This is a genomic window from Asticcacaulis taihuensis (assembly GCF_900100255.1).
Classification (GTDB): Bacteria; Pseudomonadota; Alphaproteobacteria; order Caulobacterales; family Caulobacteraceae; genus Asticcacaulis; species Asticcacaulis taihuensis.
Genome location: NZ_FMTS01000009.1, coordinates 1 through 57,671, shown reverse-complemented (window position 1 = coordinate 57,671; position 57,671 = coordinate 1). Strand labels below are relative to the sequence as shown.

Sequence of the window (57,671 nt, the reverse complement as noted above, 5' to 3'; positions counted from 1 at the left end):
TGAAAATCCGGCTTGTGGCGATAAAGCAGGGCCAGTTTGATGTTTTCGTAAACGCTGAGACTATCGATCAGGTTGAAGCTCTGAAAAACGAAACCGATGTCAAAGGCGCGCAACCGGGCCAGTGCGCCCGGCGCGGCATCGGCGACGTTCTGGCCGTGAAACAATACGCTGCCTGTCTCCGGACGATCCAGAGTGCCCATGATGTTAAGCAAGGTGGATTTGCCACAACCGGAGGGACCGCAAATGGAAACGAACTCACCGCGTTCGACGTCGAGCGTGATGTCACGCAGAGCGTCGACGCGACGGCCGGCGGCTCGATAGGAGAAATTGACGCCCCTCAAGCTTATGAGGGGCGCCATCGTATCTGATACTGTGTTTTGCGCTGGCAATTGGAAACCCTGGGAGCCGCAAGGCGCGTCTGGTCAACGAGCTTAATACAGGTTTTGCGGTAAGTTAAGCCACCAGGGCCTGTGCAATGAAGGATTGGCTCAGGCGGTTTGCGGCCGCTGCGACCTGTGCCCGGCACTCTTCCAGAGACGGCCCGTTACGGCGCTTGACACAGGACGAAACAAGAAGAGCGACCAGGCTCGTGCCCTGGAATACCGGGGCGTAGACATCTGTGACGTCAGGCAGGTTGGGGTTCGGCTGCTGATCGGCCTTATATGGCTGATCAGAGATATTGTTTCCGGCATCCTGAACCTGGTAAGCCATCCCTGTTGGCATGTTGACATAGAAAGCGGCCGACGGAACGCTCTGAAGCCTGACATGGAAGCTGCCTTCCTGACGCACGACAAGCTGGCAGGACTGTTGCAGGGCCTCCGCGAGCTGATCCATAACCGGCATTGCGTACTCCGTCATGTCCTCGCATGGCGCATCCAAGACAAAAGCACTTCTTTGGGTCATCATCATGTGGCTTCCTCCGCGTTGTCCGTATCTTTGTTCTTTTTTACAGTTTAGCGGATTTTCAAAAATAAGCTAAGGCGTCAATTTTATTTGACTTTTTCCCAATTTGAGTGAATTTTGACTCACCAAGTGTCCGAATTGTCCGGAATCGTACATGCCGCAAACGCATAAAACCCTGCTGTTTATCGATGACGATGCCGATGTCCTCAAGACGGCGGAGTTGTTGCTTAACAGGGCAGGCTATACCCTCCTCACGGCTGGTTCGCCGGGACAAGCCTATGCGTTGTTGTCTGCACAGGCCGTCGATTTGATCCTGCTCGACCTCAATTTTTCCCAGGCACAGACCTCGGGGGAGGAAGGCCTTGCCAGTTTGCAGGAGTTGCGTCGCTATGCGCCGGGCGTACCCGTGCTGGTCGTCACAGGTCACAGCGGATTGACCGTGGCTGTTCGCGCTCTGAGGGCCGGCGCCACGAATTTCATCATGAAGCCGTGGAGCAACGAAAAATTCATCGCCGCAATCGAAGAGGGACTTGGGAAGGGGCAGCGAAACCCGAGTGCAGACATCGGTCCGATTTCAGAGCCGTCACCGGTTTCCGACGCGAAATTCATTATCGGTGACACCGAGGCCATGACACGTATCAAGGCGCTGGTGGACCGCTACGCGCCGCTGACGGTCCCGGTTTTATTGTCGGGGGCACCAGGAACAGGAAAATCGCATATCGCCCGCGCCCTGCATAACCGCTCCGGGCGGGCGCATCTCAAAGTGGTTGACGCGTCATCGATCTCGACGATTGCGCCCGAAGAGTTGCGGGACGCTACTCTGGTTATTGAAGCGATTGAAAGACTCGATGCCGGCTTTCATCAGTCCTTGCTGGACTGGTTGCCAGGGTTTGAGGGCCGTAATGTGCGTGTGGTCGCTACCTCAGTGAGAGGGCGCGGCGACATGGAACTGCCGCGTGGTCTCGTTTATGCGCTCAGTACCCTTGAAATCAATCTGCCTACCCTGGCGGAACGCACTGGCGATATCGGTATACTGGCCGGGCATTTCGCCAATCTGTGCGCCTACAGGCAAAATCTGCCTCACCGCGCCCTGACGCCGGAAGCTATCGCGCATCTCAAGGCGGCTGTGTGGAGCGACAATCTGCACGCTCTGCGCCAGGTCATGGAGCGTGCGGTTGTCGGAACGGACGGGCCGGTGCTGGGGCCGAACGATCTGCACATACCGTCAGTGCAGGACATTGATCCTCGAACCACGGCCTCAAGTCTGGAAGCCACGGAAAAATTCGTTGTCGAGTCCGCCCTTAAGCGCAACAATTTCAATGTCTCCAAGGCGGCTGCCGAACTGGGCGTGACACGACAGACCCTTTACCGCCGAATGAGCCGCCATGGTCTTTAGGGGCGTGATCCTCAGATTACTGTGCGTGGCAGGCGTTGCGGTGACCGCGATCCTGGCATTCACGTCGGCGCGTGATCAGATGTGGGCCAATATGGCCTTGTGCCTTCTGGGGCTGGCAGTCAGCACAGTTATGCTCTTGGCCGCCCATGAGATCGGTAGGCGCGAGGACAAGGTGCCCGCCGAGGATCGCAGTCGTCCCGAACCGCCACCGCAAACCCTTTCGGCCCTTCTGGATCAGGTGCCGGTGCCATTGTTAAGGTCCGTGGAAGGTGAGGGCTATTATGCTTTGAACCTGGCCGCACGCCGACTTTTTCGGGTGGATGATTTTATAAGCGATCCTCCGCCGGCGCTGGTGACGGCGGTGATGCGTGCGGAAAGAGGGGCGAGGTCCTCGATCCGGCTTTTTGACAGCATCTATGCCCTGGGGGGCAGCGAACTGTCTTTTGAGAAACGCAAGGAACGGTTTATCAGCCTGACGGATATTCAGGCCGAGATGCGCATAGCGGAGGCCACGGCCCTGGGGGATACCTTGAGGGTCATCAGTCACGAAATCATGAATTCACTGACGCCGGTCGCCTCTCTCGCCGAGACGGCACAGCACTACCTTGAGGGCGAGGCGCCCGAAGACCTACAGTCCGCCAGGGAAGCGCTGGCCTTGCTGGAGCGACGCGCCAGGGGGCTCAAGCGGTTCGTTGAGGGATACCGCTCGCTGGCGCGTTTGCCGAAGCCGGAGTTGCGTCGCGTTGATGTTTCAGGGTTTGTCGCGGATGTCGTGCGTGTGTTTGAGCAGAGCGCCGTGGCTAAAGGCGTAACGGTTACGTTGCATATGGACGAGGGGGCGCCGTCCCTGGAAATGGACGAGGCCCTGATGGCGCAGGCGGTGATCAACGTCCTGACCAATGCGGCCGAGGCTACACGCGATAATAGCGGGCCGCGGCGTGTGAACATTGCTCTGCGGCGTGTGGATAATGATACGGGTATTGTGATTGCGGATAACGGCACCGGGATAGAGCCGGCGATGCGGGACCGCATTTTCCATGGCTTCATAACGACCAAACCGGAAGGCGCGGGTATAGGTCTGTCCCTTGCCCGCCAGATCGCGCTGGCGCATGGTGGTGACCTGCGGTTGACGGAACACTCAGAGCCCTGGTCTTCGGAATTTTTGTTCAGGCTTCCCGGCAGTAAGAGTATGGCGGATAGCTAGAAGGTTTCCCGCGGTGTCGCGCCCAATGCGTTCGACAGGGAGGTGCAGGTGTCAACCAGGGCGTTCGCGCAGGCTTCGACGCTGATGCTCAGCTTGCTGCGGATGTACGGTATGGTGACGGCGGCAACCAGACCGCGATCATTGAAGACCGGACAGGCGATATCGGTAATGCTCTCCGAATAGGTGCTTTGGGCGATGAGAAAGCCGTTTTCCCTGGCGCGTATGGCGTGCTGTTCAAAACGGGCCCATTCACTTTCGGAGACGGTGGGCTGCAGGGCCTTTCGCCAGGCCGCCTTGCTCGTCGGATTCTGGAAGGCGTACAGTACGGTGCCTGCGGTCGCCTCGACAATCTCCTGGCGATAGCCGACACGTACATGAAAGCTGGGAGCGGCCGGCGCATCCATCTGCCCGATGACGACAACCTGGTCATCGGAGGCGACGACGATGTGCGTCGCCTGCAAAATCTCATCGCTTAGCGCCCGGATCGCGGGAATGGCGTAGTCGAGCAGATTCTTGCTGACGCCCCGGGACATGCCGAGTGAAAACAATTTGTTCGTCAGTTCGTAGCCGCTCTGGTTTTCGGCCATGGCAACGTAACCGCGGTGTTCGAGTACCGCGATCATCCGGAACAGTTCGCTGACGGAGCGATTCAACTGCTCTGAAATTTGCCGGGGCGGCATCGGTTTGGGGGAGGCGGCAAGAAGCTCGACGATATCCAGCCCCTTTTCCAGGGCCGGGGCACGATACTTCAGTTCGCTCTCCTCCGTGTCGTCCTGAACAGATAGATTTAGCTTCGCCATGATATGCCTCTGTGTGCCTGCGCAGTGACCTTGAGAATAAAAGTCTTACGACGTTTTCACAGGTATGAATGAGTCTTACCAATCGCAATCATATATGAAAAGAAAAAATAACGTCAGTGGAAAAGAGTAATCCGGAAAAAATTACCGGCATATTGAATTAATTTTGGCGCCTGCACAGGCATAGCCCGGAATGTGTGCGCGAATGTCAGGATCGTTCGACCGCTTATCAACTATCCGCATGGTTTTGTATGTAAAAATGTGTTTTACAATTGAAGCTATTTGTATGTAATATCATTATATAAGCGGGTTTCGAGCAGGGCAAAACCGTCTCGTCTGATGCAGGTGTGTCAAAGAGGCGGCGGGCACAATCGAAAATTTTTCCGGCTTTTATAATAATAATGGCAGCGAGGCAGACGATGAAACGCATAGGCTTAAGTGCCCTTTGGGGTGCGGCTCTGATGGCTTTGATGACGGGTGGTGCCCTGGCGCAAACCTCCACAGTTAAAAGCGTGCCCTATGTCTGGGCCACCGCGCCTATGGGCGGCGGCGGGTTTGTCGATGGCTTCGTCTATCATCCGAAACAGAAGGGGCTGCTTTACGCCCGCACCGATGTTGGTGGCGCCTATCGCTGGGACGGCGCCGATCAGATATGGATTCCGCTGCTGGACGGGATGAACAGCGCCGACGATCTGGGGGTTTTCAGTCTGGCGCTAGATCCTGAAGACGTGAACAAGGTCTATATCGCCACTGGCCTTTATACCGGTCAGTGGGCGGGCAATGGCGCGGTCTGGCGTTCGAGCGACCGGGGTCAGACCTGGGCGAAAACCGCTCTGCCGGTGAAGCTGGGCGGCAATGAGGATGGGCGCAATACCGGCGAGCGCTTGCAGGTCGATCCGCACAAGGGCGATATCCTGTTCCTCGGCACGACGACGAGCGGCCTGCTGAAAAGCGATGACGGCGGCAAAAGCTGGAGCAATGTGTCTTCGTTTCCGGAAAAATATATCAGCTTCGTGCTGTTCGATCCGGCGTCGGGCCAGGATGGCGCTGCGACGCCGACCCTTTATGCGGGCGTGAATGCGAAATCCGGCCTCTATGTCAGCCACGACGGCGGGGCTTCATGGCAGGCCGTCAAGGGCGCGCCGACCGGCTTTATGGCGCATCACGCCGCCTTCGATGGCGATGGCAAGCGCCTTTATATCGCCTTCGCCGACCGGCCCGGTCCAAATGACTGTAAGGAAGGCGCGGTATGGCGCCTCGATACGGCCAGCGGCAACTGGACCGACATCACGCCACAAAAGCCCGGCAATGGCGGACCAGGCTTCTGCTATGCCGGGATCAGCGCGGCGGGCAGCGCGCCGGGTACGCTGGTGACCACGACTCTGGACCGGTGGTGGGGCGGCGACACAGCCTATCGCAGCACGGACGGCGGCGCGCACTGGACCGATCTGGGCGCCGCCTCGCATCACAGCGCCGACGGTTTTCCATGGATGGAGGTCAGCCGCAACGGCAAGGAGGCGATGGGGCACTGGATGTCCGACATTGAGATCAATCCGTTCGATGCGAATGAGGCGGTTTACGGAACCGGCGATGGATTGTGGATGACGCAGAACCTGACCGACGCCGACTCCGGCAAGGCTGTGGCGTGGCGCTTTGCGGTCGATAATCTGGAGGAAACGGCGCCGCTGGATCTGATCAGCCCGACCGCCGGCGCGCATCTGATCGCGGCGGTCGGCGATGTCGGCGGCTTCCGCTATCTTGACTTTGGCGCCTCGCCGCCTGCCGAAGGCGGCTATTTTCAGCCCGCCGCCGGGACGAATCGCTCGATCGATTTCGCTGAACTGAATCCAGGTCTGGTGGTGCGTGTTGCCGATGGCGATGCGGCCAAGACCCACGCGCTGATCTCGCTCGACAACGGCAAGACCTGGTCGGATATGCCGTCGTCACCGCCTATCATCAGCCACGACGCCGATGGCTGGTATACGCCGGGCCGCATCGCCGTGTCGGCGCAGGGCGGCCAGATGGTCTGGGTGACCGGCAAAGGCGATGCCTATTATTCGCTGGATCGCGGCAAGTCATGGACGGCCTCCAAGGGCTTTCCGCAGGTCAAGGGGCGGACCTTCCCGGTTTTTTCGGACCGCTCGACCGAGGGCGTCTTCTACGCCTATGATGCCAGCGCGGGCGCCATGCTGGTCAGTGCTGACGGCGGCGCCAGCTTCAAGGTTTTCGCCAGTGGACTCCCGGTGATCGATCCGTGGCGTCCTGCGCCCAAACCGCGCGCCGCACCTGGACGCTTGCGCGATATCTGGCTGCCGACGCCGCAGGGCCTGTTCCATTCGCCAGATCCCAAATCGCCGTTCAAGCAGTTGCCCGATATTTCCGAGGCTTCGGCGGTCGGCTTCGGCAAAAGCGCGCCCGGTCAGACCTATCCGGCGGTATATATGTGGGGGCGTTACAAGGGCGTCTGGGGGATATTCCGCTCTGATGATGCCGGCGCGTCATGGGGCAGGATCAATGACGACGCGCACCAGTATGGCGGCGGCATGGGCGGCCAGGTTATTGGTGATCCCCGTCAGTTTGGACTGGTCTATATCACCACATCCGGCCGCGGCGTTGCCCTGGGGCAGCCGGCTTCGGACCTGAATCCTGCGCAGCAGGCGCAAAAGTAATTCATGAATATCTCTGAAAGGAAAGATTGTGCTTAAATTCACGTCCTCCGCCAGCGCGCTTATTCTGGCCGCACTGATCGCCGCGCATCCTGTGGCGGCCAATGCCGAGCATCTGAACCTGTCGCAAGGCTGGAGTGTGCATAAGGGGGATGCCGTCGGGGCCAATCAAGGCAGCTATGACGACCGAGGCTGGACGCAGGTGGTGGCCCCGCATGACGCCTCGATCATGGATGGCCCGGACGGCACGCCCTTCGATGCCAAGGCGACAGCCGGGCAGGATTCCGGTTATCTGCCAGGCGGTGTGGTCTGGTATCGCAAACATCTGAACCTGACCGACGCGCAGGTAAACCAGGTGGCGAAACTGAACTTTGAAGCCGTTTACATGGATGCCGAAATCTGGGTCAATGGCCAGTCCGTGGCCACGCATCGGTACGGATACACCGCCTTTTCAGTCGATCTCACCGGCAAGCTGCGCGCGGGCGACAATCTGATCGCGGTACGCGTGAATCATGAAGATCCGTCGTCGCGCTGGTACGCCGGCACTGGACTGATCCGGCCGGTGTCTCTGGACCTGCAGAACTGCGTCCATATCGAACCGGAAAGCGTAGCGATCACCACCCCGGTGGCGACGCCGCAGACAGGTGAGGTGGTGGTTGCGACGACCATTGCAAACTGTGCCGCAAAACCACAATCCGTGGAACTGGTCAGCGAAGTGGTGGCGGTGGATGGAAAGGTGGTGGCGCGTTCTGCCATGCCGATCTCTGCCTCGATAAAGGCCGGCGTTCCATTAACGCAAAAACTGACCGTGTCGTCACCCGCCCTGTGGTCAACGGATGCGCCCAACCTCTACACGCTGGTTCAACGGGTTCGCATCGATGGCGCCGTCGTCGACGAGCGCCGCACGCGCTTCGGCATCCGCACAATCAGCGTCGACGCGGTCAATGGTTTGCGCATCAATGGCCAGCCGGTTCGCTTACGCGGCGGCAACATCCACCATGACAACTATATGCTGGGCGCGGCAGGTTTCCACGACGCCGACACGCGCAAGGTCGCGCTGATGAAGGCGGCCGGGTACAACGCCATCCGCAACGCCCACAATCCTGCCAGCCGGGCTACACTGGAAGCTGCCGACGAACTGGGCATGCTGGTGATCGATGAGGCTTTTGATGCCTGGAACAAGGACAAGCGTCCGAAAGATTACGCCCGCTTTTTCGCCGACAACTGGCAGGAGGACATCACCAGCCTTGTGATCAGCGGGCGCAATCACCCCAGCGTCCTGTTCTGGAGCATCGGCAACGAAATCCCGGAAAGCGGCACGCCGTTGGGTGTCGAAACCGGCCATAAGCTGACCGCTCTGGTTCGCAGGCTGGATCCGTCGCGCCCGGTTACGCAGGCCGTCAATGCCGAACCACCACTGGACGACGCGCAGTTCGCGACGAGCGATGTGGCCGGTTATAATTACCACCCCTATCTATTTGCAGGCGATCACGAAAAATTCCCGAACCGCGTCATGTTCACCTCGGAATCGACCTCGAAGGACGCTTTTCAATACTGGCGGCCGGTGGAGACCATGCCGTGGGTGATCGGCGACTTCGTCTGGACGGCGGTGGACTATATCGGCGAAACCGGCATTGGCTGGATGGGCTACAGTCAGGACTGGCAGAAGCTGGGGCCCTATCCGTGGCACCTGGCCTATTGCGGCGAGATTGACGCCATCGGCCGCAAGCGCCCGGCGGCCTATTACCGCGAAGTGTTGTGGAAGACGGGCATCGACCCGATCTCGGCTTTTGTACGCCAGCCGGACGGGACAGAAGACCTGCCCGACCGCCACCTGTTCCCGATCACGCCGCCGCATCTCGACTGGTCGCTGGATGACGTCCATCCAAGCTGGACCTGGCCCGCTCAGGAGGGCAAGGCGCTGGAGGTCGATGTCTATTCCGAATTCCCGCAGGTTGAGCTGTTCCTGAATGGCAAGAGTCTGGGCCGCAAGGCAGTCGGCGTGGACAGCGAATACAAGGCCATCTATGCCGTCCCCTACGCGCCTGGCAGACTGGTCGCGGTCGGCTATCGCGACGGACGCGAAGCCGGGCGCTGGGAACTGCGCACCGCTGGCGATCCCGCTTTGGCGCAATTGAGCAGCGACAGGACGCAGATTCGGGCCAATGGCGAGGATCTGGCCTATGTCAATCTCAAGCTGGTCGACGAGAACGGTACGCCTATCTATGCTCGTAGCGGTGATCGCAAGGTGACGGTGCATGTATCGGGTGCTGCGACCCTGGCCGGGATCGGCAATGGCAATCCGATGGACGCTTCAAGCTTCCAGTCGGGCGTGCGGTCCACCTTCCACGGCCAGCTCGCCTTCGTGCTGCGCAGCCTGAACCAAGCGGGCGAGATTCATGTCGAGGTCGAGATCGAAGGCCTGCCGACGCAATATCTGACGCTGAACGCTGTTTCGGACACGGCGGGGCAGGGAGATAATTAGGATGTTTATGAAAGCCATTGCGACCCTGACGCTTACTATGTGCCTGCTGACGGGGCTTTCGACGTCAGCCGCACTGGCGGAGACGGCGCAGGCGCCAGCCGGGGCGCATGTCTCCGTCGAGCAGGTCGTCGTGCATAGCCCAGCGCTGGAAGGCAATCTGGAGGGCGAAACGCCCGATCGTCAGGTGATCGTCTATCTGCCGCCGGATTATCGGCAGAACCCGGACAAGCGCTATCCGGTGATCTATATATTGCACGGCTACAACATGACCGCGCCGGGCTTTGCGGGCCTGTTGCAGGCGCAGAGCGGGCTGGACGGCGCCTATGCGCAGGGCCTGCCGGGCGTGATCGTGGTTCTGCCCGACACCCAGACCCTGCACGGCGGCTCGATGTATTCCAACTCGGTCACAATCGGCGACTGGGAAGGCTTTATCACCCACGATCTGGTCGCCTATATCGACAGCCATTACCGCACCCTGACTAACCGCGACAGCCGGGGGCTGGCCGGACATTCGATGGGCGGCTACGGGTCGACGCGTCTTGGCATGAAATATCCCGATGTTTATGGTGCGCTCTATATCATGAGCCCGTGCTGCCTGTCCGTGCGCGGCGCGCCGCCGCCGCAAACCGCCGCCGCCGTCGAGGCCGTACAGTCTCGGGATGGTCTGGCTGCGCTCGATTTTCTCGGCCATGCGACCTTTGCTGTGGCCGCCGCGTGGTCGCCGGACCCGTTGAAGTCGCCCTTTTACGCCGATCTGCCGACGCAGAAGGGCCAGGTCGACCGGACGGTACTGGATCGCTGGGCCGCCAATGCGCCGCTGGCCATGCTGGACCAGTATATGTTCAATCTCAAGCGGTATAAGGCCATTGCCATCGATGTCGGCGACCGCGACGACTTCCGCTTCGACGCGCAGATCCTGCACCAGCGGATGCAGGACAGTGGCGTCGCCAATCGCTTCGACATCTATCCGGGCGATCACGCCAGCGGCGTTGCGGATCGCTTTCAGCACAATCTGCTGCCGTTTTTTGCCCAGGCCCTGACGTTCACGAAGTAGGCTTATTCGGGCGCGGTGGTCGGCGCCGCGCCCGTAACCTGATCAGGCTTTCGGCGTCAGCCGCGCCAGCACGATGTCGTTGCTGTTCATGGCCAGTTTGACCTGCGCCTTGCCGTCGCTGCCCACCTTGAGCGTGCGCTTAGATTCCGGGCGGTCGAGCGTCAGCGCCTGCAGGTCACGGAGCTGATCCGGCGACAGAGTCGCCGGCGCGCCCATGGCGATATAGGCGCTGTAGGCGTCGTTCTTGCGATAACCGGTGCGCTGAATGCTCAGATCATAAACACCGGGCTTCAGGCCCTCGAAGGCGAGGTCTAGCGGCTGCGACGGCTTATTGGGCACGAGCTTGCTGAAGAAGGTGCCGTTGCTGCGGCCCTTCTGGTCGGGCAACTGGAAGTCCCAGGCGACAACCGAAACGACCTCGTTATCGCGCGCCGCCCAGACTTGGCTGTCCGCGCAGGGGATTTCATTGCCCTGCAGGGCGTGCAGATATTTGTAGGCGAACCATGACGGCTTACGCACACCGTCTTTCGTCATCAGACCGAAGCCGCCCTCGAACGGTTTGGACGGCGGGCCGGGCTCCTCGAACAGGTCGGAATAGACCCAGTAGCTCATGCCCTGGGCGATGCCCTGAACGGCCTTCAGCTTGCTGAGGATATAGGGCGCGGCGATATAGGAATCGTGGCTGAGGTCGCGCGGATTGTAGCTGGTGCTCCATTCCGAGAAATAGAGCGGCAGGCCCGGAAAGGCGGAAGCCTCGATCTGAGCGCGCACCTTTTTGACATCGGCTATGATGGCGTCCGGGTTCTTGGACAGTTGCAGGTCCATCTTGCCTTCTTCGTCGAGATAACCGTAATCGACGCCATAGGTATGGGTGGTGATGAAATCGACGGGTGAGTTGGTGGCCTTGGCGTAGGCGAGGAATTCCGGCACCCACCCCGCGCCGGCGGTCGCCGGGCCGCCGACCCGCAGGTTGGGATCGATGGCCTTCAGGGTGCGGGCGGTCAAGCCGTACAGGGCGAAATAGGCTTCCTGGTCGGCATATTGCCAGAAACCGTCCAGATTGGGTTCATTCCAGACCTCGAAGAACCAGGAACGCACCTCGTCAAGGCCGTGCCGTTCGATCATATGCCGTGTGAAGGCGTCCACGAGTTGCTTCCACAGGTCGAGGCGAGGATGAGAGGTATTGCCCTTCCAGTAAAAGATCGTCTGGTCGGAGGTCTTGAGCGCATCAGGGGTGAAACCGAGTTCGACAAACGGCTTGATGCCTGATTTCAGCATGGCGTCATAGAAATAGTCGACGCGGGTCCAGTCATAAACCAGCTTGTCATCCTGGCGCTTCACCGTGCCCAGATCGTCCGCAAAGATATTGTGGAAACGCATGTAGCGGAAGCCCAACTCTTCCGACGCCTCTTTCAGTTGCGCCAGATTGGCGTCGCGGATGGTCGTGCCGGGAAAATCTGCGCCGACGGACAGGTCGAAGAAGCGGTCAAGTGGCTGCGTCGCCTGGCTCAGATCCAGCACGGCGCGCCGCGCTGTGGCCTTGGCGGCAAATGCGGGTACAGCCAGACCGGTCAGGGCGCCGGTCAGGGCGAGGCCGGAAAGCGCCGCCCGTCGGTTCAGGGAAGGAGGTGTCATGAAAACGCTCGTCTTTAAAGCCGTAAGGGTAGATTGCCTGATCAGAACGATTAAGCCACCTGCCGTCAAGAAAAAACTATAAGTGAAGTTAAAATTTAAATGTGAAATTTTAGGTGATTATTTTGGTGTCAAGACGACGACCGCGCCCCCGGCCGGCTTGACGTCGAGGCTCAGACTGCCATCGGAGCGAATCGTCTTCGGCGTTGAAACAACGGAATTAGCATCGGCGCCATCCTGCCAGATTTTCGCGGTATAGGCGCCCTTGCCAAGGAAGGTAAGCGGCAGGGTCACGGACCGGCCGTCGGCATTGGTCATGACACCGACATACCAGGTGTTTCCCTTGCGACGGGCGAGGGCGACAAAGGTTTCGGGCGTACCATCGAGGAAGCGCGTCTCGTCCCAGGCGGTCGGCACCGTTTTGATGAAATCGAAACCGGACTGGCCTTCATAGGCGGAGGGATCGTCAGAAACCATCTGGAGCGGGCTGTCATAAACGACATACATGGCCAGGGCCTGACCACGGGTCGTCTGGGTCATCGGCATGATTTCACGGGTCTTGTAGGTCTCCGGCGTACCGTTGTGGAAGCCGCCCGGCGTGTAATCCATTGGCCCCAGCAACATGCGGGTATAGGCCAGGCGGACATTGTGGGCAGGTGTAATGCGGTCCGAGAACTTGTTGTATTCAGCGCCCAGCACGCCTTCCTGGGTTATGTAGTTGGGATAGGTGCGTTCAAGCCCGGCCGGCGTATAGGCGCCGTGCATATCGAGCAGCAGATGGCGGCGCGCGGTCGCCTCGGCCATGTCATGGAAAAATTTGACCATTTCCTGATCATCGCGTTCAGTGAAATCGATCTTGATGCCCTTGATGCCCCATTTCTGGTAGGTATCGAGGACTTCGTCGATCCGTGGTGCGATATGCTGCCAATGCACCCACAGCAACAGGCCGACGTGCCGCTCATTGGCATAACGCACCAGTTCCGGCATATCGATATTGGGTTCGGGGCGGGTAATATCTGTTTTGGGGTCAGCGTTGCAGCAGGGCGTTGAGCCGTATGCCCAGCCGGCATCGATCAGGAAATAGGGAAAGCCGGATTCCGCGGCAAAGTCGATGAACCGTTTGAAGCGTTCCATGGTCGGTTTTTCACCGGCAGTCGGGCCGGACCACCAGTCCCAGGCGGCCTTGCCGGGTTTGACCCAGGAAAAATCACCGACGGGTTGCGTGGCCACATTGCCTATCAGATGGGATGAAATAAGATCGCCCGCCCGGTCGGCCATCATGACCACACGCCAGGCGCTGCTCAAACCGTCCGCCGAGGTCACGGCGACGCCGGCATCGCCAGGATGCGGGGTTAGGTGAACCTGAAAACCGTCGGGCCGCGCCTGAAAGGCACTGCCGGTATAACCCGCCAGATTGGATTGTGTAATGGCAAAGTGCGTGCGGCCGCTGGCAGAGGCACATACCACAGGCATATCCAGGGTTTTGGCGCTGTCAAGCTGCGACACCGGCACGGCGCGCCAGGTATTTTCATGCGAAGAGGTGTAATCAGTCACCTCGCACACCGGATCATAGGCAAAGCGATAGCCGGTCAGTTCGTCCTTTATGGCGTAGGCTTGGCCTTTCGGCAGGAGATAACGGAAGGCGATGCCGTCATTATAGGCACGGACCTCGATTGAAATCTGACGGTGCAGGCTTGTCTTTTCGCGGTAGGTGACAACCAGACTATTGTAGTCTTCGCTCGTTGACGCGGCTTTTGTAGCGATCAATGGCACCATGCGCTTGATATGATCGCGTCGCGCCTCAACTGGCAACAGATCGCTATAGCCGGCGGCATTGGCTGGGGTGATGCCCAGGGGGGAGGGGGCGATAATTTCCTCGCCACCGCGCTGAACCGTATAGTGTGAGCCATCCGTGGAAAGCTGTACCTCGATCGATTTGTCGGGCGATTGTACGAGAAAGGCCGACGCAGCGGCGAGCATAGCGAAAATCATGAATCCGTCCTGTAGTGTGCCGTTTGCATACGACCCGCCTGAAATCTAATGTTTATTATTGTCGCAGGTGCGGCTGATGCAACAGATCGGCTATCCCGCTCTTCGGCGATTTGACTGACAATTACCACACACGGCGTGGTCGATCACCAATTTTGTAGCATGAAGCAAATGTTTCACCAATTCACTTGTGAAAATAATATTTATATTTGACATAACAACGTGCCCGTTCTATGTCTGACATATCCATTCGCGGGGCTTCCCGGCTCTCCCACGCAATATAATGAGTCAGAATTGGCTCGGTGTCTGCTTCTCCCTGGAAAGGCGCCGATTTTACAACTGGCCTGCTCTCGCGGCGTGGCGCGGGAGACTTTTTTTATCTGGTAATATGGACCGCCCAACGCCAGCCAGGTTGAATGCGGTAAATGCGATGAGATCATCAATCAAGTCTCAGCTCGGCTTGTCCATAGCCGCATACGCACTCAGTCTTTTCGCCTGCCTGCTGACGGCTGCGAGTTACCCGGCTTTTGCCCATGAGGTCCGGGATGTTCTGGCTATTAACGCCAACTGGACCTTTCAGCGCGGCGGCACGCCCGGCGAGATGCTGGCGGCTGATCCATCAGGCTGGCAAGGCGTCAATCTTCCGCACACCTATAACGCAGTGGATGGGGATGACGGCAGTGGTTATTATCGCGGCCCGGCCTGGTATCGCAAAACGATTTCCCTGCCTGCCGCTTCTGAATTTACCCGGACGTTTATCGAATTTGACGGCGCGGCCGTGGTCACCGATCTTTGGGTAAACGGCGCTCACGTCGGGCAGCACAAGGGTGGTTATGCGCGCTTCCGCTTCGACCTGACGCCTTATCTTCGCGCCAGCGAGAACCAGTTGCTCGTGCGAACGGACAACAGCGCGTCGCTTCAGGTCGCGCCTCTCGGCGGCGATTTCACCGTTTACGGCGGGATCTATCGACCGGTCAGGCTCATCCGGACGCATGACATCCATTTCGACATGTTGGATTATGGCTCTTCCGGCATCGAGATCCGCCAAACCGAAGTCAGCGCACGACAGGCGAAACTGGCCTATAAGGTGAGGGTTTCCAATGACGGTTGGACCGATCGGGCCGTCAGGGTGCGGGTGCATCTGAAGGACGGCCGCAAGACAGTTCTCAGCCTGGAAACATCGCTCACCGTGCAGGCCGGTACCGTGGCCGTGGCCGACCTTGCGGGTGAACTTATAGCGCCGCATCTGTGGAATGGCGTGATCGATCCGCACCTTTATCAAAGTGAAGTAACGGTGGAAGACAACGCGCGCAGTCGGTTGGACAGCGCCACGATCGCCACCGGCCTCCGTTCAATTGTGATAAGTCCGGATCAGGGCGTCCTCCTGAATGGCCGGCCCTACAATGTCCATGGCGTCAATATTCACCAGACCATGCTGCCGGGACGGGGACCGGCCGTCACGGACGCCAATATCGACAGCGACTTTCACGCGCTGGAGGATCTGGGCGTCACCGGATTGAGATTTGCGCACTATCAGCACCCGCAGCGCGACTACGATCTGGCTGATGACAAGGGCATCCTGGTTTGGACAGAAGTCCCGTTTGTCGCCAAGGCGTCGCCGGATACGGGTTTTGAGGCCAACCTTCAGGATCAGTTGCGCGAACTGGTGCGGCAGAACAGGAACCATCCCAGCGTTTTCGTGTGGGGGCTTGGCAATGAAATCTATAGTGTTGATGCCGACAGCGCGCGATTGCTCGATGGTCTTCAGGCCCTTGCCCACAAGGAAGACCCCGACCGGCAGACGACCTATGCCAATTGCTGCGCGCCTATCGACGGGCCGCAGGCAAGCCATACGGATACCGTCGGCTCCAATGTCTATTACGGCTGGTATGACGGTCAGTTTGATGATCTCGGTCCCTGGCTTGACGCCAATCATGCCAAGCGCCCCGCAATGCCCGAGGCCGTAAGCGAATATGGCGCCGGTGCCAGTCCTTTCCATCAGGAAGACCCGCCGACGCGTCCGCAACCCGGATCGCACTGGCATCCGGAGCAATACCAGGGGCTTTATCACGAACGGGCCTGGGTACAGATCGCCCAAAAGCCCTGGCTGTGGGCCAGCTTCATCTGGTGCGGCTTCGATTTCCCTTCGGATGGACGCAATGAAGGTGATCATGCCGGCATCAACGACAAGGGCCTGATCACCTATGACCGGCGGACTCGCAAGGATGCCTACTTCTGGTACAAGGCAAACTGGACGACGCAGCCCATGCTTTATATCACCTCGCGCCGGGCCGTGACCCGCCATACAGCGGACGTAGCGGTAAAGGTCTACGGCAATGTGGACAAGGCCCGTTTGCGGCTGAACGGCAGGGATTTAGGCGAAAAAGCGCTTGGGAACCACATGGCGATCTGGAATGTTCACCTGACCCCCGGCAAAAACACCCTGTCCGTCGAGGGGGGGACGACCACGGACACCGTTACCTGGATGCTGATGTCCAAGTAGACATCGGCCCTCAAGGACTATGTTGATCAGGCAAGCCGCAGTTCGATGACCGTGACCGCCGGGCCGCGCGAGGCTGGCGGTACGGACAGAGCAAGACCGTCGCTGGTGGCGGACCACTTTAGCGTTTCACCCGAAAGGTTACGGACATCGACGATCTTGCTGGGCAGCGGGGGCAGCACCAGTTCGTCCTGCGGCCAGCCGACAATATGGACGAACACGCTCTTGCCGGCCATGGTGGCGCCATAGACACCATCCACGGGCTGGAATGGCCCTGGTCGCGTGCCGTAAACGGCGCGGCCATGCCGTTTCAGCCAAAGTCCCACGCCGTTCAGTGTCTCGGCCTGCTTGGGTGGGATGAGACCATCACGATCCGGGCCAAGATTCGCAATCACATTGCCATTGCGCACAATGGCATCGACGAGCAGGCGCACGAGCTGATCCGTGGTCATGACGCTATCTTCGGGCGTATAGCCCCAAGCGCCATTATTGATGGAAAAGGCTTTTTCCCAGGGGCGGGCGCGGATAGGGCCGGTGATCGGGCTGGCCCCTTCGGAAATGTCGAAATCGCCCTGCCAGCCGGAACGCGGATTGATGACGATATCTGGTTGGTATTTTCGCACCATGCGGTTCAGCTTGTCCGGCTCCCAGAACCAGGCGGCGTCAGCGTCCGTGCCGGTGTGCGCCAGCCAGCCGCCATCCCACCATAGAATGTCGATATGGCCGTAGTTGCGCATCAGTTCCTCGACCTGGGCATAGGTCTGTTGTTTGAACAGGGCGGCGTTTTCGGGCATTTCCTTGGGATGGAAATAGGCAGGGAAACGCCAGTCGAGCGGCGAGTAATAGAGACCGACGCGCAGTCCCTGATGCCGAACCGCTTTCACGTAGGGCGCAATCAGGTCGCGGTGGGCGGCCGCGTGCATGGAATCATAATGACCGTAACTGGCCGGACTGTCCCAAAGCGCGAAACCGTCATGGTGGCGCGCCGTCATGACCATGTAGCGGGCGCCGCCGACTTTTGCCAGCCGGGCCCAGCTATCCGGATCATAGTGGCGGGGATTAAATTCCTGCGCGAGCTTGGCGTAGTCCTCCGGCGCAACCTTCTCGTTGAACATGTACCATTCGCCGCGGCCGGGAATGGCATAAAGGCCCCAATGGACGAAAACGCCGAACTTGGCATCGCGCCACCAGGCCATCTTGCGCTCCGGAAGCAATAGGTCGGGCGCAAGGGTCGGGTCGGCATTGGCCGTTTTTTGCGCGGACCGCTGCTCGTCCGTTACGGTCTGGGCCATAAGCGCGGATGCGGTGAAGGGCAGGGCCAGCGCCCCGGCGATCAGGCTTCGGCGGTCAAACATGGGTGTCTCCGAAAAAAAAGGGCGCGCGGTTAAAGGCTCAGTTTCAGCACACTGCCGTGTCGTGTCGGCAGGTTCGCAGGCATATCCACAACCAAAGCCTCGTCGGTTTGCTGGAAGGATACAGGTTTCGCTTGCCCGAGAAGTTTCACCTTCCGGACCGGTCGGCTGAGATGGCCCGCCTTGCGGCCGAGCGCGACGATCCGGCATGTCGCGCTCGGATCGCCAAGCGTAATGGCGTAGAGCGTATCACCCTTCGTCGTGAAGCGGATATCCTGGCCGGTATAGACATTGTTCTCCATGAAAGCGCCATCCGTGGTTTCGGTCGGGCCCTCGCCATAGATTTTCCACGGACGTGAGCCGTGGATCGCCTCGCTGTTGACCGACATCCAGGCCGCGAGTTCATCGAGCAGGCTTTGTGATTCGGGCGGCAGGCTGCCATCTGGGTAGAGCACGATGTTGAGCAGCAGATTGCCGTTCTTGCTGACGATGTCGGCCAGCATGTGGATGACGTCAGGCGCCGTCTTGTAGGTATAGTTGTCGCTATAGAACCAGTCGCCGTTCGAGGTGTCCGTCTGCCAGGGCAGGGGATTGATGCCCTTAAGAACGCCGCGTTCGACGTCCTGGACGCACATCTTACTGCTGTATTCGCCCGAACCGAATGCCTTGCAGTTATATACCGCCTGTGTCCGTCCATTCTTGTCTGCGGCGTTGTTATAGAAGTGCGACAGGAGCGAGCGCCCGACAATGCCGAAGGGCAGGCCGCCGTCCGAATAGAGCAGATCGGGCTGATAATTGTCGACCAGATCACGGATGCGATCGAACCATATCTGGTGATAGGCAGGGTCGCGCGTGTACCAGGTCTCGGTACTGCGATAGGGCTCATCCTTGTTGTCGTGATAAAGGTCGGCGAATCGCGGATCGGCGCCGTCATAGTTGACGCCCAGCTTCGGCCACATCTGATCGTACATGTGACTGGGGTAGAACCAGTTGTGGCTGGCGCCCAGATGCTCGGATACACCGAAGCGCAGGCCGCGTTTTTTCGCTGCGGCCTTCCAGGCGCCGACGATATCGCGTTTCGGCCCCATGGCGGCGGCATTCCAGCGGTGGGTTTTCGAGTTCCACAGATCGAAATTGTCGTGGTGGACGCCCATGCTGACGAAGTATTTGGCGCCGGCCGCTACGTATTTATCCATCAGGGCTTCGGGGTCGAATTTCTCCGCCTTCCAAAGGGGGATGATGTCCTTGTAGCCGACCTCGGATGGGTGGCCGTAGGTCTTAAGGTGATGATCGTAATGCGGATGCCCCGGAATATACATTTGCCGGGCATACCAATCGCCGGCGCGCGGTACGGCCTGTGGGCCCCAATGGGCCCAGATGCCGAACTTGGCGTCGCGGAACCAGTCCGGCGCGTGATATTGCTCCAGTGAGGCCATATCCGGGGCGAACGGCCCGGAAGCGATCGGCAGCCTATACTCAGCGGGCTTTTCAGCGGGTTTGCAGTCGCCGTCAGCGCCGGATTTTGTGGTTTCCTGGCCAAATGCCAGGGGAGCGCTTGCCAGGCCGACCGTCGCCAGGAGGGGGGCGCCCAGAAAGCTGCGTTTGCTTATCTTATTCATATTCCTACCTGCATGATGAGTGGCCGGCCGTTATCTTCTCTGGCCGTAGGTCTTGGCTTTATGTAACGTGAAGGCGTATGCGCATCAATAAAAATAAAATTCATTAGAAAAATTTGCGCGGCCATTTCGTACTGGCGCATCTTCCGGCGTAAAGGGTGGGGTAGGGGGCTTGAAGCATCGCTCATCGGGCAAGGTATTTTCACTGCCTATGATCGATGTAAGCGGTCGGGAATTCCATGCCTTACTTTTTAGAGCAAGAGCCAACTGGAAAGTGTTTCGCGGTAAAATTATGGCATGGGTATTTTACAGGCGATGTATGGAGACGGTCTTTCCTTCTGCATGTATTGTGCATAAATATGAATAAAATAAATTAGTTACATAGATTTTGGTCATCGGTTCCGTCTTAATTTCCCGCACCCAAGATCATTTCATAAGCAAAATATAAAATTATATTTGATAAAATTGGTGGAGGGTGTATTATCGTACAATAAGCTTAGTGCCTGAAGTCCTGTCAGGTTGCTGCGGCGCGTTTCGAGCAAGCTTGTGAATAAGGCGCAAATCGTCCCAACCGATTGTGCTTCCTCCCCGACTCCCTCGCTCCGCAGCGCGAGGGGCTTTTTTTCGAAATTTATGAAGCCAGCGCCTTGTGTCAAAGGCGCAACAATCATGACATTTCTTATATAAAATTAGATTTTATTGTTGAATTTAAAACACCAAGGCTATTATCTTACAAATGGCGGCCCGGCTGCCATGAAGAATAAAGAAGCGGCGACAGCGTCTGTTTCGGACCAGAGGGAAGAAAATGAAAAAGATCACGAGTAAAATTTTATTGGGCGCAAGCGTGTCGGCCATTGTTCTGGCGGCCACAGGCGTGTCCGCGATGGCGCAGGATGCCGCGGCCGGAAATGACAGCGCGCCTGAAGCCAAGGCGGCCACGGACGATACGCTCGTTATCGTTACGGCGCGTCGGAAGGCCTTGCAATCAGCCATCCAGATCAAGAAAAATTCGGACACGATCGTCGACTCGATCGTCGCCGATGAGGCTGGCAAGCTGCCTGACAATTCGATCACTGAAGTGCTTCAACGCGTGTCGGGCGTGTCGATTTCCCGTTTCACCGGGTCTAACGGAGGCAGCACCGCGTTCCAGATCGAGGGTACGGGTGTCACCGTGCGCGGTCTTCCCTTCAATTCGAGCATGCTTAACGGCCAGCAGTTATTCAGCGCCAATGGCGCGAGCGCCATCAGCTGGAACGAGGTCACGCCTGAATTGATGGCCGGTGTCGATGTCTACAAGGCGTCACGTGCTGACCTCATTGAAGGTGGTGCATCCTTGATTAATCTTCGCACCCATCTGCCCTTCGATTTCAAGGAGACGCAACGCCAGCTCACTGTCGGCGCAAGCTATGGCAGCCAGGTGGGCAAGGGTTCGCCCCGTGTTTCCGCCATGTTCTCCAAGCGTTTCGACACCAAATTCGGTGAAGTTGGCGTGTTGTGGGATGTGGCCTACAGCGCTCTGCACCAGCAGAGCAGCGATTTGCAGGTCGGCGCCATGTTCGGCGAATATGCGCCGACGTCCACGCGTGACGATCATCTGGCTTTTGTTCCCAGCTCGTTCAACTGGAGTACCAATACCAGCAAGCGTGAACGGTACGGCGCCTATCAGGCCGTTCAGTGGAAACCGAATGACAACCTGACGCTGACCAACACGGTGTTCTACACGCAGTACAACGACGATAGTTGGGGGAACAGCGGTGGCGTGGGGTCCTCCCCCTCGGCGGCGTCTGCCGTTATGCCCAATGTCGGCACCCCGGTTGAGTATGACGCCAACGGCGCTTTACGTTCGGGTAGCCTCACGGTAGGGTCCAGCGGTAATTCGGTCGATTGGTCGAACACGACCGCGAGCGACAGTTTTGTGTCGCAGAACAGTTGGTTCCCCACCTACTACAGGATGGATTGCGGCGGCGTCTTTGGCAGCCCCGCGTCGTCGCTTCAGTGGGACTGGTCGGCAAATTCCGGTATTGATCCGAACAATCCCCCTGCGGATTGGGATGGCAAGCGTCTGGTGCAGTGTGGCCCCGCGGGTACATTTAATCCGAGCGGCGGGGCGTCCGCTTCTCACGGCAAAAGTTCCACGCTCGATATATCGCAGAGCTTCATGTGGACGCCCACAGACCGTCTGGCGGTTCGTGGTGGTGTGCAATATGTCAGTTCCAGCTCGACCGGGGAACAGTTTTATGTTGGCCTGGCTCAGAGCAGCCAGTTGGTGACGTCAATGGACGTCGACCTGACGGGGTCTCTGCCAGTCTTGTCTGGTCTTTCCACAACTGGCCTGCTCGATAAAAGCAGCGCGTATCTAAGCAATTTCGGCTATCACAGACCCGATAATAAAGGGGAGATGGTCGCTGCCCACATCGATGTTGAATACCAGGTCAGCGATGATGGATTCCTGCGCAGCATCAGTTTCGGCGGTCGTTCCGCTACCCGTGACGAGAATGACGACTTTGTAGGGACCTATTGGGCGCCTCTGAGTCAGTCCTGGTTGTCGAATCCGTGGGGATCGCATCCCGGAGACCCGACTTATGGCGCGGGGAATATACTATATCTGACGAATACGAACGTGCCATCGTCAGATTATGAAATCGGCACCTTTAAGAATTTCTTTGGCGGTGAAGCGGCTGTTCCGGGCCAGCTTCTTGTCCCCAGCCAATCGCTCATGCAGAGTTATGATTGGTACCATTTGCTCTCGACCTATAACGGGCAGATCGCTAACGGGACCGCGGACGACTATTGGACGAAGTATATTGATCAGGGGCTGAACAAGACCAATAGCCACATCGCCACGAATGCGGTCTATATCCAGGCCAAGTTTGCGCACGATGGCTTCGGATTCATTCCGGCGTTCTCGGGTAATATCGGCATTCGTTCGTTCAGCGAAACCCTGCATGCGAGCGGTCTGCTGAACACGCCGAATGCCGCGAACCTTGCTCTAACCTTGCAGGACAGCCTGGATTACTACAACGCGCAGCAGGCGCTGGCGGCTGATCCGAATTCATCGCCGGTCTTCCCGACGCTCTATTCCTTTGTTCCGGGGTATAGCATGCAGACCCGCGATTACAGCTACCATCGTATTCTGCCTTCGTTCAACATCAAGTTCGACGTAACCAATAAGTTCATCATTCGCGCTGCGGCATCGAGGGCGTCTGCCCCGCCGAATCTCAATGATATCCGCGCGGGTGGTTCGATTTCCGCCAGATCGGTTTCTGCCGGAAATCCGCAGGCGCCTTCGATTCTCACAGGTGTTTCCGTTAATGGTGGGGGCGCAAATCTGAAGCCGACCATGATCAACAGTCAGGATATGACGTTCGAATACTATCCGTCGTCGTCCAGCTTCCTGTACTTCGATCTGTTCGCCAAGCAGGTCGAGGATCACCCGGTGTTCTATTCGTTCATCGCCAACAATCTGCCGATCCCGGCTTTGGCTTACGCCAATGGTGACACCCCTCCGGTCAACGCAGGGGATCCGGATCCGGGGACGCCGACGACGCTCGATCTTCCCTGGCTCTATCTGCAGAACAAGACGTCGGAGCAGAAGGCCTACATCAAGGGCTTTGAACTCGGTGGGCGTAAGTTCTTCGATAAACTCCCCGGTTTGCTTCGCGGGTTTGGCCTTGATGGCAACGTGACCTACATCGACAGCCGAAACCCTGCCCAGCAGGCCAACAGCGTGTTAACGCCTCCGCCCGCAGGCGGTTCTCTGCCGGGCCTCAACCCGGACGGCACGGTGCCTCTGACCTACTCCAAGCTCCCCTACGCCGGGTTGTCGAAGTGGGCCTACAACATCCAGTTGCTGTACAGCCGCGACGAGGTCAATTTCCGTCTGGCGTACAACTGGCGCGACAAGGCGTTGCTGTCGACCAACGTCAATCCGCTGTCCTATGCGACAAGCGGCGGCAATCCCTACACCCTCAACACCAGCCCGACCAACTTTGACAGCGCCCATTCCTATCCGGTGTACAACATGGTGCCTGCCTACATGGCCGCGGCCGGTTACCTGGATATGGGCTTTGACTACCGTGTGAACGACGAGATTTCCGTTTCCTTCAACGCGAACAACCTCACCAACACGAAGTCGAGAACGCTTCAGGAACCAGTACCTGGTGTGTTCGAGCCGTACGACTATAACGTCAGTGATCAGCGCTACGAGGTCACTATTCGGGCACGTTACTAACGGGCAAAGGGGGGCGCTTCATCGCGAAGCGCCCTTGCTTTTTCAAATAAAGTCTGGCGGCCGGATCATTCCGGCCGCTTATTACAGGGCACAGGCGCAGGCGGCTTGCCCGACTCCAAACCGTAAAGGCCTGAAGCCCCTTCGACAGACATGGCGTCGGGTGCGTTCACGGCGAGGTATGTTATGAATAGCGTACAGCAACAGGAAATCGTCATACTGGGTGGTGGCGCGGCGGGGTGGATCGCGGCCGCGCTGCTCGCCAAGAGGACGGATCGCCGTCACATCCGCATCACTCTGGTTGAATCCGAGGAGATCGGCATCATCGGCGTCGGGGAGGCGACGGTTCCGATTCTGACGCATTGCAACGCTTTGCTCGGCATTGGGGAAAATGATTTTATTCGCAGTACCCAGGGCACGTTCAAGCTGGGTATTGAATTTTGCGACTGGGGCGTTGCCGGAAACCGGCATTTCCACGCGTTCAGCGACTATGGTCACCACGTTGACAATGTATCGACCCACCATTACTGGCTGAGATTGCGGCAATCCGGCGATGAACGTCCGATCGATGACTACTCGTTCGCCTACGCCGTCGCGAAGAATAATAATTTTGCGCCTAGTGATCCGCAGAATTCGCGCTATCACCATGCCTATCACTTTGATGCCGCATTGTACGCCCGCTATCTGCGGGACGTGGCGACCGGGCTGGGCGTGCAGCGTATCGAAGGCAGGATGACGCACTTCGATCTGGATGGCGCCTCCGGCAATATTGCCGCTGTCCATCTTGCCGAGGGCGTTAAGGTTCCCGGCGACCTGTTCCTGGATTGCACGGGTTTTGCATCTGAATTGCTGGGAAAGGCGTTGGACACGCCGTTTGTTGACTGGTCGCGCTGGTTGCTTTGCAACAGCGCCATAGCGGCCCCATCGAAACGGACTGGCGCGCTGATGCCGTTTACGCGATCCACCGCCCACGCCGGGGGCTGGCGCTGGACCATTCCGCTGCAACATCGCAATGGCAATGGCATGGTCTATAATTCGGATCTCTGGAGCGACGACGCGGCGCGCGAGGCTTTGCTGGGAAATCTCGACGGCGAACTGCTGGCCGAACCACGGGTGTTCCGCTTTACATCCGGGCATCGCAAGTGGTTCTGGAACCGCAATTGCATAGGGATCGGTTTCGCCTCCTGCTTCCTCGAACCACTGGAATCAACCGGACTGCAGTTGATCGTCACGGGGGTGTTGAAGTTGCTTCGGCTCTTCCCCCAGAGGACCATCAACCCCGTTTTGCGCGACGAATATAATCGGATAACGACCATCGAGCTCGAGCGCATACGCGACTTCATCATCGCGCACTATTACCTGTCACGCCGGCCCGAACCATTGTGGGCGGCATCCCGCGACATCGAAATACCTGACAGCCTTCGGCACAAGCTTGAGATCTGGAAGGCCAGCGGGCAAATCGCGCTCGGTGATCTCGAGTCCTATATGGAGCCGAGTTGGCTCGCCATCCTGCTGGGCAACGGCGTCGTACCCGCGCGCTACGCCGTAGCGGCGGATCTCTATCCCTTGGAGCAGATCCGCAAGGGTATGGAAATACGCCGCGAAGAGATCATACGTTCGGCACAGGCGGTCACTTCGCATCAGGATTTCATCGACCAGTACTGCAAGGCTTCCTGAGCGGTGCGCCGCTATGCCGTTCGACTGCAGGGGCATGAAAGAAACCGTTTCAGTTCAGGAAATTTGAGGAGTATTCACCATGAGCCTGTCGCGCCGCGATCTTGTAAAATCTCCCTTCGCTCTGGCGGGCGCATCGGTAATCGGAATGGCGGCTACCGAGGTCCGGGCGCAAGCCCGCGCGGCTGCCCCACAGGACATTATCGAATTGTGGCCGGATGCGCCCGAAGGGGCACTCCATCCCGGCATGACTGAGGTCATCGAGCAGACCTCGACAAGTCCGGGTTATAGCAGCCGGCGCACGAATGGTATTAGTAGGCCGTACATGATCTCATTGCCGGCAGCCCAGCCCAACGGCTCAGCCATGCTTATCATTCCGGGGGGCAGCTTCCAGTGGAACTACTTTGAGCACGAGGGCTATAAGGTTGCCGACATTCTCAATCGTGCCGGCATCTCGTGTTTCGTGCTGATCTACCGTCTGGCCCAGGACGGCTGGAAGGAACCTGCCAAGGTCGGGCCGGCCGACGCCCAGCGCGCCATGCGCGTCATCCGCGCTCAAGCGACCCGCTTTCACCTTGACCCGGCTCGGGTTGGCGTTCTCGGATTCAGTGCCGGCGGCTTCCTGACGACCACCCTTGCCACGCGACACTCGGCCGCCTTCTATTCGCCTGTTGACGCGGCGGACCAATTCAGCGCGAGGCCGTTCCTGGCGGCACCGATCTACCCTGTACAATGCGTCGATCCGACCTATGCCTATGGCGGGGTGGCGCCATCGCTGTTCGGCGGCCCGCCGACGCCGGCGCAGATCCGCGAGTGGTCGCCAGACCTCAATGTTACGTCGGCGGCTGCGCCAACCTTCCTGGTCCACGCTGAGGATGACGATGCTGTGCCCGTGGCCAATTCGGTGCGGCTACGTGACGCCATGGTTGCCGCCAAGATAACGGTCGAGACCCACCTGTTCGCCCATGGGGGACACGGCTTTGGCGTGGGCGGTCAGCCAGGCAGTCCCGATGGTCTGTGGCTGCCGCTGTTCCTCAACTTCGCACGTCAGGAGAAGTTGTTTGCATAGTCGCAATTTAACGAGCGGCGCCGTCTTGAAAAGGTCTTGCGCGCCAGGGATGTGGTCAATGAAATACAAGGTAACCAATGCGATATTTACCGCTGCCATTGCGTTTGGCGGCGTCACGGCTGCACATGCGCAGGAGGCATTTGGTTTGGCGCCGGTCTTTACCGATCACGCCGTCCTGCAGCGCGACAAACCGGTAGCCGTCTGGGGGCAGGGGCCGGCGAATGAAGCGGTCAACCTGACCCTGTCCGAAGGCAACCGCGTTGTGACCAGCATCAGCGGCAAGGCTGACGCATCGGGCCACTTTTCGCTCTCCCTGCCGCAACAGGCGGCGGGCGGTCCCTATGCACTGACGGTTTCGGATACGCACGGCCACACGCAAACCCTGAACGACATCCTGGTCGGCGATGTCTGGTTGTGTTCGGGCCAGTCGAACATGGAGTTTCCTCTCAAGGCGGCCAATAATGGTGAGAGCGAGGTGGCGGGCGCTGGAAATCCGCAATTGCGTATTTTCGACGTCCCCAGAAATTCGCAGGCTTCGCCCGTCACCGGGTTCGTCAAAGGGGCGCAGTGGAAGGTGTCGTCACCCGCCTCCGTACCCAACACCTCGGCCGTATGCTACTTCATGGCGCGGGAACTCGCCGATAAGACACATGTGCCCCAGGGGGTGATTCATGCGTCGTGGGGAGGTACGGCGGCTGAACTATGGGTGAGCCGGGAAGGTCTGTCGGCCTTTGATGACATGCGCGAAGTTCTCAGTGTGCAGGATCTGTACCGGACTGATCCGCGGGCCGCTATGTCTGACTGGGAGGCCCATTCCAAGGCCTGGTGGCGCGAACACGATCCGGATTATAATCAAGTCGGATTGTGGTCCGGCAAGGGATTTGACGACGCAGTCTGGCCGACCCTCGTGGCATCGGGTGTCTGGGAGAGCAGTGGTGTCCCGGCATTGAGGGCGTTCGACGGTGTTGTCTGGTACCGCCAGACAGTCACGCTGACAGCGGATCAGGCGGCCCACGCCGTATCGCTCGATCTGGGACCGGTCGATGATTCCGATACCACCTGGGTAAACGGCGTTTTGGTCGGAACGACTGACGGTTGGACCTTGCCGCGCCATTACACCCTTCCGAAGGGGACGTTGAAAGCGGGGCAAAATGTCATTGCCGTTCGCGTTCTGGACTCTGGCGGCGGGGGTGGTCTTTATGATGCGCCGTCCGATCGGGCGCTGTTGCTGGAGTCTGGTGCGCGCATCACCTTGTCGGCAGAATGGCATTACCATATCGGTGCTGATATCAAGGCCATGGGAACGCCGCCCACCGCGCCCTGGTCCGAGGCCGCGGCGCCTGCCGTGCTCTACAACGGCATGATTGCGCCCGTAGCTCCATATAGCCTGAGGGGTATTGCCTGGTATCAGGGGGAATCGAATGCCGGCAACCCAGCTCTTTACGCCAAACTCCTGCCCGCCCTGGTGAAGGACTGGCGCGAGCATTTCGAAGCGCCCGACCTGCCGTTCCTGGTGGTGCAGTTGAGCGCGTTCGGCACGCCTCAGGATGTGCCGGCGGCCTCTGGCTGGGGCGAAATCCGTGATATCCAGCGCCAGTTGGAGCAGAATGACCCGCATGTCGGCATGGCGGTCAGCTACGATGTCGGCGACCGTTTCGATATTCACCCGACGCAAAAACGCCAGGTCGGGCTGAGACTGGCCCTGGCCGCGCGCAAGGTCGCCTATGGTGAAGCGCTGAAGCTGGGGCCGCGGCCTGAGCGTGTGTATCGCCGCGGCAATGATCTGGTTGTCGATTTTCAGGGTGTCAACGGAGCGCTGCGTGCCTATGGTGGCAAGGACGTGCTGGGCTTCGAGGTGTGTGCGGCGACTTGCCACTTCGCCAGCGCGCATATCGAAGGCAACACGGTCGTTCTGCCGGGAGAAGCCATCGCCAATGCCCGGTCTGTGCGCTTCGGATGGGCCGATGTGCCCTATCTCAATCTCTATGACGGGGCGGACCTGCCGGCCTCCCCCTTCGCCATGGACATAAACTGACAGGCAGGTTCATCCTGGATTTTGAGGTCATTATGAAGAAATGTACGCCTATCCTCTCCGCCATCTTCGCGCTCACCATCCTGCCAGGGCTGGCGCAGGCGGGGGCTGCCGGAGGTTTCCACTGGGCCTCCAGCCCGCCGCTGATCATGCCGCCGAAAGGCGAGGGGATAACCTATTACGGCGTCAAAGACCCGTCGGTCGTCTTTTACGACGGTGAGTATCATGTGTTCATGACCACCGCCGGCACGAACGGTTGGGGGCTGGCCTATACCCACTTTTCCGACTGGTCGCAGGCGAAAGCGTCGCCGATCGTGCCGTTGGATAAGTCGCCGATGGGGCCGGGTTATCGCGCGGCGCCGCAGGTCTTTTACTTCGCGCCTCGAAAGCTCTGGTACATGGTCTACCAGGGCGGCGACCCGATGTACTCCACAAGTTCGGACATCAGCGATCCCCTTTCGTGGAGCGCGCCCACCCCATTCTTCGACGCCGTTCCGGATGTGGTCAGGCAACCGAACGGCGAGGCCGGCTGGCTGGACTTCTGGGTCATTTGCGATGACGCGAACTGCTATCTTTTCTTCACCAATGATAATGGCAGTTTCTTCCGCGCCGAAACAACGCTTGATGCCTTTCCGGCCGGCTTCCACAACACGACCCGCGTAATGACCGGGCCGAGGGACGATATCTTTGAAGCCAGCAATACCTACAGGGTAGCGGGCACGAAAAACTATATAACGCTGGTCGAGGCCATTGGCCCCAAGGGGCGGTATTTCCGGATATGGAAAAGTGACCGTCTGGATGGTGAATGGGCGCCAATAGGCGATTCCACGAATGTTTTCGCGGGAGCGGGCAATGTTCGCTTTGATGGCAAAACCTGGTCGCAGGGCGTCTCGCATGGCGAAATGATCCGTTCAGGTTTCGATCAGACCTTGTCGATCGACCCGTGCCGTCCGCTCCAATTTCTTTATCAGGGGCTTGACCCGGACAGCCAGGAGCCGGACTATCTCAAGCTGCCTTACCGGCTGGGCCTGATTGCCGCTACCGGAGCTGACCCGGTCAGTGAAATGTGTACCTCCAGGATACGGTAAATCCGTATCGGCTGAAACAGTAGGCAAGCCGGTAAAAAACAGGCACAAATTGAATTTTTGGGAAGAGACGTGATGGGATTTGGAAAAGGGCTTGCCACGGGGCTGGCGATAGTGTGGTTGTTTGCGGGCGTCGCCAATGCCGCGTCGGACAGGTTGGCGCCGACCGGTCACTGGACGGCGGTTGCCACTGGACAGGCATCTACGCCGCCCATGGGCTGGAATTCGTGGAACGCGTTCCATACGGATGTCACCGAACAAAAGGTTCTGGATTCGGCCAAGGCCATTGTCGACAGCGGGTTGGCGGCCAAGGGCTACCGGTATATCAATCTCGATGACGGCTGGTGGCTGAAGCGGCGGGCTTCGGACGGCCGCATGATCGTGCGCACCGCGATCTTCCCCTCTGCCGCCGTTGGGGGCGCCGAAGAGACAAGCTTCAGGCCGTTTACCGACCGCATTCACGCCATGGGGCTGAAGGCCGGGATCTATTCCGATATCGGCGCCAACAACTGTTCGCAGGCTTTCGGCGGCCCCGATACGCCGAACCTGCCAGAGGGCATGGTCGCCGAGCGCGAGGTCGGGCTGTACGGTCATATTGATCAGGACATCAAGCTCTATTTCGGTGACTGGGCATTCGACTATATCAAGGTCGATGCCTGCGGCATTCGTGCATTTGGTTCGGATAGTGCGAAAGTCAAATCCGGCCTTTACCGGGCGCTCGATCCGCTGATCGATACAAAGGAAATCCGTCGTACCGACATTCCGGCCGTGCGCGCGCTTTACCAGCAGGTTGCCGACGCGCTTCACCACACCAATCCGGATAATGACTACATCTTTTCGATCTGCGCCTGGGGCTCGGCCGATGTCCGCGCCTGGGCCAAGGATGTCGGCAATGTGTCGCGCACCAGCGATGACATCACGCCGAGCTGGACGCGTATGCTGGCCAACTTCGACAGCGCCGTCGGGCGATCGCTTTATGCCCATCCCGGTTCGTGGAACGATCCGGATATGCTGTTTATCGGTCATGGCGATTTCGACGAACATCATCTGACCGAGGCCAGGTCGCACTTCGCGCTGTGGTCCATGCTGTCGGCGCCGCTACTGATCGGTTATGACCTGCGCCAGGCGCCGCAGCCGCTAATGGATATCCTGGGCAACAGCGACATCATCGCCGTCGATCAGGATGCGGCGGGCAACCAGGCTGTCCTCGCCTACGACACCGATGACATCCAGATACTGGTCAAGACGCTCGCAAACGGGCACAAGGCGGTCGCCATATTCAACCGCGGACTGGCGCCGGCCGAGGTCACACTGACGGCCCACCACCTGAAATTTGACGGAAATGCCCCGGTTGCGCTCAGGGATTTGTGGGACGGTCATTCCCTGCCGGCTTTCAGCGGTGAAACCCGTATGCACCTGGAGCCACGCCAGACTCTGATCTTTGATGCCGCCGGCACACGCAGCCTGTCTGACGGACTCTACCTGTCGGAAATGACCGGGCGCGTGAACCCGGCGGTGGACGGCGTGGTCACGCCGCAGCCCGATCCGACGATACACCGCATGATCACGCCCTGGGGCGGGACGACCGATACGGGCGAGCCGCCCGCCTATACCGGCTGGGGCGGCGCCCAGGCCGACGCCACGCCTTACCGGCAGATGTTGCGCATCAATGGCACGGCCTATGAGACCGGCCTCGGCGTGCTGTCCAACTCCCGTCTGGAGGTCAAGGCCGACGGTCAGTTCCGTCGCTTCGTTGCCGAGGTCGGGGTCGATGATTCGACCTTCGATGCCGATGACGATGTGACCTTCTCGGTCTACGGGGATGGTAAGCTACTGACGACCTCGAAAGCCATGCGCTTTGGCCAGCCGGCGCAGGCCCTGACCGCGGATGTGACCGGCGTTCGGATCGTCGAACTGGTGGCGCGCGGCAAGGCCGGAAAGAACAAGACGCCGACCGTGGTCACCTGGGGCAATGCCGCCCTGTTGAATAAATAAAAGACGGGCCTTCAGGCCGACTGCGAAAAAGGAAGAAGCACATGCGACTCAAAACATTAGGCTTGGCCGTGTCGGCCCTGGCGCTTGTCGCCTCCGCCGGCCTTGCGGAAACCCCGACCGGTCTCGACGGCCGAGGCCATATGGTGGAGGTCGCCAGTGTGAATGCCGCCGGTTTTGACCTGGTGCGGCTGAAGAACGGCGTACAGTTCCGCGTCGGCGGAATGACCAAGAGCGTCATCTTCTATTCGCCGACCACGGTGCGGGTCAACACCAACCTCGGCGAGAACTACTGGACGCAGCCGAGCATTGTCGTCACCGACACGCCGGACGACATTGACTTCAAGATCAGCCGGTCCGGCGGTACGGTGTCGATCCGCAGTGACCGGCTGCAAATCGATGTCGATACCGCAACGGGCGCCCTGACCTTCAAAGGCCCGGATGGTCACGTATTCACGCGCGAGGACGGCAAGCATCCACAAACGGTCGAGAAAAAGACCATATCGGACGCGCCGACCTATGAAGTCAGCAACAGCTTCACCCTCAAGCCCGATGAAGGCATCTACGGGTTCGGTTTCGTTGATCAGGGCAATCTGAACCGGCGCAACAAGGACCTTCTGCTCGTCCAGACCAATGTCGGGATTGTTATTCCGGTCATGGTCTCCAGCGAAAAATATGGCATCCTGTGGGACACCTATTCCCAGATGCGGTTCAAGGATGACGCCGGGAAGGCCACCCTCTGGGCGGAAAGCGCGCCGGGCGGGGTCGATTACTATTTCATGGCCGGTAATTCGCTGGACGAGGTGGTCGCCGACTATCGTGGCCTGACGGGTGATGCCCCGATGTTTCCGAAACAGGCGTTCGGCCTTTTCATGAGCAAGGAACGCTACCCGGATCAGAAGCGGCTTGTCGAAGTCGCCCACACCTTCCGTAAGGAACAGTTCCCGCTCGATTACATCGTCCAGGACTGGCAATACTGGGGCAGCGACACGGATGGCACATGGAGCGGCATGATCTGGAACCCGGAACGCTATCCCGATCCGGAGGGCATGACCCGCGAGATACATGATCTGCACATGAAACTGATGGTGTCGATCTGGCCGTCGATCGGCAATGATACAGAGCTGGCGCATGAACTCGATGCGCATAATCTGCGCTTTACGCCGCTGCACTGGATTTCCAAGAAGGCCCGGGTTTACGACGCCTACAGTCCGCTCGGCCGGCAAATCTATTTCAAATACATCAAGAAGGGCCTGCTGGATAAGGGCGTGGACGCCTTGTGGATGGACGGCACAGAGGTTGAGGTCGGATCGGCCGCCTGGGATGCGCAGGAAAATATCCGCGACATCAAGGGGCTGGGCGTGAACGCCATGGGCGATTTTACCCGTTATCTCAATCCCTATTCGCTGATGACGACCCAAGGAACCTATGATGGTGAACGCGCGACCAGCGATCAGCGTGTCTTCACCCTGACGCGCTCCGCCTGGGCCGGCGCCCAGCGCACGGCGGCGGCTTCGTGGTCCGGCGATATCTTCGCCAACTGGAAGACCCTCCGCGAACAGATCAGCGGTGGTGTCAATGTGACCATTACCGGAAATCCTTACTGGACACAGGATACCGGCGGCTTCTTTGTCAATGAATTCCCCGGCGGTGAACGCAATCCGGCCTATCAGGAACTGTTCGCCCGCTGGTTCCAGTTTGCCGCCTTCAATCCGATCATGCGGGTCCACGGCACCAGCATCGAGCGCGAACCCTATATCTTCAAAGACCTGAACCCGGAGATGTACCAGTCGCTGCTGGATACGGTCCATCTGCGTTATCGTCTGCTGCCCTATATCTACAGCGAAGCCTGGCAGGTCACCGCCAACCGCTCGACCCTGATGCGTGCCCTGCCGATGGATTTCCCGGATGACAAGGCGACGCACGACATCGACGACGCCTTCATGTTCGGGCCATCTTTCCTCGTCCACCCGGTCACGCGGGCGATGTACCATGTGCAGGATCCGCCGGCCGAGACGATTCCCGCCAGTGCGCTCCACACCGCTGATGGCAAGGCCGGACTGGCCGGGCAATATTTTGCCGGCGTCAATTTCGACACCCCGAAGGGCAAGGTCGTCGATGCGACCCTGGATGCCCGCTGGCCCGGACCGCCGCTGGCCGAAATTCCGGCCGGCCTGGAGAGCCTGAACAACTTCTCCGCCCGCTGGGAAGGCTTTGTCACCGCGCCGGAAGAGGGCACCTATGAGATCGGCCTGGAGGGCGACGACGGCTATCGTCTCTTCCTCGACGGCAAGCTGATCGTGGAAGACTGGTCCCAGGGCGCCAAGCGCTACAAGGGCGCAACTGTCACCCTGCACAAGGGGCAACAGGTCGCGGTTAAGATCGAGTATTTCCAGGGCGGCGGCGAGCGAAGCCTGCGCCTGGCGTGGCGCACACCGTCAGATCTGCGTGCGCTCAAGCAAAATACCCCGGCGATCGATACCCGCGTCGAAACCTATCTGCCGAAGGGCGCCAACTGGTACGATTTCTGGACGGACGCAGCCTTCAAGGGCGGGCAGACGGCTTCAATGGATGCACCGCTCGATCGCTTCCCGCTCTATGTCCGGGCGGGCTCGATCGTGCCTATGGGGCCGGTCGTTCAGTACGCCACTGAAAACCCCGAAGCGCCCTATGAGCTGAGGATCTACCCGGGCGCCGATGCCAGCTTCACCCTCTATGAAGATGACAATGAAACCTATGCCTACGAGAAGGGCGCGCGGGCGACGGTTGATATCCATTGGGATGACAAGCGCAAGACGCTGGTATTCGGAAAGCGCCAGGGGACTTTTCCGGGGCTGGTTCAGTCGCGCACATTTAATGTCGTAATCGCGTCACCCGGCAACGCCGCCGGGATCGCCGAGGCAGGGCTGACAAAAGCGGTCGTCTATACCGGCGATAGTCTGGAACTGAAGCTCGACCACTAAGAGGCCGGTTGTTCTAGAGCGCAATCCGATAAAGGGGAAACCACTTTTGGCTTCGCCGAACTTCGTTCGTTAAATTGCGCGACAAAACAAAAGCTAGAGCGAGATGCGTTTTAATTCCATCAAAACGCATCTCGCTCTAGGATATCAACAGGTTGAGCAGGAGGACGAAGATCAGTCCGAATATGCCAACCAGCCCCTCCATCAGGGTCCAGGACCGCAGGGTGTCTTTGACGGACAGGCCGAAATATTCCTTGAACATCCAGAAGCCGGAATCGTTGACATGGCTGAACATCAGGCTGCCGGCGCCGACCGCCAGCACCATGAGGTTCGGATCGACCCCGCTGACCTTGACCAGCGGTGTGACCAGTCCCGCGGCCGTCAGACCGGCCACCGTCGCCGAGCCCAGGGACAGGCGGATGACGCCGGCGATCAGCCAGCCCAGTACCAGCGGCGGTACGGGCAGGCTCTTGAGCAGGATGCCAAGCTGGTCATTGACACCGCCATCGACGAATATCTGCTTCAGGGCGCCGGCACCGGCGATGATCAGCAGGATCGGGGCGATTTCGCGCAGGGCGCTGCCCGAGCCGGTCATCAAATTCGCCAGCGGTATCTTCTGCCCGATGCCGAGCGTCAGCACCGCCACCAGAACCGACACCAGCATCACGATCATCGGATTGCCGAGGAAACAGATGAGCAGCTTTGCCTGGGCGTCGAGACCGCTGGCATAGCCGAGCAGGGTGAAGCCGGTCAGGAGGAGGACCGGCAGAAGTGCGGTCAGGAAGCTGTTTGCCGCTGAGGGCAACTGATCGTCCGGGATTTCATCGGTAACAAACAGCGCCGGCGGATTGGCCACAATATGCCGTACGCTCAAGGCGAACACCGGGCCGGCGATCAGGGCGGTGGGGATGCCGACGATCAGTCCGTAGATCAGGGTCAGGCCCATATTGGCGCTGAACATGGGCACGATCGCTGCCGGTGACGGGTGTGGCGGCAGGAAGCCGTGCGCGATGGACAGACCCGCCATGACCGGCACCGCAAGGAATACGATTGACCGGGCCGATTGGCGCGCCACCGAAAAAATCAGCGGCACCAGCAATACGAAGCCGACATTGTAGAACAGGGGAATGCCGACAATGAAACCGGTCAGGCACAGGGCCAGGGCAATGCGCCGGTCGCCGAACAGCCCGATCAGAACCTTGGAGATCTTCTTGGCCGCGCCGCTGTCGGCAACAATCTTGCCGAAGATGGCGCCGAAGGCCAGCAATACGGCGAGGGAGCCCACCATGTCCCCGATGCCCTTCTCGATCGAATGCGTCACCTTGTCGAGCGGCATTTGTAGCAGCAGGGCGGCCAGGATCGACGCCACGACAAAGGCCAGCAGGGGCTGAACCTTTGCCCAGGCGATCATGACGATGAGCGACAGGACCGCGGCGAGGACAATGACCAGGGTGGTCGTTTCCGGGGACAGGGCCAGCATGAATCAGAAGCCTTTCACATCGAGGCTGTACAGGCTGTGGTGAGTGAGTATGAACAGCGTCTGGTTGTCAACGCCCCCGAAGATCAGTTGCAGCGGCCGTTCCGGCGTATCGATCCGGCCAAGAGGTTTGCCCTCGCTGTCATAGATGAAGATCTGCCCGTTGGCGACGAACAGCCGCCCTTTCGCATCGACGGCGACGCTTTCACCGCCGCGATCGGTCAGCGGCTTCAGATCGGTCAGGCTGCCGCCTTGTCCGACCTGCCCGCTATAGATCCGCCCTTCGGAGCCGTTGCTGACCGCCACCCGCTCGCCGGGCTTGCCCGTGACGAAGCCATAGGTATCAAGCGTATCGGACCACCGCCAGCCCTGGAAGTTGGTCGGCCCCTGCCTGTAGACGCGGAAGGCCGGCAGGACCAGGCAGCCGTCCGGCGAGACATATTCCAGCGGCTTGGGCGTCGCGGCATCGCGCGCGAACATCTCCGCCAGCGTGGTGAATTCATAGGTCTTCGGATCGAGCTGGTCGCGGAATTCGCCGTTGTTCCAGAGATTGCCGGGCAGGGCGGTGACCGCGTCGGGATGCGCCGCGACCGGCGTGGGGGCGATGCGGGTCAGTTCCGGCGTGGCGGTCCACGGATCGAGACTGTAGACCGTGGCGTCCGGGCCGTCAGACGACAGAACCATCAGGTGCCCGGATTTATCGACGGCCAGGTTGACCGGGTCGAGTGCGGCATCGCTGACGACTTCCAGGCCGCGCCCTTCCGACCAGCGATAGATGCGGTGGAAATGATGATCGACGAAATAGAGATTGCCCTTGTCATCGACCGCACCCCCGGCGATCGAATAGAAGCCGTCCTCCAGCTTTTCGACCTTCGCATTCGTCAGGCCGACGGGCACGGGTGCGGCGGCGGGCAACGGCGGCGTGGCCGTCACGTCAAGCACGGCGAACTGGCGCTCACGCACCTCCAGCTTGTGCGTCATGTCGGTGATGGCGTTTTCAAACGGGAACTTGCTGGCGCGCAGATAGGTGCCGCAGCCATTGTCATCGCAGGTGGCGTAGCCGCTTTCGGCATTGGTCGACATATTGCGGAAGCGGATATTGTCGACATTGAACAGTTTGACGGCGGTCGGCGCCGGTTTCAGGCTGCGGGTCACGCGGTAGGCGTGGTAATTGGCGAACAGGATGTTTTTGGAGTTGCGCACCTCCAGCGACATCGATTCCAGGCCGTCGATGACTTCCTGCTCGGTCTGGGGCGCCAGGAACTCCCAGTTCTCCACGTTGTCGAGCACGATCTCATGGCGATTGTGGTGCTCGGCAGACAGTTCATAGACATGGCCGGGCGTTTTGGTGTTGCTGACATAAAAGCCGGAGTCAGACATGGTATTGGGCGTCCAGTTGGCGACGAAGGTGCCGCCGCCGCCATCGGTCACCCAGATGCCGGGATGCTGACCGTCCATGCGGAACTTTGGGTCGGAAAAATCGACGCGCTTGCCATTGGGCAGAAGTGTGCCGTGGCCACCGTGGATGCGGACATCTTCCACCAGCGAGCCTTCGCCGGCCTTCCACAGCAGGGCCGTGACGCGTGGATTGACGCCGCCAGTGAACAGGCCGATGCCGGTTATGATGGCGTTGCCGCCCTTCGCGCTTTCAACCAGAGCCTTGGCATTGCCGACGCCCTGGTAGGCGGGCGTGTTTTCGGCCAGGGTGATCTGGGTCGCGCTGGGGTGCAGGGCGATCAGGACCGTATCCGGGCGCAGGTGCAGGGTGTCGCTGACCAGGTAATGGCCGATCGGCAAGTAGACCACGCGGTTGTTATCGATGGCCTTTTGCAGGGCCGCGGTATCATCGGCCACGCCGTCGCCGATAACGCCCTGGGTGCGGACATCCACCCACTGATCGACGGGCGGCAGGGCAGGGAGAATGGGGTCGCCCCATTTGGGCAGTTGCGCCAGCGGTTTGGCCTGGAAGTGGGTGTCGAAATGGCCCATTTCGCCGAGGGTGTCGATTTTCAGGCCGTAATTGAAGGCGCCGATCTGGTACGCTTTGGCCGGTCCTTTGACAGTTTTCCCCGAATCCCGGAAGCGGGCGAAAACCGGTACGTTCGCGGCCAGGGCGTTGTCGAAGCCGATCTGGGTGAAGGGGCTGTTCTCGTTGCTGATGACCACGGCGGCGTTCGACACGCGCTCGAACCGCACATTCTTACCCCACAGGCTGTCGCTGTAACCCTTGTCGATGTCGATGCCGGTCGGCGTATCCTTGATTGTGACGTTGACAAGGGTGAGATCGACCTCGTGCTCGCGGATGGCGGCATCGCGCTGGCCTTCAAAGTGCGAATCAATCAGGGTGAACTGCCACGCCGGGGAGGTCTTTTCGGACACTATGCCATAGCGTCCGCCATAGAAGTGCAGGTCTTCGGCTTCGTTGCCGGCCTGGTAGATACCGGCGAAGCCTGAGCCGATATGGAAATCGATATGGCTGAGATAGCCATGCTGGGCAACACGAAAACGTACCCCCGCCGCGGCCGGATTGCCGTCGCCGATTTCGAAATCGATGTTGGACAGCGCCGAATAGAACGTCCCCGAATTGGCGTCACGCACATCGGGTTTGCCGGGCATCGCCGAAGGCACCGGCACAGGCACCGGACCGGTGGCATATTGATCGGCGCCGGTGAAGGTCATCATGGTTTTCACACCCGTATCGAAACCCGGCGTCCGGTCGGCCAGGACGAGCGTGGGCCGTTTCGCGCCTTCGCCAAACAGCCGCACCGCCGGCGGCACGAGCAGGGTCCGCGTGAGGCGATAGCGGCCGGAAGGTAGCCAGACGATGCTGCCAGCGCCGGACTTGGCGGCGGTATCTATGGCGGCCTGGATCGCGGCGGTATCGTCAGTCTTGCCATCGCCCGCGGCCTTGACCGTTATGGCCAGCGGATCGTGAGGCGCGGTCACAAAAACCGACTGGCCGGCCCAGACGGATGACCCGATGCCAAGCGAGAGAACGGTCAGGGAAGCGGCGAGCATCCAGTGTTTGCGTGGCCAGTATCTGCGTACCAAGTTTTTGCGTACCATGGGCGTAACCTCAATTCCGGAGCGGAGGGATGGATCAGGTGGGGAGTTCAGTCAGGGCCGAGAGATAGCCCAAGACCAGGTTGACGGACTGGGCCGTGGTGGGCGATCCATTCAGGATCAGCACCCGTTCATCCGGCCGGGGTGGTTCGAGTATTGCCAACTGACTGTCCACTAAGCTCGGCGGCATGTAATGGTCAGGGCGGTGGCGCAGACGGGCGCGCACGACCTCGACCGGCAGGTTCGGGAAGACAAACAGAATAGGCTGCTGCGACCGGAACCTCAGAAAATCCCGGTAAGCGTATTTGAGCGCCGAGCAGGAGACGATAACTCCACATTTTTCATTAGCGCTGCCAAGCACATCAGCAACACGTTCCAGCCAGGGCCACCGGTCATCATCCGTCAGGGCGATGCCCGCGGACATCTTGGCGATGTTCTCCGGGGCATGAAGATCGTCCCCCTCGATGAACCGGTAGCCGGTCACCTCGGCCAATGCGTTGCCCAGGGTGGATTTGCCGCACCCGCTGATGCCCATGATGACGATCGCCTTCGTCGAAAGTGTCAATGCGTTACCTCGGAGCCCGACAGGGACGTGTAATGAGAAGAAAAAGACATGCTTCCAGGCGCCCAGGGAGACGGCTCCGCCTGAAAGCATGTGGCTCGAATATCGCTGCGCTCACGCTTGCCAGGATATCGCGCCAAGTGGGGGAGAGAACGCCCCCGAAGGGGCAGGGCCGGATATCCGCAGGCAGGCAGCGGATATCCGGGAGAGCGGTTTTAGAAGTTGAAGCGCAGGCCCGCGTGGTAGAAGCGGCCCAGCGTATCATAAAGCGCCGGGTTTACATCGAGACCGGTATTGGTCTGGGGGGATGGTTCCGGATCGACATTGAACAGATTGTCGATCTTGAAGTAGGCCACGACATTCTTGTTGATGTTGTAGGACCCGGCCAGATCGACATAGGTCGCGCCCGGCATCGTGTTGTTGTTCAGGGTCGGGTTGTTGGAGGTCGAAACCGGGCAACCCGAGCTGCACACCACATATTGCGTTCCGATCACGCCGTCGCTGAACCAGCGTTCCTGAAGGGTCAGGCTGTAGGTTGGCGTTGAATAGGTCTGGACGAACAGGGCCTTCCAGTCAGGTGTTGCGCCGGAATTCTGCCCGGCCGTTTCCGAAGGGATCGTGCCCGGCAGGCCCGGCACAGTGGTGAAGTTATGCACATTGGTCGCCAGGCCGCGCAAGGTCAGGTTGCCCTGCAAGCCGAGCGGATGGGGCATCTGATAGCTCAGTTCGTAATCGACGCCGCTGGTCTTGATCGAGGCGGCGTTGATGCTGCCGACATTGACATACGGATTGGCGCCGGTCAGATCGAAAGCGTTACAGGCCGCCGGCACGGAGCCGTCAAAGCAGTACTGGACGAGCTGGGTAGCGTTGGGGCCGGAGGCAATCGCGTCCTCCAGCTTGATGTCGTAATAGTCGATCGAGGCACTGAAACCGGGCAGCCAGTCCGGGTTCGACAGAACGGCCCCGAAGGTGAAGTTCTGCGCGATTTCCGGTTTGAGGCCAGGGTTGGAGCCCTGGTTTTGCGAAATGGTCAAAGTGGTGTTGGTGAAGGGGTTGGTGAAATTCGGCAGATTTGTCGAGACGGTGGGGCCGAACAGGTCGTTCAGGTTCGGCGCCCGCACATCCTGTGACCGGACGGTGCGGAAGCGCAGGCCGCTGAGCGGCGTATCCCAGGTAAAGCCGACCTTCCAGGCTTCGGCATTGCCTGCCGTACTGTACTTTTCGGCGCGACCGGCGAGGTTCATGTTGAGCTGGCCGGTGGCATTGGAATTCAGCAGCGGCACGTTGAATTCCAGGAAGGCTTCGATGACGTTGAAGCTGCCGGTGCCGTTGCGATAGTTGCCGGCGTAGAAGTTGCCGCCGCCGGTGCTGAGCAGCGGATCGGACGGGTAGTCGGCGCTGTAAGGTGTGCTCGTGCCGTTGCCGTAGGGATCAGCCACGGCGCTGTACCATTCGCGGCGATATTCCGCGCCGGTCGCCACCGAAACCGGGCCCGCCCACAGCGAGAATGGCTCGCCCGAAACGCTGAGGGCGGTCACGTCCTGGGTCTGGATCGTGTTCTGGTAGGCGCCGACAGGGGGTTGCAGATAGGCGATGGCCGAGGCGCTCGGGGTCTGGTTGCCGATGACATTGATCGGCTGGCAGCCGTTGGCACGGGCCCCCGGATTACGGCAGACGATGACGCCATTCTCTTCGACCGCATCGATCGCGGCGGTAAAGCGGGCCTTCAGCAGGAGATTGTGGACATAGATATCCGAGTTCTGCTTACCGTGCTCATAATAGGCGTCATAGTTCCAGTTGCTGCCAAACAGCTCGAACTTGCCATCGGCGCCGACAACAAACCGTTCCTGCTTGCGCTCGGTATTGACGCGGATGCTCGGCAGGAAGGGGGTTACGGTGCCGAACTTGAACTGGGTTATGCCGTTGGTTGAGCACAGGTTGGAGATGGCGTCCGGAACGTAGGGGTTATCGCATTGGATCGTCAGGCCCGCCTCGGTGAAGCCGGGGTTCGGCTGATTGTGCGTATCGACCTTGGCGAGGTTGATGGTGAAGTAGAGTTCATTGTCCTCATTCAGATCGAACGAGGTGCGATTATAGAAGTTTGACCGGGTGATGGCCGATTGCAGGCTTGCCCCCACGCCGACATTGGCCGAGGTGTCGCCGCCAACGCAGAAGCCGATATAACAGCCCGCGACCGTGCCGGCCGCGTCCTTTTGCGGCACGCCGTTCGAACCGTAGACGAAGTTGTAGGGATTGCCGTTCTGATCGAAGGCGATGCCCTGCAACGGGCCCGCAGTAATAAGGCCGTACTTGCCGTAAGTGATGGACTGCGCGTGGTCCACGTTCACGTACTGTGGTGAGCCGTTATTGGTAATGCCGGTGTTGACCAGGGTTGAGCTGCGATACCAGTCACGACCATTGGCGGCATTCTCGCCAAAGTCGCCGGCTTCGACGCCGTCTTCCTTGTGGTATTCGACGGCGAATTCGGTATGCAGCTTACCTTCCAGGAAGGACTTGCCGAAGGCCATCTGGACCAGACCCTGCTTGTCGTCGCCATAGGTGGTCTCACCCATCTCGACATTGGCCTTGAAGCCCTCGAATTTCTTGTCGGTGATGAAGTTGACGACGCCGCCGACGGCATCGGAGCCCCAGGATGCGGAGGCCCCGCCATTGACCACGTCCACGCGCTTGAGCAGCAGTTGCGGGAACAGGCTGATGTCAGGCGCGCCGGTGCCGATATTGGAAGGGACGACGCGCTGGCCGTCGAGCAGGGTCAGGGTGCGGCTGACGCCCAGGCCGCGCAGGGCAAACGAACTGAGGCCCTGCTGGCCGCTCGACGTGCTGAAGGTATTGGTGGCGACGCCGCTGGACCCTTGCAGGGAAGGCAGTTGCGTAATCGTGGTGAACACGTTCGGCTGCGCCATATTGGCGATGTCCGTCGTGCTTATGGAGGTTGTCGGGGTGGGGGCCTTGAAGCCCCGCGAGGTGATGCGTGAGGCGGTGACGACAACGACGGTGGTGTCGTCCGGCTTGTCAGTCTGCTGCGGCGCCGGCTCGGCGGCCAGAACGGCGCCCGCAAAGGCGCAGAACGCCAGCAGTGAGCCTGATCCGATCAAGATTTTTCGCTTCGAGATGTGCATATTCTTTCCCAATCCTGTTTAAAAACAATGCCATGTTTTGTGACAGCGCTAACATTGTCGAGTGGCAGTTTCGCGCCTTCGCTTACGTCATGGCCTAGCGTTCTTTGTCTTATGCCTTCAAAGCATAATGACAGCGCTAACATTGTTTGGTTTTGTAAAAGCCTGACCGGTCACGGGCAGGCGAGAGGCATTTCCTGTGTCATATTTTATTACATGATAGCGCTATCAAATGGTAACGCCGTCATGCGAACGCCACTATGCGTGAAATTTCGCCGGAGTCAAACCCGATTTTTGAAAAAAGTCTGAGTTGAACCTATTGTTGCCGGATTTTGTCACGGGTGCCGGCCGGATTCAGGCGCTTTCACGAGGTTTCAGTTCAAAGCCGAGGTCGATGGTCGAACGGTTTACCTTTTGATGTTCAATGAGAGACAGGAGCATGTTCGCACCCTGGACGCCGATATCGAATCGCGGCGTGGCGATTGTGGTCAGCGAAGGCACCGTGGACGCTGAGGCCGACAGGTCGTTGAAGCCGGCGATGGCCAGTTGCGCCGGCACCGAAATCTGTTGCCGTGCGCATTCGAAAAGCGCGCCTTGCGCCAGGTCGTCATTGCAGAAAAAGGCCGCGTCGGTATCGGGCGCCTGTTGCAGAAGGCGCTGAAGCAACCGGCCGCCTAGGGCGATCGATGACGGATCCGGCACCATCAGCTCACGCTTCTGATCATAAAGCCCCGCTTCCACCAGGGCATCGCGGTAGCCGCGGCCGCGGGCCAGCGTACGCGAATCGAGCTGGGACGCGACAAAGGCGATGCGCTTATACCCTTTTGCCAGAAGGTGTTGTGTCATCGTCTTGCCGGCGGCTTCCTGCGAAAAACCGACGCAATGAACATGCGGCTGGTCGGACAATTCCATGAGATGCACAACTGGCACCCCTGTCTTTTCCAGCAGATGCCGCGTCGCTTCCCGATAGTTCAGGCTTGGCAAAATGATTCCGTCCGGGTCGAAGGCCAGATAGGCGCGGACGAGCGCATCTTCTTCCTCCGATGAATAATGGCTGACACCCAGAAGCATCTGGTATCCGCGCGGTCGAAGGATTTTGTCGATACCATTCAGTATGTCGACGAAGACGGCATTGCTTAAGGAGGGGATGATGACTGCGATATTCATGGACCGGGCGGAGGCCAGGGTGCTTGCGGCTCTGTTGCGGACATAGCCAAGCTCATCGGCTACCTTGATTATCCGTTCGCGCAATTCCTCCGCAACCTTGCCTGGATTACGGAACGCCCTCGACACGGTAATGCTGGATATGCCGAGTTTCGCGGCAATATCGTCTAGTGTTGCACGCCCCGAACTGGAGGCCCGCACATTGCGTTTGGCCGACTTGTCTACCACCTTGCGTGCCCGCCCCCTGTCTGTTGTCTAATTTCTATCTGTACGCATGGTTCGCAACAAGTCCGGAAAAATTTCGGATGCTTGCGTGATTTATCTGAGTTCGGCATATCTATGCATGACAGCGCTATCATCAAAGTCAGGCGGTGTCAAAATAGTGATGCCTTAAACGCGGAAATCAGAACATTGGGATGCCGGATTTATCTTCTGCTTATGGCGATATCTGGATTTCGTCTGCCAAACTTATGATCATAAAGGCATTGTTGATGGGAAGAGGCCGCGTGCCTCAAGCGTTGAAAGGTAGATTTCCATGTGGTCCCGCCGCCATTTCGCCGATGCCCGACCGGCCGGCATTGCTTTTCTGCAAAACCTGATTGCCGGTCAGAAGGCGCCTGTGCCCGTGATTGATAATCTCGCCGCTGTCGCCCTGCCGCTGCGCCGGCTGGCGCGGGCCAAGGCGCCAAATCCGGCGCATTGACCATGAGTGACGTACAGAAGAAGGGCTGGTTTGCCTGCTTTGCCCAGGCGACGGCGACCCTGGCGGGAAGTGCCCCCGCCTTCGCCACGGCAATCGGTGTGGTGGTGATCTGGGCGATCAGCGGGCCGTTGTTTCATTTTTCTGAGGTCTGGCAACTGGTCATTAATACCGGCACCACAATCGTCACCTTTCTCATGGTCTTCCTGGTACAGAATGCCCAGAACCGCGACGGCAAGGTGATCCAGCTCAAGCTGGATGAACTGATCCGCGCGGTGGAAACCGCCAATACCGCCTACATTGGCATGGACGACATGAGCGAAACCGAGCTGGAAGCCTTGAGGGCGAAATACAGCCGGCTGGCAGAACGCGCGCGCACCCGGAATGTCGACTTGCCGAAGGGCGAAAAGCTGGCCCACGCCAATGCTGAGGCGGCGGAAGAAATTGTCGCCCTGGCGGATGAACGCATCGTCGGGCGCTAATTCTGTTAAAAGTCAGAATCAGCGCTATGGTGACCGCACTTTTGTGGATTCACCCATGACGATATCCAGCCTTGATGCTTTTCTCGATGCCCGTCTTGATACCGGTCTGGCGGACCTGCCGGTCCTGATCACGCCCGCGGGGGAATGGTCTGTGGCCGATATCAGGACGGCAAGGACGGCAGGCGCGCTTCAGGCGGCTTTGAGCTGTAATGCGGTGGCAGTGCGGCTGGCCGATCGGTTGAAACTGGCCCTGGCCATTATCGCCCTAGACGGACAGGTGGGGCGTTTGCTGTTGCTGTCTAGCGATATGAGCGATGCCGAGGCGCGCGATCTGCTGGCGCAGTTTGGCGGCGATGCCCTGCTGACGGATATGGCTTCTGAAGGTGGTAAGGACAGTCCGGAGATCATTTGGCGGGAGACGCCGAAACCCGGCAAGGGCGCGGATAGGATGGCGAGGCCGCATGTAACAACCGAATGGATATTCGCCACCTCCGGCACGACGGGAATACCCAAGCTGGTGGCGCACAGCCTGGCCTCACTGACGCGGACAACGAAGCTGTTTTCCGGCGGGCCCCGGCGTTGGGGGCAGATGTACAATATCGCTCGGTTTGCCGGGATTCAGGTCTTTCTTCAGGGAATAACGGGCGGCAGCCTGCTGCTGCCGGCGCCCGAAACGGGACTGCCTGAGCAACTGGCATTTCTGGCGCAGAACGGCTGTACGGCGCTTTCGGCGACGCCAACCCTGTGGCGCAAGATACTGATGACGCCCGGTCACGAAATCCTGCCGCTGGCGCAGGTGACGCTCGGCGGGGAAATCGCCGATGGCGTTATTCTGTCTGCCTTGGCGCGTGCCTATCCGTCAGCGCGGGTGGTGCATATCTATGCATCGACCGAGGCAGGTACGGCTTTTTCCGTGCGTGACGGACGGCCGGGATTCCCGCTCAGCTATCTGCAAGACGCGCCGGGCAGCGTCCGGCTGAAGGTGATTGACGGGCGCCTGTTCGTCCGGACGCGGAACACGCGCGCCACCTATCTCAACCGGCAGGAAGCATTCGCCGACGCGGAGGGTTTTGTCGATACCGGCGACCGGGTGGAGATTGACGGTGATCGCTGTCTTTTCCTCGGCCGCGAAAACGGCGCGATCAATGTCGGCGGCAACAAGGTCTATCCGGAAGAGGTGGAGCATGTCCTGCTGGCCCATCCGGCGGTCGATCTGGCGCGGGTATCGGCGCGCAAAAGCCCGATCACCGGCCAGATTGTCGTGGCCGAGGTCGTGGCAGCGCCGGGCGCCGATTCTGCTGCCCTGCCGGTGGCGCTCAAAACTTGGTGCGCGGACCGTTTGCCGCACTGGAAACGGCCGGCCATGATCCGTTTGGTGGCGCAATTGGCGGCCACGTCCGGCGGTAAGATCGACCGGGCACAGACCTGATCTATTCGGCGATCTCGGAGCGCGGAGACAGATATTTGCTGACCATATGGTCGAGCTGCAACGGGCTGAACGGCTTGGAAATATAGTCGTCCATGCCGGCATCGAGGCATTTCTGCCGGTCTCCCGCCAGGGCATTTGCGGTAACGCCGACAATGGCGATATCCTGGATCAGCCCTTCCTTCTGGCCGGCCCGGATGCGGCGCGTGGCTTCGTAACCGTCCATTTCCGGCATCTGGACGTCCATGAGGATCAGGTCGAAGGTATCGCGCGCCAAGGCATCAAGCGCCTCCTGGCCATTGTGCGCCACGGTCACCTTGTACCCCTGGTCTTCGAGCATGGCGACGGCGACAATGATATTGCCTTCGTAATCCTCGGCCAGCAGGATGCGGCCGCGGGCGTCGCCTTGCGGCGCCACGTCGGTCATTTCGTCATTAGCGGCCTCGATTCTGGGGGGCGGCAGGACTTCCAGCGGCAGGACGACGGTGAAGCGGCTGCCGAGCCCCTCGCGGCTCGAAACGGAGAGGGTGCCGCCCATCAGTTCGGTGAGTTGCTTGGTAATGGCCAGGCCAAGGCCCGTACCGCCAAAGCGCCGCGAAATGCTCGGATCGGCCTGCATGAACTTGTCGAAGATGCGCTCCGCCTGTTTGGGTGTCATGCCCATGCCGGAATCGACGACGTCAATGATAATGTTGCGCCTGTCGTCGCCGGCGCTCTCACTCCGGACCAGGATATTGACGAAGCCTTCGTCGGTGAACTTGACCGCGTTGCTGACGAGATTGGTCAGTATCTGTTGCAGGCGCATGGTGTCGCCCATGACGTGCAGTTCGGCGCGCGGGGCGCATTTTATATTGAGCATGAGGTCTTTTTCGGAGGCCCTGACGCTCATGATCGAACCCACTTCGGAGACGATGTCGGCGATATTGATCGGCGCCGATTCCAGAACCAGTTCATGACTTTCGATCTTAGCAACGTCGAGCAGGTCATTGATCAGGTTGAGCAGCGAATCCGATGACAGGCGCAGGACGCTCAGCAGCTTCTTTTGTTTTTCATCTAGTGGCGTACCGCGATCGAGCAGGGACACAATGCCGATGATGGCGTTCATCGGGGTGCGCAGTTCGTGGCTCATATTGGCCAGGAATTCACTCTTGGCGACATTGGCGTGTTCGGCCGAGAGGCGCTCGCCTTCCAGCACGACCTGCACGATATTCTGCGCCGTCTCGATATCGTCACGGGTCCAGGGTTTGCAGCGATGCTGGACGGTTTCCTTCCATAGCTCGAAGGAGGCGCGCGGCATCAGCCGGTAACCGGCCCTGGTCTTTTCAGGCACCTTCTCCGGCGCGCCGGCCCAGTTGACCTGCTGCTGCTCCGAGCCGCGGAACCAGATGATGTAATCCTTCTTGGCGACACTGATGGGCGCTGCCAGAAAACCGCCTCTCAGACGGCAGAGATCGGGATGATCGACGCACGCCTTGTCGGCTTCCTGGGTGTGATAGATGCCGCTGGTCTGGGCCTGCACCCATTCGGCGATCTGGTGGATGATGTCCTCGCGCGGCGTCTCGCCGAAGCGCAGCAGCCGTTTGCGAGTCATGACCGCCATGCCGGTGGCGTTCAGCGCGCTGAGCGCCAGGGTCTGGCGGCCTTTCAGCAGTTCTTCAAGGTTGAAATCGGTCTTCAGGCCGGCGGTCAGGCGTTCAACGATCAGGTTGCGCTTTTCCTGCTCCTGGCGGTCGCGCAGGCCCTCCATCGAAGACAGTTGCGCCGAGAATATATGCCCCATGATCTCGGAAACCATGCGCACACGATAGGGAACGTGATATCCGACATTGTGGTGGCAGGCGACCAAGCCCCACAGCTTGCCGTCCTGGATGATCGAAATCGACATGGAGGCGGATACGCCCATATTGGCCAGGTATTGCACATGGATGGGCGAGACGCTGCGCAGTACGCTTAAGCTCATATCGAGCGGACGGTCGGTATCGGGATGTACGGGCGGGATGATCGGCACCGGCGCGTAGTTCACGTCCGCGATCTGGCGGATATAGTTGGTCATGTAGAGCCGTCGGGCCTGTTCCGGAATATCGGAGGCGGGAAAGTGCAGGCCACGATAGCTCGGCATGTATTCGGCCTTGTTTTCGCCGACCACCTCGCCATTCCAGTTTTCATCGAACCGGTACAGCTTGACGCGATCAAAGCCGGTCAGTTCGCGGATTTTCAGCGTCACGAAATCGTAGAGATCGGGCAGGGTGGTGGCATTGCGCAGACCGACGGCGAAATCGCGCAGTTCGTCATAGAAAAAGTCACGGACGACCGACTTCCTGTCGTCGACAATCTCAAGTTCGACGACAATGTTGTTGTCCACCCGGTGCGCCACGGCGTCGAACCACATCTCGTCTATCTTTATTATGGTCGACTGGATCGGCATCAGGCTGCGCTCGACGATGATGTCGCGGATCTGTTCGGCCTGCTCGTGGCCTATGATTTCCCCCAGGGTCTTGTGCAGGACCGTATCGACTGTCAGTTGCGGCAGCCAGCGCTGGACATTGTCAGATACCTGGATGATGCGGTGTTCGTCGCCCTCCAGAACGAACAACATTCCGTAGGGCTGAATAGAGCCCGGAATGTGAATGGGCTCGCGGGCGCATTCCTTCAGCGCCTCTTCCAGCTCGGCATCACTGAGTTCTATACGGGGATCGGGAGTCATGACAGGTTTTCGGTCTTCAGAAGGAGAGGAATTGGCTTCATGTCGTGGAAGGCGTCGCAGAACCAGGCGAGGGTCTCGAAGGCCCGCCGTGCGCTGGCCAGCACCTCGTCGGGATCGAGCGCATCGCCCATGGCATCGATATGGGCGGTAAATGTCTTCCAGTTGGGGCCGTTGTCATGGCCGTAACCAGCGAAGAACCACTGATCGAGGCGGGGTATGAGGCCAAGCTGCCGTTCCAGATGCCGGCTGATGACATGACCGCCCAGGGTCGAGCCCTGCTTGGTGTAGAGGTAGCCAGCCAGTTTCGAACGCGTATCGATCGGCGGGTGAAGAAAGGGGATGTGTTGCGCCTGGCTGGTCAGTCCATGTTGCGCCAGGTCGCTGCCGAGCCAAGTCAGGACCGGGGCATTGGGCACATCTTCCGGCCAGCCGGCCAGGCAGGCGGCTTCGGCATGGCTGTAATAGGCTTCGAAGGCGAGCAGGATGCGGTGAAAGTCAGCCATGCTGAGCGAGGCATTGGACAGACCGTTCAGCAGTGGATGCGTGTGAAGGGCTTCGTGTTGCTGACGGGTATGGCTTCGCAGGGCTTCGATAAGACGCATAAACAGAAAGGCTGAAATGGAGAAAATAGAAATCTTATCTGCAAATTTTTATAAAGAGGAAATATGGAGGTTACGGCAGGGCAGGTGCTGCGCCCACCACCTCGATATCCGGCAGGCCGTCGAATTCCAGCCGAACCTGACCGCGTTCGGGCCGGGAGAGGCGTAAAGGACCGGCCTTTTCGTCCAGCCGGCGTCGCAGCAGGATCAGGCGGGTTTCGAGATTGTCCTTGAAATCGGGCAGGCGAAGCGAGGAGTCGCGGCGGATCTCCCGGTTGGAAAAGTCGCGCTGGCCGCTTTCGGTGAACTTCCGGACAAAATAGTAAAGCAGCCGGCCGGGCACGCCGCGGATCAGATACTCGTTATCGATAAACACGCTGTCATCATGAAGGAAATAACGAAACCGGAACCGACGGCTGTCAGTATCCGGGGCGGGGGGCAAGGCAATGGATGGCTGGACGGCCTGGGCCTGGAGGTCTGCCAGCAGGAGACAGGACGCCAACTGGTTGGCGATCAGGCCGAGGGCGGCTTCGTCTTCATGGGTAAAGGCGAAGGACAGCTCCGACTCCGCGAAGATGACGCCGCGCAGCCGTCCCTTGGCCATCATGGGCACAGCCATCTGGCATTGCGGCGCCTCCAGGCCGGGCAGGGGGATTTGCGCCGTATCGCCGGTGATGGCGCGGGCATAGCGACGGGCGCGGGTCAGGTCGGCAATCAGGACCGGGCGTTTCGATGCGGCGGTCATGCCGATAACGCCAGTGCCCACCGGCACTTCGGCGCCCGTGCCGTAACGGTCATAGCCCCGGCTTGCCACCATGGTCAGGACGGTTTCATCCTCGTTCGGCAACAGGACCATAAGATTGCGGAAGGCCATCTCGTCGCGCAGGCCATCCAGCGCCGCATCCAGAATGGTGTCGCTGTCTGCTTCCGCACCGATGGCGGAAATAATACGGGCGGCATGGCTGATGCGGTCGCGGTGAGGACGTGGTTCGGGGGGCGGCGCCAGCGGGGCGGCGGCCAGCACTTCACGGATCTGCGTCACCCGGTAGATATCGGCGCTCTTCAGCTTCATCAGCCCTTCATGGCCCCGCAGATGGCTCATGACATCGAGATGGGTGGATATGCGCTCGAAGACCTCGCCGCTGTCACAGGACTGTTCGAATTGAAGATCGAGCAGGTGCTGCGCGCCGGAAAGGGCATCGACCACCATCACCGTGGCCACGCCCAGCCGCCGGACATTGGCGGCCGTCTTGGAAAAGAACTGGTTGGACAGGGCGACGTGGGTTTCGTCTATATAATAGACGTGCGACAGGTAGGATATGTTCGGCATCCCGTCATCGTCGATCGTGCCGATGATCGAGGGGATCACGCCTTCAAAACTGTTGCGCAAGTCGCCGAGGCGAATAACGGGCCGGGTCATGCCGTTACGCCCGCCAGACGTTCGCCGGCATGAGGGCCGGGGCTTTGCAGGAACACATCGCTGGGATGGAAACCGATGCGCATGAGATCCCTGGCGCACAGGGAATGCGATAACTGCGCCCGCCGTACCTCCAGGGCCTCCATCAGGGTCAGCATCCGCTCGACATAGAGCTGACCGCGTGCCGCTTCGGCCTCGGTGGCGGGGGTGATATCCTCGATCACGCCCTTGATCTGGTAACACAGATAGTCCGTGGGGCGCACGAAGGTGGCGGCGATCTTGCCGCCGGGCGCGGCATTTTCAACCACATCCGGCCATTGGGCGCGGCAGACAAAGAGATCGATCAGGCCCGTGGCTTCATCGTACAGGGCCCCGGTGCCGCGACCGATGGTGGCGCGGAAGCGCTGATCGCGCGTCGAGACAACCATCATCACCGGCCCGGAAATGAAGTCCGCCAGTTCGCTGCTGATGAGTGTCGACATGTCCGAGACCTGATCCCCGAAAGGTTGCATTCTAGCCGCTTAGGATAATTTTAGGAATAGGCGTCATGGGCTAGGAACGATTTAGGAAGCGCAAAAAACGCGGCAAGGTTATTGGCTCGGTCAATCCGGATAACGCAATTATCAAACAGGAAGTCCCCCATGAACCATACCCATTTTGTCCAGTCGATCCCCGACACGCTCGGGCGTTACGATATGTATGCCAATATTCATAAGGCGCTGCGCAAGGCTCAGTGCGAGATGCTGATCCGCCTGGGACAGACCGATTTTGCCCGCGATGATCTGGCCTCATTGCTGGAAGACCTGCGCGAGCTTCTGTCCTTCGGCAGTTCGCATATCTCGCATGAAGAAGTGCATATCCATCCGGCCATCGAACTGCGCGCACCGGCCGCGACGACCGACCTGCAACACCAGCATGACAGCCACCGCCACAATTTCCGCCTGCTGGAAGAACTCATAAATGTCGTGCAGGAAAGCGCGCCGGAAAGGCGCGAGGCGCTGGGACGCCGGCTTTATCTGGCCTACAGTGCCTTCATCGCCCACGATTTCGAGCATATGTTTGAGGAAGAAACCCTCAACAATGCCCGGCTTTGGGAGCTGTTCGATGACGGCGAACTGCACGCCATGGAACGCGCCATTGTCGGCAGCCTGCCGCCGCAGAAGGCCATGGCGGCCATGCGCCTGATGATTCCGGCGATCAGCCGCGATGAACGGGTTCGGCTGCTGGCCGGCATGAAAGAAAATGCTCCTAAGGAGGTTTTCGAGGCCGTAATGGAACACGCCGCCCGCCCGACCCTCTGCCGCGAGGATTTCAGCAATCTCAGCCGCCGGCTGATGCTGACCCAGTGCGTGCCGGTATATTGAGGGAGGAGGTATCCGGCCAATATTTGACAAATTTTGGCCGGATGCTACGCTTCAGAATGGAGGCGCCCATGTCCACGCTGAATGTATCCATGCCTGAGTCCATGCGCGAATATATCGAGCGGCAGGCCGAGCGCGGGCAATACAGCGCCAGTGAATATGTGCGTCATCTGATCCGGGAAGACCAGAAGCGCTCAGCGCAAACCGAGCGTGGTCTGCTGTGGGAATACCTGACGCTGTGTGCGAAGCAACTCGATGACGGCGAGTTGGCCGAAAACGTGACGGCTGAAGATATAATCGCGCAAGGGCGAGTCCGTCGGGGCCGCTCCGCGTGAACTGGATTCTCTCGAAAGAAGCGCGGTGCGTTATCGAAGAGATTGAAGACTATACGGCAATAACCTGGGGTGATGCGCAGGCCGGACGCTATATTGAAACGCTGTTCGAGGCTTCCCATAGGTTGGGCGACAATCCGGCGCTCGGCCGATCCCGCTCGGACGTGCCCCCGCCATTCCTTGTCTATGCCGTGGGCAGTCACCTGATCGTCTATCGCCACAATTCGGTGAAAGAGCGGATCGAAGTCCTGACGGTCCTGCACCCGGCGATGAACATTGAAAAACGCCTCATGGCGGTGCTGAAACGACCAGAGTCTTAATGCCGCTTGACCGCCTTGAGACTCTCCTATATAGCCCGCGGATCATTTTTGAGGTGCGCCCTTAAAAGCGCGTCCCGATCCGAAAAATATGCAGGGGCTGTGTCCCCGCCGTAACCTCCATAGCGCAGGTTGCGGCTTTTGTGTTTGTTTCGGCTACGGCCTCCGGAATAAAAGCCGCTTGCCTTATGGGAAGCTCCTGAAACCTATGATCGCCCGGCCAAACGGCACAGGTCATAAAGAAGAAAGCCATCGAATCCGATGCCCACAATTAACCAGTTGATCCGCAAGCCGCGCCATCCCAAGCCGGTTCGCAACAAGGTTCCGGCCCTGAAGGGCTGCCCGCAGCGCCGCGGCGTTTGCACCCGCGTCTACACGACGACCCCGAAGAAGCCGAACTCCGCTCTGCGTAAGGTCGCCAAGGTGCGTCTGACCTCCGGCATCGAAGCCGTGTGCTACATCCCCGGTGAAGGCCACAACCTGCAGGAACACTCCGTTGTTCTGATCCGCGGCGGCCGCGTGAAGGACCTTCCGGGTGTCCGTTACCACATCCTGCGCGGCGTGCTCGACACGCAAGGCGTCAAGAACCGTAAGCAACGCCGTTCGCACTACGGTGCGAAGCGTCCTAAGTAAGGATAGAGATACATGTCACGTCGTCACCGCGCAGAGAAGCGCGACGTCCTTCCGGACCCCAAGTTCGGTGATCTGGTCGTCACCAAGTTCATGAACTACGTCATGTACGAAGGCAAAAAGGCTGTTGCTGAAAACATCATCTACGGCGCCTTCGACATCCTGGAAGCCAAGAAGAAGGACGCGACCGCCGTCGAGACCTTCCACACGGCCCTCGATAACGTTGCCCCTTCGATCGAAGTGCGTTCGCGCCGCGTCGGTGGTGCGACCTACCAGGTGCCGGTTGAAGTCCGTCCGGACCGCCGCCGCGCCCTGGCCATCCGCTGGCTGGTCAACGCCGCCCGCAAGCGTGGCGAAAACACCATGACGGAAAAGCTGGCCGCCGAGCTGCTCGACGCCGCCAACAACCGCGGCACCGCCGTCAAGAAGCGTGAAGACACGCACAAGATGGCCGAAGCCAACCGCGCCTTCTCGCATTATCGTTGGTAAGAGCGATTGACGGCGAGGGCTCCGGTTCTCACTGTCGCAAAAATATTGCTTTTCGGCGCGGGCGGTTTGGTTTAAACCGCCCGCGCTGCTTGCAATTCAACGAATTTTTTAAATCCGACCGTGCCCTCAAGCGGCTAAGCGGCAGGACAACACAAACAAGTTTTTGAGGCTCCCCAATGCCCCGCAGTCATAAGATTGAAGACTATCGTAACTTCGGCATCATGGCCCACATCGATGCCGGCAAGACGACGACCACAGAGCGCATTCTGTATTACACCGGCAAGAGCCACAAGATCGGCGAAGTCCACGATGGCGCCGCCACCATGGACTGGATGGAGCAGGAGCAGGAGCGTGGCATCACCATCACCTCCGCCGCCACCACCGCGTTCTGGGAAGGCAAGCGCCTGAACATCATCGACACGCCGGGACACGTTGACTTTACCATCGAAGTCGAGCGCAGCCTGCGCGTCCTCGATGGCGCCGTCACGGTTCTCGATGGTAACGCCGGCGTTGAGCCTCAGACCGAAACCGTCTGGCGCCAGGCCGACAAGTACAAGGTGCCGCGCATTGTGTTCGTCAACAAGATGGACAAGATCGGCGCCGATTTCGACAAGTCGGTCCAGTCGATCCGTGACCGCCTCGGCGCCAAGGCTGTGCCGATCCAGTTCCCGATCGGTTCGGAATCCAACCTGAAGGGCCTCGTCGATGTGGTCCGCATGACCGCCGTTGTCTGGGACAATGACGGCCTGGGCGCTTCCTACCGTGACGAGCCGATCCCGGCTGACCTGGTCGAAAAGGCCAATGAAGCCCGTCAGTACCTGATCGACAACGCCGTCGAACTCGACGACGAAGCCATGGAAGCCTATCTGGAAGGCAATGAGCCTTCGATCGACGTCATCAAGAAGTGCATCCGCAAGGCCGTCCTCACCGGCGCCTTCTATCCGATCCTCTGCGGCTCGGCCTTCAAGAACAAGGGCGTTCAGACCCTGCTCGACGCCGTCGTCGACTACCTGCCGTCGCCGGTCGATATCCCGGCCACGCAAGGCATCGACTACAAGACCGAAGAGCCCGTTACCCGCAAGGCTTCGGACGAGGAGCCCCTGTCGGTTCTGGCGTTCAAGATCATGGACGACCCGTTCGTCGGTTCGCTGACCTTCTGCCGCCTCTATTCGGGCAAGATGGAAACCGGCCAGGGCCTGCTGAACTCGACGCGCGACAAGCGCGAGCGTGTCGGCCGTATGCTGCTCATGCACTCCAATAACCGTGAAGACATCAAGGAAGCCTATGCCGGTGACATCGTCGCCCTGGCTGGCCTGAAGGACACCCGCACGGGTGACACCCTCTGTGATCCGCTGAAGTCCCCGGTCATCCTGGAACGTATGGAATTCCCGGCGCCGGTTATCGAAATCGCCGTCGAGCCCAAGTCGAAGGCCGACCAGGAAAAGCTGGGCGTCGCCCTGGCCAAGCTGGCCGCCGAAGATCCGTCCTTCACCGTTTCGACCGACTTCGAGTCGGGCCAGACGATTCTGAAGGGCATGGGCGAACTGCACCTCGACATCAAGATCGACATCCTGAAGCGCACCTACAAGGTCGAAGCCAATATCGGCGCGCCGCAGGTGGCCTACCGCGAGTCCATCACCCGCAAGGCCGAGATCGACTACACCCACAAGAAGCAGACCGGTGGTACGGGCCAGTTCGCCCGCGTCATGCTGACCTTCGAACCGGGTGAACCGGGCTCGGGCTTCGTGTTTGAATCCGCCATCGTCGGTGGTGCGGTGCCGAAGGAATACATCCCCGGCGTCGAAAAGGGCCTGGAATCGGCCAAGGAAAACGGTCTGCTGGCCGGCTTCCCGCTGATCGACTTCAAGGCGACCCTCACGGACGGCAAGTTCCACGACGTCGACTCCTCGGTCCTTGCCTTCGAAATCGCTTCGCGCGCCGCCTTCAAGGAACTGCGTGAAAAGGGCGGCCCCAAGCTGCTCGAACCGATCATGAAGGTCGAAGTCGTGACCCCGGAAGAATACCTCGGTTCGGTCATCGGCGACCTCAACGGCCGTCGCGGCATGATCCAGGGGCAGGACATGCGCGGCAACGCCATCGTTGTCGACGCCTTCGTGCCGCTGGCCAACATGTTCGGCTACGTGAATACTCTCCGCGGTATGTCGCAGGGCCGCGCCCAGTTCTCGATGGTCTATGATCACTACGAGCCCGTGCCGCAGCACGTCGCCGACGAAGTGATCAAGAAGTACGCCTAAACCAGAGCGCATTCCGAAAAGTGTCCTGCTATGCTGTTGTGCACTTTTCGGATTAAATGCGCGTCTGACAAATGCCTATTGGCCCGTGGCATTTTGTGTGCTACGGGCCGCTCCAACATTAACAACCCCTGACGAATGAAGGTCCGCTACGGCGGAGATGAAATATGGCCAAGGAAAAATTCAACCGCTCGAAGCCTCACTGCAACATCGGCACCATTGGTCACGTTGACCATGGCAAGACGACCCTGACGGCGGCGATCACGATCACTCTGGCGAAGTCGGGCGGCGCGACCGCGAAGAACTACGCCGACATCGACGCTGCCCCTGAAGAAAAGGCGCGCGGCATCACGATCAACACGGCGCACGTCGAGTACGAAACCGAGAACCGCCACTATGCGCACGTCGACTGCCCGGGCCACGCCGATTACGTGAAGAACATGATCACCGGCGCTGCCCAGATGGACGGCGCGATCCTGGTCGTTTCGGCCGCTGACGGCCCGATGCCGCAAACGCGCGAGCACATCCTGCTGGCCCGTCAGGTCGGCGTGCCGGCCCTGGTCGTCTACATGAATAAGGTCGACCTGGTGGACGACGAAGAACTGCTGGAACTGGTCGAAATGGAAGTCCGTGAACTTTTGTCGTCCTACCAGTTCCCCGGCGACGATATCCCCATCACCAAGGGTTCGGCCAAGGCCGCGACCGACGGCGTCAACCCGGAAATCGGCGAACAGTCGATCCTGGCCCTGATGAAGACGGTCGACGAATACATCCCGCAGCCGGAACGCCCGATCGACCAGCCCTTCCTGATGCCGGTCGAAGACGTGTTCTCGATCTCGGGCCGTGGTACGGTTGTGACCGGCCGCGTCGAGCGCGGTATCGTGAAGGTCGGTGAAGAAGTCGAAATCGTCGGCATCCGTCCGGT

At 59.6% G+C, this 57,671-nt stretch carries 39 protein-coding genes (1 of these 39 running past the window's edge); 23 read left to right on the top strand and 16 right to left on the bottom strand.

The window, feature by feature from the left end; genetic code table 11:
* Together BLO49_RS16890 and BLO49_RS16885 are read right to left on the bottom strand one after the other, a co-directional pair.
* Positions 1–359, bottom strand: partial view of an ABC transporter ATP-binding protein gene (locus tag BLO49_RS16890; RefSeq protein WP_090650666.1) — the 5' portion only. Its footprint begins 331 nt before the window's first position; the window shows 359 of its 690 coding nt (coding positions 1–359); its start codon is at positions 357–359; its stop codon lies off the left edge, out of view.
* A 94-nt stretch (positions 360–453) separates the two neighbouring features.
* Positions 454–858 carry a hypothetical protein gene (locus BLO49_RS16885; RefSeq protein WP_139159726.1) on the bottom strand — a complete coding sequence of 135 codons (405 nt, stop codon included), beginning with the start codon at positions 856–858 and terminating at the stop codon, positions 454–456.
* Between the two features lie 199 nt (positions 859–1,057).
* Here BLO49_RS16885 and BLO49_RS16880 point away from each other — a divergent pair, with 199 nt between their 5' ends.
* Together BLO49_RS16880 and BLO49_RS16875 are read left to right on the top strand one after the other, a co-directional pair.
* Complete coding sequence (locus BLO49_RS16880; protein ID WP_090650662.1) at positions 1,058–2,299, top strand: sigma-54-dependent transcriptional regulator; 1,242 nt, start codon at positions 1,058–1,060, stop codon at positions 2,297–2,299.
* A 40-nt stretch (positions 2,300–2,339) separates the two neighbouring features.
* The gene (locus tag BLO49_RS16875) at positions 2,340–3,503 is read left to right on the top strand and encodes a sensor histidine kinase (protein WP_170828383.1); all 1,164 of its coding nucleotides are present in this window, start codon (positions 2,340–2,342) and stop codon (positions 3,501–3,503) included.
* Here the strand turns inward: BLO49_RS16875 and BLO49_RS16870 are convergent.
* On the bottom strand, positions 3,500–4,303 hold the full coding sequence (locus BLO49_RS16870; protein WP_090650659.1) for an IclR family transcriptional regulator: 804 nt from the start codon (positions 4,301–4,303) through the stop codon (positions 3,500–3,502). The two genes, BLO49_RS16875 and BLO49_RS16870, sit on opposite strands and share 4 nt — an antisense overlap.
* A gap of 458 nt (positions 4,304–4,761) precedes the next feature.
* Between BLO49_RS16870 and BLO49_RS16865 the strand changes: the two genes are divergently transcribed.
* The 3 genes from BLO49_RS16865 to BLO49_RS16855 are packed head-to-tail and all read left to right on the top strand — an operon-like array spanning position 4,762 to position 10,505.
* Positions 4,762–6,969 (top strand): WD40/YVTN/BNR-like repeat-containing protein, encoded by a 2,208-nt coding sequence (locus BLO49_RS16865; RefSeq protein WP_090650658.1) that lies wholly within the window; start codon positions 4,762–4,764, stop codon positions 6,967–6,969.
* 28 nt (positions 6,970–6,997) lie between these two features.
* On the top strand, positions 6,998–9,451 hold the full coding sequence (locus tag BLO49_RS16860; protein ID WP_090650656.1) for a glycoside hydrolase family 2 TIM barrel-domain containing protein: 2,454 nt from the start codon (positions 6,998–7,000) through the stop codon (positions 9,449–9,451).
* A gap of 7 nt (positions 9,452–9,458) precedes the next feature.
* Complete coding sequence (locus BLO49_RS16855) at positions 9,459–10,505, top strand: alpha/beta hydrolase (RefSeq protein ID WP_170828382.1); 1,047 nt, start codon at positions 9,459–9,461, stop codon at positions 10,503–10,505.
* A 42-nt stretch (positions 10,506–10,547) separates the two neighbouring features.
* Here BLO49_RS16855 and BLO49_RS16850 read toward each other — a convergent pair whose 3' ends face one another.
* The gene (locus tag BLO49_RS16850) at positions 10,548–12,140 is read right to left on the bottom strand and encodes a GH39 family glycosyl hydrolase (protein WP_090650655.1); all 1,593 of its coding nucleotides are present in this window, start codon (positions 12,138–12,140) and stop codon (positions 10,548–10,550) included.
* A gap of 117 nt (positions 12,141–12,257) precedes the next feature.
* Entirely contained in the window at positions 12,258–14,129 is a 1,872-nt protein-coding gene (locus tag BLO49_RS16845; RefSeq protein ID WP_090650653.1) for a glycoside hydrolase family 97 protein, read from the bottom strand.
* A gap of 457 nt (positions 14,130–14,586) precedes the next feature.
* Between BLO49_RS16845 and BLO49_RS16840 the strand changes: the two genes are divergently transcribed.
* Positions 14,587–16,629 carry a glycoside hydrolase family 2 protein gene (locus tag BLO49_RS16840; protein ID WP_170828381.1) on the top strand — a complete coding sequence of 681 codons (2,043 nt, stop codon included), beginning with the start codon at positions 14,587–14,589 and terminating at the stop codon, positions 16,627–16,629.
* A gap of 26 nt (positions 16,630–16,655) precedes the next feature.
* On the opposite strand, the gene BLO49_RS16835 is transcribed toward BLO49_RS16840, so the two are convergent.
* Both BLO49_RS16835 and BLO49_RS16830 read right to left on the bottom strand, forming a co-directional pair.
* A complete protein-coding gene (locus BLO49_RS16835) occupies positions 16,656–17,981 on the bottom strand; it encodes an alpha-L-fucosidase (protein WP_090650650.1) in 1,326 nt (441 codons plus the stop codon).
* 29 nt (positions 17,982–18,010) lie between these two features.
* Positions 18,011–19,597 carry an alpha-L-fucosidase gene (locus BLO49_RS16830; protein ID WP_090650648.1) on the bottom strand — a complete coding sequence of 529 codons (1,587 nt, stop codon included), beginning with the start codon at positions 19,595–19,597 and terminating at the stop codon, positions 18,011–18,013.
* Between the two features lie 802 nt (positions 19,598–20,399).
* On the opposite strand from BLO49_RS16830, the gene BLO49_RS16825 reads away from it, so the two are divergent.
* The 7 genes from BLO49_RS16825 (at position 20,400) to BLO49_RS16795 (ending at position 34,637) form a co-directional block, all read left to right on the top strand.
* The gene (locus tag BLO49_RS16825) at positions 20,400–23,825 is read left to right on the top strand and encodes a TonB-dependent receptor (RefSeq protein WP_090650647.1); all 3,426 of its coding nucleotides are present in this window, start codon (positions 20,400–20,402) and stop codon (positions 23,823–23,825) included.
* Between the two features lie 183 nt (positions 23,826–24,008).
* Positions 24,009–25,499 carry a tryptophan halogenase family protein gene (locus tag BLO49_RS16820; protein WP_090650645.1) on the top strand — a complete coding sequence of 497 codons (1,491 nt, stop codon included), beginning with the start codon at positions 24,009–24,011 and terminating at the stop codon, positions 25,497–25,499.
* 79 nt (positions 25,500–25,578) lie between these two features.
* Positions 25,579–26,565 carry an alpha/beta hydrolase gene (locus BLO49_RS16815; RefSeq protein ID WP_090650644.1) on the top strand — a complete coding sequence of 329 codons (987 nt, stop codon included), beginning with the start codon at positions 25,579–25,581 and terminating at the stop codon, positions 26,563–26,565.
* A gap of 58 nt (positions 26,566–26,623) precedes the next feature.
* Entirely contained in the window at positions 26,624–28,600 is a 1,977-nt protein-coding gene (locus BLO49_RS16810; protein WP_170828380.1) for a sialate O-acetylesterase, read from the top strand.
* Positions 28,601–28,632: 32 nt separating this feature from the next.
* A complete protein-coding gene (locus BLO49_RS16805; protein WP_090650639.1) occupies positions 28,633–29,685 on the top strand; it encodes a glycoside hydrolase family 62 protein in 1,053 nt (350 codons plus the stop codon).
* 72 nt (positions 29,686–29,757) lie between these two features.
* Positions 29,758–31,677 carry an NPCBM/NEW2 domain-containing protein gene (locus BLO49_RS16800; RefSeq protein WP_090650637.1) on the top strand — a complete coding sequence of 640 codons (1,920 nt, stop codon included), beginning with the start codon at positions 29,758–29,760 and terminating at the stop codon, positions 31,675–31,677.
* Positions 31,678–31,718: 41 nt separating this feature from the next.
* Entirely contained in the window at positions 31,719–34,637 is a 2,919-nt protein-coding gene (locus BLO49_RS16795; protein WP_090650636.1) for a glycoside hydrolase family 31 protein, read from the top strand.
* A 136-nt stretch (positions 34,638–34,773) separates the two neighbouring features.
* Here the strand turns inward: BLO49_RS16795 and BLO49_RS16790 are convergent, their stop codons facing one another.
* The 5 genes from BLO49_RS16790 to gntR all read right to left on the bottom strand — a co-directional run bounded on the left by BLO49_RS16790 (position 34,774) and on the right by gntR (position 44,265).
* Positions 34,774–36,114 carry a gluconate:H+ symporter gene (locus BLO49_RS16790; RefSeq protein WP_090650634.1) on the bottom strand — a complete coding sequence of 447 codons (1,341 nt, stop codon included), beginning with the start codon at positions 36,112–36,114 and terminating at the stop codon, positions 34,774–34,776.
* Positions 36,115–36,117: 3 nt separating this feature from the next.
* Positions 36,118–39,177, bottom strand: a complete 3,060-nt coding sequence (locus BLO49_RS16785) for a glycosyl hydrolase family 28-related protein (protein ID WP_245679077.1) — start codon at positions 39,175–39,177, stop codon at positions 36,118–36,120.
* Between the two features lie 34 nt (positions 39,178–39,211).
* The gene (locus BLO49_RS16780) at positions 39,212–39,739 is read right to left on the bottom strand and encodes a gluconokinase (RefSeq protein ID WP_245679076.1); all 528 of its coding nucleotides are present in this window, start codon (positions 39,737–39,739) and stop codon (positions 39,212–39,214) included.
* 212 nt (positions 39,740–39,951) lie between these two features.
* Positions 39,952–42,876, bottom strand: coding sequence for a TonB-dependent receptor domain-containing protein (locus tag BLO49_RS16775; protein ID WP_090650629.1), 2,925 nt, complete (start codon positions 42,874–42,876; stop codon positions 39,952–39,954).
* A 351-nt stretch (positions 42,877–43,227) separates the two neighbouring features.
* Complete coding sequence (gene gntR, locus BLO49_RS16770; RefSeq protein ID WP_090650627.1) at positions 43,228–44,265, bottom strand: HTH-type transcriptional regulator GntR; 1,038 nt, start codon at positions 44,263–44,265, stop codon at positions 43,228–43,230.
* A 307-nt stretch (positions 44,266–44,572) separates the two neighbouring features.
* Here gntR and BLO49_RS18465 point away from each other — a divergent pair, with 307 nt between their 5' ends.
* The 3 genes from BLO49_RS18465 to BLO49_RS16760 are packed head-to-tail and all read left to right on the top strand — an operon-like array spanning position 44,573 to position 46,648.
* The gene (locus BLO49_RS18465; RefSeq protein ID WP_170828379.1) at positions 44,573–44,740 is read left to right on the top strand and encodes a hypothetical protein; all 168 of its coding nucleotides are present in this window, start codon (positions 44,573–44,575) and stop codon (positions 44,738–44,740) included.
* 2 nt (positions 44,741–44,742) lie between these two features.
* The gene (locus BLO49_RS16765; protein WP_090650625.1) at positions 44,743–45,219 is read left to right on the top strand and encodes a low affinity iron permease family protein; all 477 of its coding nucleotides are present in this window, start codon (positions 44,743–44,745) and stop codon (positions 45,217–45,219) included.
* A gap of 55 nt (positions 45,220–45,274) precedes the next feature.
* The gene (locus BLO49_RS16760; protein ID WP_170828378.1) at positions 45,275–46,648 is read left to right on the top strand and encodes an ANL family adenylate-forming protein; all 1,374 of its coding nucleotides are present in this window, start codon (positions 45,275–45,277) and stop codon (positions 46,646–46,648) included.
* Position 46,649: 1 nt separating this feature from the next.
* On the opposite strand, the gene BLO49_RS16755 is transcribed toward BLO49_RS16760, so the two are convergent.
* The 4 genes from BLO49_RS16755 to BLO49_RS16740 all read right to left on the bottom strand — a co-directional run bounded on the left by BLO49_RS16755 (position 46,650) and on the right by BLO49_RS16740 (position 51,847).
* On the bottom strand, positions 46,650–49,349 hold the full coding sequence (locus tag BLO49_RS16755; RefSeq protein WP_090650622.1) for an ATP-binding protein: 2,700 nt from the start codon (positions 49,347–49,349) through the stop codon (positions 46,650–46,652).
* Positions 49,346–49,951 carry a biliverdin-producing heme oxygenase gene (locus tag BLO49_RS16750; RefSeq protein WP_090650620.1) on the bottom strand — a complete coding sequence of 202 codons (606 nt, stop codon included), beginning with the start codon at positions 49,949–49,951 and terminating at the stop codon, positions 49,346–49,348. The genes BLO49_RS16755 and BLO49_RS16750 overlap by 4 nt, the downstream gene beginning before the upstream one ends.
* Positions 49,952–50,021: 70 nt before the next feature.
* Entirely contained in the window at positions 50,022–51,368 is a 1,347-nt protein-coding gene (locus BLO49_RS16745; RefSeq protein ID WP_090650619.1) for a GAF domain-containing protein, read from the bottom strand.
* A complete protein-coding gene (locus tag BLO49_RS16740; RefSeq protein ID WP_220083765.1) occupies positions 51,365–51,847 on the bottom strand; it encodes a hypothetical protein in 483 nt (160 codons plus the stop codon). The genes BLO49_RS16745 and BLO49_RS16740 overlap by 4 nt, the downstream gene beginning before the upstream one ends.
* A gap of 159 nt (positions 51,848–52,006) precedes the next feature.
* Between BLO49_RS16740 and BLO49_RS16735 the strand changes: the two genes are divergently transcribed.
* From BLO49_RS16735 to BLO49_RS16700, 7 genes are all read left to right on the top strand, one after another.
* Entirely contained in the window at positions 52,007–52,729 is a 723-nt protein-coding gene (locus BLO49_RS16735; RefSeq protein ID WP_090650615.1) for a hemerythrin domain-containing protein, read from the top strand.
* 68 nt (positions 52,730–52,797) lie between these two features.
* On the top strand, positions 52,798–53,061 hold the full coding sequence (locus tag BLO49_RS16730) for a ribbon-helix-helix domain-containing protein (RefSeq protein ID WP_090650690.1): 264 nt from the start codon (positions 52,798–52,800) through the stop codon (positions 53,059–53,061).
* The gene (locus BLO49_RS16725) at positions 53,058–53,378 is read left to right on the top strand and encodes a type II toxin-antitoxin system RelE/ParE family toxin (protein WP_090650614.1); all 321 of its coding nucleotides are present in this window, start codon (positions 53,058–53,060) and stop codon (positions 53,376–53,378) included. The genes BLO49_RS16730 and BLO49_RS16725 overlap by 4 nt, the downstream gene beginning before the upstream one ends.
* A 258-nt stretch (positions 53,379–53,636) precedes the next feature.
* Complete coding sequence (rpsL, locus tag BLO49_RS16715; RefSeq protein WP_090650612.1) at positions 53,637–54,008, top strand: 30S ribosomal protein S12; 372 nt, start codon at positions 53,637–53,639, stop codon at positions 54,006–54,008.
* Positions 54,009–54,020: 12 nt separating this feature from the next.
* Positions 54,021–54,494, top strand: coding sequence for a 30S ribosomal protein S7 (rpsG, locus tag BLO49_RS16710; RefSeq protein ID WP_090650610.1), 474 nt, complete (start codon positions 54,021–54,023; stop codon positions 54,492–54,494).
* Between the two features lie 176 nt (positions 54,495–54,670).
* Positions 54,671–56,749 (top strand): elongation factor G, encoded by a 2,079-nt coding sequence (gene fusA / locus BLO49_RS16705; RefSeq protein WP_090650608.1) that lies wholly within the window; start codon positions 54,671–54,673, stop codon positions 56,747–56,749.
* A 164-nt stretch (positions 56,750–56,913) separates the two neighbouring features.
* Positions 56,914–57,671: elongation factor Tu (locus tag BLO49_RS16700; RefSeq protein ID WP_139159670.1), on the top strand; the 758-nt coding region annotated here is incomplete at its 3' end.

Excerpts from the sequence above, each read along its gene's own strand:
- BLO49_RS16830 (WP_090650648.1), bottom strand. The coding sequence starts at position 19,597 with ATGAATAAGATAAGCAAACGCAGCTTTCTGGGCGCCCCCCTCCTGGCG.
- BLO49_RS16820 (WP_090650645.1), top strand. The coding sequence starts at position 24,009 with ATGAATAGCGTACAGCAACAGGAAATCGTCATACTGGGTGGTGGCGCG.
- BLO49_RS16745 (WP_090650619.1), bottom strand. The coding sequence starts at position 51,368 with ATGACCCGGCCCGTTATTCGCCTCGGCGACTTGCGCAACAGTTTTGAA.
- BLO49_RS16775 (WP_090650629.1), bottom strand. The coding sequence starts at position 42,876 with ATGCACATCTCGAAGCGAAAAATCTTGATCGGATCAGGCTCACTGCTG.
- BLO49_RS16785 (WP_245679077.1), bottom strand. The coding sequence starts at position 39,177 with ATGGTACGCAAAAACTTGGTACGCAGATACTGGCCACGCAAACACTGG.
- BLO49_RS16835 (WP_090650650.1), bottom strand. The coding sequence starts at position 17,981 with ATGTTTGACCGCCGAAGCCTGATCGCCGGGGCGCTGGCCCTGCCCTTC.
- BLO49_RS16800 (WP_090650637.1), top strand. The coding sequence starts at position 29,758 with ATGGGATTTGGAAAAGGGCTTGCCACGGGGCTGGCGATAGTGTGGTTG.
- BLO49_RS16760 (WP_170828378.1), top strand. The coding sequence starts at position 45,275 with ATGACGATATCCAGCCTTGATGCTTTTCTCGATGCCCGTCTTGATACC.
- BLO49_RS16750 (WP_090650620.1), bottom strand. The coding sequence starts at position 49,951 with ATGCGTCTTATCGAAGCCCTGCGAAGCCATACCCGTCAGCAACACGAA.
- BLO49_RS16880 (WP_090650662.1), top strand. The coding sequence starts at position 1,058 with ATGCCGCAAACGCATAAAACCCTGCTGTTTATCGATGACGATGCCGAT.
- BLO49_RS16850 (WP_090650655.1), bottom strand. The coding sequence starts at position 12,140 with ATGACACCTCCTTCCCTGAACCGACGGGCGGCGCTTTCCGGCCTCGCC.
- BLO49_RS18465 (WP_170828379.1), top strand. The coding sequence starts at position 44,573 with ATGTGGTCCCGCCGCCATTTCGCCGATGCCCGACCGGCCGGCATTGCT.
- BLO49_RS16870 (WP_090650659.1), bottom strand. The coding sequence starts at position 4,303 with ATGGCGAAGCTAAATCTATCTGTTCAGGACGACACGGAGGAGAGCGAA.
- BLO49_RS16740 (WP_220083765.1), bottom strand. The coding sequence starts at position 51,847 with ATGTCGACACTCATCAGCAGCGAACTGGCGGACTTCATTTCCGGGCCG.
- BLO49_RS16845 (WP_090650653.1), bottom strand. The coding sequence starts at position 14,129 with ATGATTTTCGCTATGCTCGCCGCTGCGTCGGCCTTTCTCGTACAATCG.
- BLO49_RS16795 (WP_090650636.1), top strand. The coding sequence starts at position 31,719 with ATGCGACTCAAAACATTAGGCTTGGCCGTGTCGGCCCTGGCGCTTGTC.
- BLO49_RS16810 (WP_170828380.1), top strand. The coding sequence starts at position 26,624 with ATGAAATACAAGGTAACCAATGCGATATTTACCGCTGCCATTGCGTTT.
- BLO49_RS16815 (WP_090650644.1), top strand. The coding sequence starts at position 25,579 with ATGAGCCTGTCGCGCCGCGATCTTGTAAAATCTCCCTTCGCTCTGGCG.
- BLO49_RS16735 (WP_090650615.1), top strand. The coding sequence starts at position 52,007 with ATGAACCATACCCATTTTGTCCAGTCGATCCCCGACACGCTCGGGCGT.
- BLO49_RS16865 (WP_090650658.1), top strand. The coding sequence starts at position 4,762 with ATGGCTTTGATGACGGGTGGTGCCCTGGCGCAAACCTCCACAGTTAAA.
- BLO49_RS16755 (WP_090650622.1), bottom strand. The coding sequence starts at position 49,349 with ATGACTCCCGATCCCCGTATAGAACTCAGTGATGCCGAGCTGGAAGAG.
- BLO49_RS16805 (WP_090650639.1), top strand. The coding sequence starts at position 28,633 with ATGAAGAAATGTACGCCTATCCTCTCCGCCATCTTCGCGCTCACCATC.
- BLO49_RS16825 (WP_090650647.1), top strand. The coding sequence starts at position 20,400 with ATGAAAAAGATCACGAGTAAAATTTTATTGGGCGCAAGCGTGTCGGCC.
- BLO49_RS16790 (WP_090650634.1), bottom strand. The coding sequence starts at position 36,114 with ATGCTGGCCCTGTCCCCGGAAACGACCACCCTGGTCATTGTCCTCGCC.
- BLO49_RS16730 (WP_090650690.1), top strand. The coding sequence starts at position 52,798 with ATGTCCACGCTGAATGTATCCATGCCTGAGTCCATGCGCGAATATATC.
- BLO49_RS16765 (WP_090650625.1), top strand. The coding sequence starts at position 44,743 with ATGAGTGACGTACAGAAGAAGGGCTGGTTTGCCTGCTTTGCCCAGGCG.
- rpsG (WP_090650610.1), top strand. The coding sequence starts at position 54,021 with ATGTCACGTCGTCACCGCGCAGAGAAGCGCGACGTCCTTCCGGACCCC.
- BLO49_RS16885 (WP_139159726.1), bottom strand. The coding sequence starts at position 858 with ATGACGGAGTACGCAATGCCGGTTATGGATCAGCTCGCGGAGGCCCTG.
- BLO49_RS16855 (WP_170828382.1), top strand. The coding sequence starts at position 9,459 with ATGAAAGCCATTGCGACCCTGACGCTTACTATGTGCCTGCTGACGGGG.
- rpsL (WP_090650612.1), top strand. The coding sequence starts at position 53,637 with ATGCCCACAATTAACCAGTTGATCCGCAAGCCGCGCCATCCCAAGCCG.
- fusA (WP_090650608.1), top strand. The coding sequence starts at position 54,671 with ATGCCCCGCAGTCATAAGATTGAAGACTATCGTAACTTCGGCATCATG.